Here is a 57671-nt window from a genome sequence, read left to right as displayed (position 1 = left end):
TTTATACGACCATAAAAGACTTCATTCCCAGTAACGACGAGGCCTGCCTTTTTTTCAGGCAGAGGTCGAATCTTAATGATTTTTTCAGCAGTGCAGAGTTGTTCAATCTGATTTAATGTACTCTGAGGCAGTGTTAATGGAATGATTTTGGCAGTAGCTACTAATTCATTTTTTTGGACGAGTGTACCAGAATGCAAGGTCGATAAAGCCACTCCAACCATCTCGTTGATTTGTAATAATTTATCTACATGGATATCAAGCAATCCAAAAGTATTGGCTCGCATGTTGACTTTACCTTCGCTGGCATCGTCTTGTATTATATTTTCACCCGCCGTTAGTAAGGAAAGTTGGTGTGCTGCAGTATTTTCATGAACATCTTCAGGACCAATTTCGATAATATAGATATGATCTTTACCCATACTCAATAGCACAGGAATATCTTCTGGTTGAATAATGTGACCTTTATGAAAGGCAACACCTTTAAACTCTCCTGGTACGACTCGTGTTAGATCTTGACCAAGGACTAAACCGACAGCATTGGTTACATGTACTGTTTTCATTTCAACGCTCCTTTAAAAATCATGAATCGATTAACTTTGTTATTTAAAGATGCAAAAGTATAGCTTCTAACTCTGCCCCATCTTCAATTGGTAGATTGTGAGCTGGAATTTCAAGTAATGCATTGGATTTTAAAGCGGATTTTAACATTCCATTCCCTTGATAAGAGAGTGGTTCTGCAAACACTGTACCTTCCTTAATAAACCAATGTGCCCAAATAAAACGTCGTGTTGGTGAAGATTTTTTAAATACACCACATAATTTTACCGTCGATTTTTTATACTTCCATTGGCTTAATCCAGAAATTTTACGAATGACAGGACTTGCTAAGACTTCAAAAGAAACGCTACTGGCTGCGGGATTACCAGATAAAGCAATAAGCAGGGAATGATTCCAAACGCCGGCTAAAACAGGCATGCCAGGCTTGATCGCCACTCCTTTAAAAAGAATAGGTATTTTTAATTCATGAAATAGTCTTTCCATAAAATCATAATCGCCAACGGAAGCGCCACCTGTTGTAATATAGACAGGTAAGTCAGGTTGCGCGGAAAGCTTGTTGATAATTGAAGAAAGATCATCTTTTACGTGACCAAGCAAAATAGGATCTCCTCCAGCTTTGAGAACTTGTGCGAGCAGCATATAACTATTGGAATCACGAATTTTTCCAGGCTCCATAGCATCAGATGGTGATAAAAGCTCGCTGCCTGTAGCAAGGATACCCACTTTAGGTTTGTCAAAAACTAGTGGGTTATGGCAACCTAACATAGCTAATAGTCCGAGTGCGCCTTCTTCGAGGAGGGTGCCTTTGGTTAAGACTTTTTCATTGATCGAAATTTCTTCACCTTGAGAACAAATATTTGTGGCTGCTTTGTCTGCAGTTAAGATTTCGATTTGTCCATTGACAAAGGAAGTATCTTCTAGGCGAACGACAGCATCAGCACCTTCTGGGATTTTTGCGCCTGTCATAATGCGTGTTGCTTGTCCTGAGCTAACAATTTTACAAGGAACTGATCCTGCAGGGACTGCTTCAATTTGTGTTAAACGAGTAGGATGTTCTGGGGATGAATGGATAATATCTGCAATTTGTACGGCATAGCCGTCTAAGGGAGAACGATTAAAGGGCGGAAAATCCATAGTCGAAGTGATATCTTCGGCTAGAACACGTCCAACACATTTTTCTAGTGGTAATCTCAGGGTATTACAAGAGGGGATGTGGTCTAATAAAAGGTTAAGGGCATCTTCTAATAAAATCATTTTAATCACCTACATTTTTAATATATATTCAATCAATTGTCATTGTCCAACGAAATTAGGCATTTTAGTTTCGATTTCATGGTAGATCGAGGAGGAGAGGATCTTTATTGATGGTTGTGAATAAAGTGAGAAAATGACGGGCAGCGGCAGATAAGTGTCGATTGCGCATCCAGATCACAGCTGATGCGACATCGATGCAAGGATCACTAAGAGTTTTAAAGACTAAATTGGTACTCGGGATCAGGCCAATTGCAGCTTTTGGAACAATTGCAATGCCCACATCTGCATCAGCCCAAGCTAAAATAGGCATAATGTCATCACTTTTACAAAGTAAATAAGGGTTGAAGCCGGCTTGTTGACAATGTTCTGTAATGAGTGCTTCATATTTACGATGGATCATTAAAGGTTGGTCAATCAATTTTCGCAGTGGAATAACATCTTGCTTTTCATTTAAAAAATCAGGATTATTCTTGTGAATTGCAGCCACTAAAGGTTCTTTGGGTATTTGAATGGACTCATAGGTATCTGCATCAAAAGAGAAACGAACTAACCCGATTTCAATTAACCCTGCATTTAGAAGTTCAATAATTCGGATAGACTCTCCTTCCCATAGTTCAAACTTTAAATCTGGGTAGTGGCTTCGAAAAATACGTGCGACTTTTGGTAAAATGGTAACTCCAGATGAAGAGGCTGTACCAATCGATAGAGTTCCATGAGCCCCTGATTCTATTTCTCTGATTTCTTTCACCGTTGTATCCATAAGTTTCAGTAATTGTTCTGCACGATTACGTAACACACAACCTGCTTCTGTCAGTTGAATTTTTCGATGACCACGTTCAAAAAGTTTAGCACCTAAATTTTCTTCCAGATTTTTCATCTGACGGCTAAGGGGAGGTTGCGCCATGTGCAACTGTTGAGCGGCTGTTGTGATATTGCCTTCTTGGGCAATGGCAAGAAAATATTTTATTTCACGTAAACTCATCATAGAGCAAATCCTCCTTGTTATAACAATACTTAAAAAGTATGGAAGAAGAATATTATTAGTATTATTAGTATGGAATAAATTTTGATATAATTGTAATCTGAAAGATATTGATAGTCAAATCAAAAATTTATTTCGTAATCAAAAAGTATCACACTTTCTCGATTACAAGTAAGGGCAACTAAGATTTTGGTCTGGGCTGGGGACTGAAGTCAAGTTTTCTTTATCATGTGATTTTTTGACGAAGCAGAAAGTTTACTCCTTTCTTAATTTTAAGCAAGGATCACTAAAGCTTGGCGTAAGCCAAGTTTTCTTTGCTATGTTGGAACGAGTTTGGAAGTAGTGCGTATACTCTTTAGCAAAGAGCTGATGATTGTTTTTTATGTTAAAAAACAATCATTTAAAAATATAGTTTAAGCAAGGAATGGAGGATTTACAGTTGAGTAGTCATTTAAATTCATTTGTGTTAGCTGATCCTAAAAAATGCATTGGTTGTCGAGTTTGCGAAGTGGCCTGTACGGTTGCTCATATGGATAAAGAAATTAAGACTGTAGGGAATATAGACTTTTCTATGAAACCACGGTTGTATCTTGTTAAAACCCCTGAGATAACAATGCCTGTTCAATGCCGACATTGTGAAGATGCTCCATGCATGAAGAGTTGTCCAGTTGCGGCGATTAAAGAGCAAGGTAATAAGATTATCATTGATGAAAAAGGCTGTATTGGCTGTAAAAGCTGTATGATAGCTTGTCCCTTTGGAGCGATTGAACTGATTCTTTCTCCTCAAGAACATAGACAAGATGAGCAGGCAAACTTACATAAAGAGCAAGAGGTGGTTGCCAGTAAATGTGATTTATGCGGTGGAGGATCACCTGCATGCGTAGATGCTTGTCCTTGTAAAGCTCTTCAATATATTGATATCACAAAAGAAAGAAGGCAACGACGCATTGAAGCAGCCAATAAGATGATTGGATTCAATCAGAAATTCATGGTGAAGGAGGGGTAAGTATGGCTAAGAAAATAAAAGAACATATCAAAATAGATGTTGAACTTTGTACAGGATGTAGGAGATGCTCGGAAGTATGTCCTGTAGATGCTATTGAAGGTGAACAAGGCAAGCCCCAGTCCATTAACGCTGATAAGTGTGTCATGTGTGGACAATGTGTGCAGATTTGTAGTGCGTATGATTCCCCTTTTGAAAGCTATGTGACTTCTCGTAGTCAAAGACTTGAAAAACGAAGTATGCCAGCGGCTCTTAAGGAGCCATTATTTGCAGCTTATCATGTGGGTGACTTTCCTAAAGTAAAAGAAGTATTAGCACAGCAAAAAAAATTCTCTATGGTACAATGCGCTCCTGCAGTCAGAGTCTCTCTTGCAGAAGAATTTGGTATGCCCCTTGGTAGTTTGGCGCCTGGAAAAATGGCTGCGGCCTTAAGGCGTTTAGGATTTAAAAGAGTCTATGACACCAATTTTGCCGCTGATTTAACCATCATGGAAGAAAGCAGTGAGTTGGTTAAGAGAATTACAGAGGGTGGTCCATTGCCGATGTTTACCTCTTGTTGTCCAGCCTGGGTCAAGTTTGTAGAAAATGAATATCCTGAACTTGTTGACCATTTATCAAGCTGTAAATCACCGCAGCAGATGGCTGGGACGATGTTTAAAACCTATGGTGCCAATGTAGATGGCGTAGATGCTGAAAATGTGTACAGCGTAGCGATTATGCCTTGTACATGTAAAAAATTTGAGGCAGGTCGACCTGAGATGAAATCCAGTGGCTACCAGGATGTTGATGCCGTCTTAACGACAAGGGAATTAGCTTATCTGATCAAAGAAGCATCCATTGATTTTAATAGTTTGCCTGAAGAAAGCTTCGATCAACCCTTAGGAATGTATTCAGGAGCGGGTAATATTTTTGGCGTAACAGGTGGTGTAATGGAAGCCGCTATTCGTACTGCCTATGAAATGGTTACCAAAGAGTCTCTTAAAGATATAAGTGTAACAAGCGTTCGAGGCGGGCAAGACGTCCGCAAGGTAACATTTGATACTGGTACATTAAAAATTAAGACGGTTGTGGCTTCTGGATTAAAAAATGTAGTTCCAATTTTAGAAGACTTAAAAAGAGGAAAAGCTGATTTTCATTTTATGGAGGTTATGACTTGTCCGGCAGGGTGTATTAGTGGTGGTGGTCAGCCGAAAATGCTTTTGCCAGTGGATACTCCGAAAGCGTATCAAAATCGCAGTGCCAGCACCTACCAGCATGATGAAGAACAGACGTATCGTAAGTCCCATGAAAACCCAGAAATACAAGAGATTTATCAAAAATTTTTGGGTGAACCTCTTGGGCATCAATCTCATAAACTTTTACACACTCATTATAAGCCTAGAAAAATAAAGGTTTCTGATGAGGTTTAATCAATGGATTACGATGATTTATATTAATTTTTATAAAACAAGTACGCCTGAGGAGGTAGAAAGATGAATGATTTTGTGATAGCAGACCCAGGAAAATGTATTGGCTGCCGTACCTGTGAAGTTGCCTGTGTAATGGCTCATGAAAAGGATCAATCACTTGAAAATCTGACTGTAGAAAAATTTTATCCACGATTAAGAGTGGTCAAAACGGCAAAGGTGACGATGCCTATCCAATGTCATCAATGTGAAGATGCACCTTGTGCGAATGCTTGTGCTTCTAAGGCCATTGTACAACAAGGTCAGTCTGTACAAGTGATCCAAGGCATGTGTATTGGCTGTAAAGCCTGTTTGCTGGCGTGTCCATATGGTGCAATGGATCTTGTGTTGACTGCAGCGCTTGCAGAGGGTGACAGTAAAGTTGAAGCTCTTAAGTGTGATTTGTGCCATCAACAAGATCAAGGACCAGCCTGCATTCGAGTTTGTCCAACCAAGGCCCTTCATAAGATTGGGGGTTCTAACATAGCGGAGCAAGTGCAAAATAAACGCAAACGAGCAGCCCTTGGGGCAATGAATAGTAAGTAATATTGGCAAAGTGGAGGGAATCAAATGGCAACAAAAGTATTGACAATCTGTCCTTATTGCGGCAGTGGCTGTCAAATCTATTTAACAGTAGAAAATGGTGAGGTCATCGGTGCTGAACCTGGGAATGGCCGTACAAATGAAAGTGAATTATGTTTAAAAGGATATTATGGTTGGGATTTTCTTAAAAATTCTAAACGCTTGACAGCACGGTTAACAAAACCTTTGCTACGGCGTAAGCGGACGGATGAATTTGAAGAAGTATCTTGGGAAGAAGCAATTAATTTTGCGGCAACCAGACTACAAGCAATTAAAGATAAATATGGTGCAGATGCCATTATGGCTACTGGATCAGCCCGTGGACCGGGAAATGAAGCCAATTACATTATGCAAAAGTTCGTTCGAGCGGCTTTAGGAACCAATAATATTGATCATTGCGCTCGTGTTTGTCATGGATCTTCTGTATCAGGATTACAAGCTACGCTGGGAAATGGTGCAATGTCCAATTCTATTCCTGAAATTGAAGATACAAAATGTGTATTTATTTTTGGTTATAATGCGGCAGAATCACATCCCATTGTGGCGCGTCGTATTATTAAAGCAAAAGAAAAAGGTGCAAAAGTCATTGTGACTGATCCTCGTTTTACAGAGCAAGCTAAAATCGCTGATTTATGGTTACCTATTAAGAATGGTACAAATATGGCGCTTGTTAATGCCTTTGGTAATGTACTGATTGCAGAAGGCTTATACAATAAACAGTATGTAGCGGACTTTACAGAAGGTTTTGCCGAATACAAAAAGAATGTTGCAAAATATACACCAGAATATGTGGAAAACATTACTGGAATACCTGCAAATACCATTCGAGAGGCAATTCGGATGTATGCGAAAGCTCCTAGTGCTACCATTCTTTGGGGCATGGGAGTGACTCAATTTGGTCAAGCCGTTGATGTTGTTAAAGGGTTATCCTCATTAGCTTTATTAACAGGAAATTTAGGACGCCCCAACGTGGGAGTCGGCCCGGTACGCGGACAAAACAATGTACAAGGTGCCTGTGATCATGGTGCATTACCTAATTTATTCCCAGGTTATCAGTCGGTGGAGGATGAGGCATCGCGAAGTAAGTTTGAGAAAGCTTGGGGTGTATCCTTGCCAGCGAAACCTGGCTACCGCTTAACTGAAGTTCCGCATCTTGCTAAAGAAGGTAAAGTAAAAGCCTATTATATCTTTGGCGAAGACCCTGTACAAAGCGATCCTGACGCAGCAGGCGTTAGAGAAGCCCTCGATAGTATGGAACTTGTGATTGTTCAGGATATTTTCATGAATAAGACAGCGCTTCATGCTGACGTTATTTTCCCAGCGACTTCATGGGGAGAGCATGAAGGTGTTTACTCTTCCGCTGATCGAGGTTTTCAAAAGTTCAATAAGGCCATTGAGCCTAAAGGTGATGTAAAGCCGGATTGGGAAATCATCTGTTTAATGTCAACGGCGATGGGATATCCGATGAAATATAATAAAACCGAAGAAATTTGGGAAGAATTAAGAGCCTTGTGTCCAATTTATGCTGGAGTAACCTATAAAAAGTTAGAAGAATTAGGAAGTGTTCAATGGCCGTGTACAAGTGAAGAACATATGGGGACCAAATATCTCTATGAAGGAAATAAATTTGATACGCCAAGCGGTAAAGGACTTCTCTTTGCATCCGAATATCGCTTTCCAAAAGAAATGCCTGACAAAGATTATCCATTCATATTATGTACAGTCAGAGAAATCGGTCATTATTCTGTTCGGACTATGACTGGTAATTGCGCTGCTTTACAAGTGCTAGCTGATGAACCTGGCTATATCCAAATGAGCCCTGAGGATCTGGCGAAGGTGAATATAAAGGATCAGGAGCTTGTATGGGTATCATCGCGGCGAGGAAAAGTCATGGCAAGAGCCCTTTCGACAGAACGAGTGAATACAGGGGCTGTTTATATGACTTATCATTGGTGGATTGGTGCTTGTAATGAATTAACGATTGATCATCTTGATCCCATCTCTCTGACACCAGAGTATAAATACTGCGCTGTGCAAGTAGAAAATATCGAGGATCAAGATTGGGCAGAAGGTTATGTACAAAGTGAATATAGTAAACTAAAGAAAAAGATGTTTTGTTAAGAGAATAGACTCAAGATGGCGCCATATATTTTCCTGGCGCCATCTTTTTTTTCATTTTCACTTTTGGTAGAAAAGGCTAAAAGATGGAAATAAAGTGCAAAAAATATATAGGATTTCATAGGAGAAATGTCGAAATAAAGGACGATATAATATCATTTGAAAGCAGGTGTCTAACATGTTTCATTTTGTTATTAATAAAAACTTTTTTGACAAAAAATTAATTGTCAATTATTTGCGAAGAATGTAAATGGTGAGGAAAATTATAATTCGTGGTTTGTTCTTATGCGTATTATTGCTCGCTCTTACTGTACTAAAAATGGATGGTGTATCAGCAAGGGAGGGTATGGAATTAAGTTCTTATTCTATATCTGATTTGGAAATTAGTGAAGATTCAATGGGGACTTATCGTTTTGATGAAATCAGTAGAATGGATTACTCGAATCAATATATACCATACTCAGAAAAAACACTCTCCCTGGGTATTACGAGATCTGTTTACTGGGTACGTTTTAAGCTGCTGGTTCCTAATACGGGAGAGATTGTTTCTGGACAGTTACTTCAACTAAACAATCCTAACATCGATAAAATTGATATATATATACCAATAACTCATCAAGGGGAGCATTCCTACATTGTAAATAAAGTAGGTGTAAGCCGCCCAAGCGCTAGTCGGAGTGTTATAGATAATACATGGGTTTTTCAATTAACTAATGAATTTGATCAGCAAAAATTTATTTACCTTCGGCTGGAAAGTACTTCAGCTCTTCGTTTGCCAGTGCGAGTTTGGAATTCAGAGGATTTTATTGGAGAAATGTTTTTTAAAAACCTAGGATTTGGTGCATTTTATGGTATTTTAGGAGTAATGTTAATTTTCAATTTGTTCATTTATTCGGTTTTGCGTGATAAAGCGTATTTATTTTATGTTTTATATATTGGCTTTATGTTTTTATATCAGTTCCAAGTACATGGTCATCTTAAAATTCTCATTGATATTCCTTATCGACTATACAATGCAGTATTCTGGCTTTGGTTAGCAGCAGCATTTGTTTGTTCTGTTTATTTTACCCGGCAATTTCTTCAAGTAGAGGCTGAATTGCCGCGCTTAAATAAGGTATTAACTGGAATTGTGATGATGTCTATCCTGCAAGGTATTTTAGGAATTTTGGGCTATAATGTTTTTGCAAATCAAATTGCTCATGGGCTAGGCATTTTGGGCCCTGTTTTTATTATGATCGTAGCAACGATTCGTTTTAATCAAGGTTTTAGGCCCGCACGTTATTATATTCTTGCTTGGGGCGTTTTATCGACAGGAATTGTGATGTGGTCTTTATCAGCTTATCTGCCAGGGGCATTTGCAGCTGTAAATTATTTGTTATTAGCAACGGCAAGTGAATCTGTTTTACTGTCTTTGGCATTGGCAGATCGTGTAAAAACGTTAAGAAAAGAAGGAGAGGAACTAGGTAAAAGTGTTAAACGGTATCGAGATTTAAGCTTTACAGATGGGATGACGGGGCTATATAATAAACGATTTTTTGATATGAAAATAAAAGAAGAAATGAATAGTGCATTGCAATGGGCTAAACCCATGTCCCTATTAGTGATTGATATTGATAAGTTCAAATCATACAATGATCATTATGGACACTGGGAAGGCGATCAGGTTATTATTCGTCTCAGTAGTATTTTTTCTCAATTACTGGAGGAGGGGCAAATGGCTTTTCGGTATGGTGGGGAAGAATTTGTCATTTTGTTACCCACTATGAGGTGTAATGATGCTAAATGTATTGCAGAAAAAATTCGTCAGACAGTTATGAACGAAGAATTTTTTCCTGCTATGAAATCGATGGTGACAGTAACAGTTAGCATTGGGCTGACTGAAATGCGTACTGATGACAATCAAGAGAGTTTCTTCCAAAGGGCAGATGAGGCTTTATATTGCGCTAAAGGTAATGGGAGAAACCAAACGATTATTTTATAAAAAACTCCTGCAAGAAATTTAGTGATAAATTCTTGTAGGAGTTTTACTAACTTACATTTAGTTATTTATCGTGCTGCATTTAATGTTATGATCAGCTACAATCACTGGTATCAATTATTTCTGGAAATAAGAGAATATATAAACTAATGATCAAAATAATGAACCACAAAGTTCTATTCCCATTATTAAAAAACATGTTACATCCTCCTTTTAATTTTGATGAAATAGAGATACCTTGGATATAATATCTTATTTGCAAGGGATTGATTTGGTGTTTGTTTATATAAAAAAATGACCAATCAAAAGAATAGCCAAGAAATCCAAGACATAGAGTGTATAATGATTTTATAGATTAGAGGACTCCAAATAGGTTATAATGACTTAATGTAGCGCAAATAAATAGTTAAAATGAAAAAATAGTAACATAAAATAATAGTTTGAGTTATGAAAATTAGGTGGATATCTCATGTTGCCGAAAAAATGGTGTAAGGTATCTTACTTGATGAAAAAATTATGAAAAACTTATGGAATAAGTGTGAGGAACCTTTATGAGAGATATGGATTGGGATTGGAATCATGAAAAAGCGCAGTTGCGCAAAAAAGAAATGGAGTCGGCTATACTCATACCGACAATTCATTTTTTTGATCATCCAGAGCAGTTTGGACTGCAAGATCGTCAGGAACAAACGATGTTATCCGTTGATATCGCGGAAGCGATTACAATGAATCAGCATGTGATGGTAGAAGCGGGCATTGGTATTGGCAAATCATTTGCCTATTTGATTCCAGCTTTATTTGCTGTGAAAAATTTAAATCAGTCAGTTGTCATTGCGACGGCTTCACAAGTACTGGCAGAGCAACTAATCGGCGATGCAGAACAAGTAAAAATACTAACTGGGGTTCGGACTCCTCAAATTACGTTACTCACAGAGGAGACTGCTGATGTCACTTGTGATGCTAGAATTATCATCACAAGTCAAGAATTTCTGATGAAAAATTTGCTGAGAAAATCTATAGAGCGGCAAGGTTTTATAAAAGATAATACCATGTTATACATCATTGATGAAGCGCACCAGCTAGAAGAACAGGCACGTACTGCATTGACTGAGCGATGGACGCTCAAAGGTATAAAAAAGATTGAGGCGGCTCTTCAAAAAGTCATCCCCAGAAATCCCCAGAGGAAAGAACAGATCGAAAACTTGCGTAAAATCGGAGACTATCGAAGGCAATTTTTTAGTGAAGCTGCTGAACATATTCAACATCTTCAAATATCGAAGGGAAAACATGGAAATTCTCGTAAGTTGTGGTTACCTAAGAAAGGGATTGTTAATTATACAGATTGGGCCAAACAGTTAGACAATGTAATTGCAGCTGTACCATTAGAAGAACAGAAAGATGAAATCCTTGAATTACCTCAATTTATTCGTAGATTACGCCAATATACCAATTCTTCTTACCTTGTATGGCTAGAAGGGAACCTTGATGATCAAAATGCGCTTTCTGTTTGTACAGCACCGAAGATGATGAACAATGAAATTGAAAAAATCTTATTTGGTCAATCCATCCCTGTTATACTAATATCAGAGACTTTGTGTACACGACAAGGGACGAACAAAGAAATGTATCGCTATTATGCAGAATCTATTGGTTTTCCTGACGATAATAGGGAATTTTTTGATGTACAGCCATCATTATTTGATTATGAGAAAAATAGTATAGTCTATATTCCCGATGATTTACCCTTGTCTGATGAGAAGAGTCATCACACTGTTTATTTAGAGGCTATTTCGGATCGGATTGCAGAACTTATCATACTGAGTCAAGGTAAAACTCTGATTCTGTTTACAGATCAGAAAGATCTGCAAGATGTATATGATTTATTAAAAATAAAGGACCTTGATTATCAGTTAGTGCGAGCTGAAGGTCCTCTCCAGCAAGAAGTAGTCGAAGAATTTAAAGTTAGCCAAGGTGTTTTATTAGCAGCAGACCCCTATTGGGAAGAATTCAGTTTATCAGGTTTTGAGTTATCGTCGTTGATTATCGTTCAGCTTCCTTTTCCAGGTTTTGATCCGATTATTGACTATAAAATTTCTCAGGCTGATGATGCGAAGGAAATCCTATTTCCTGAAATGCTCATCAAACTACGTCAGGGGACTGGTAGGCTCATTCAAAGAGAAACAGATAGTGGAGCGCTAAGTATCCTTGATGCTAGAATGAGCGATGCTCTGAAGTATTCCTACAAGGAAGATATATTACAGGCTCTTTTGATCAAAAATCGAGTGAGTCAGTTGCATGAGGTAGAGAAGTTTCTGCAAAAGAAAGTAAAAAAATAAAAATAGAGTAAAGAAAAAATGCCACCTAATAGCAGATGGCATTTTTTTCTTGAATTTTATCAAACTCAAAGTCTCATTGCGGCTTCTGCAGCAAGCGCAGAACGCTCACATTCTTCAGGTAACATGGTGACTTGAAAACAAAGCTTAGAACCCATCATTTTTTCGCTGGCATAGCTTAGTCCATTGGATTGGCTATCAAGGAGAGGGTTATCAATTTGTGCTGGATCACCAAGGAGAATCATCTTTGTGCCGAGTCCAGGGCGGGTGAGCACAGCTTTGGCTTGTCGAGGAGTCGCATTTTGCATTTCGTCAAAAATGACCCAATATTTTTGAAGTGATCGACCACGTTGATAGGCTAAAGCTTCGGTGTTGATGATTCGCTTTTCAAAAAGCATATTGACTGTATCTTCTGCTTGAGCGACTTCTTTATCATCGTTTAAAGAATTTCCAGACATCAATATAAAAAGATTATCTTTAATGGCACGCATATAAGGTTCAATTTTTTCAGCTTCTGTACCAGGCAAAAAACCAATACCTTCATCTAACATTGAGTTTGGTCGACAAATCAGAATATGTTGATATTCTTTAGGACGACACTCCATATATTTATATAAACCTACAGCCAAGGAATAAAAGGTTTTGGCTGTTCCTGACATACCCTTTAGAATGACTAAAGGAGCTTCTGCTGCACTCATCATCAGGCATTCTTGCATGAAAATTTGACCAATATTTCGAGGCGTGATGCCAAAAGGATTATAGTTTTTATATTTTAAATGAATCACATTTTTGCCATTAAAACGTCCAAGAGCTGTATGACGATCTTTATCCGTTGACTTAATGAGTAAAAATTGATTGGTGACTAAAGTAGCAGGCATGAGCATATCAGTGAGGTCATCAAAAACAAAGAGTACAGATGGATCAATGTGATTGTTATCATCTTTGTGAAATTCATCAATGACTGCACTGGATGTATAAACAGTGATACGTCCTGTATATTGATCTTCAATGTTTGATACTTTGTCATTACGAAAATCTTCAGCTTGAATTTTTAATATGGATGATTTAACACGCATATTCGTATCACGACTGACTAATATCGCCTGTTGTCCATTTTCAGTTAAGCCTTTACAGACCTGAAGAATTCGGTTATCAGCATTATCTTTTTCCCAGTAAAGGGGCATAGTAGTGGCAGTATGATTGGCTTCAAGAATGAGCCTTCCACCATGATCGTTTAAGGAAACTCCTTCTAAAAGATTACCTTGATTACGGAGACTATCTATGATACGGCTGACATGTCGACTATTATTTCCTCTTTCTGTCGCTTCTTTTTTAAATTTGTCCAGCTCTTCAATCACGATTTCGGGAATGACGACGATGTGCTCGTTGAAAGCGTACAGGGCATTTGGTGAATGAAGTAAAACATTAGTGTCTAAGACATAATATTTTTTCAACGTAATCCCCCTCTTAGTTGAGAATATCTTCTCTTTTTCATTATATGCTGTGCCACTTTGTGCTGAGTTAGAAATTTATTAAGATTATATTAATGTTTTAATCAAAACAGACTATATATTGATGAGTGTATGACGGGATGACAAGAGTTTTATAAAGCAGGTAAGGGAGGATTCAGTTTAGTTTTCGCGAAGTTATTCAGATTGGAGAATTTAAGATGAAACTTAAGTTGTTCTTGTTTGAAATCAAGATATGTTCTAATTCTGCAAAAAATAAGTAAAGAGAGTGTTTATAATGAGTGTACTGACATCTAATTTATTATTGTTATTGACTGCAGCTATATGGGGATTTGCTTTTGTAGCACAACGAGTGGGAATGGATTATGTAGGACCCTTTACCTTTAATGGTGTCCGCTTTGCCTTAGGTGCTTTTTCTCTGCTCCCAGTCATGTTCTTTTTCAAAGAAAAACCAGAGGATAGAGATAATGCAAAGCATGAATTAAAAAGTGTAGTCGGAGCGGGGGTTTTAGCAGGAAGTGTCCTTTTTTTAGGTGCCTCCTTACAACAAATTGGTTTAGTGTATACGACGGCAGGGAAGGCAGCGTTTATTACCTGCTTGTATATCGTCCTTGTACCTATGATTGGGATTTTCTTTAAACAGTATATTTCCTTAACCACATGGTTCGGTTCTATCATTACGATTGTGGGGCTTTATCTTCTGTGTGTAAAAGATAGTTTTTATATTTCTTATGGGGAAGTTCTTGAATTGGTAGGAGCTTTTTTTTGGACCGTTCATATTTTGGTCATTGATCGTTTCTCGCGAAAAGTGGATGTTTTGAAATTGTCTTTTTTCCAATTTATAACTTGTTCAGTGCTAAGCTTAATCACAGCGCTGTTTATTGAAACCATTAACATTGAAACACTGAAAGATGCTTTAGTACCAATTCTTTATGGTGGGATTTGTTCTGTGGGGATTGCCTATACGTTGCAGGTTGTTGGACAGAAACATGCTCAACCTTCCCATGCTGCTATTATTCTCAGTATGGAAACTGTCTTTGCCGCGATTGGTGGTTGGATTATTTTAAATGAGAAACTTGGTGTTCAAGAACTGCTAGGATGTGCAATTATGTTAGTTGGTATGTTATTGTCACAACTCAATAACATCAACAAGCCTCAAAGTGCAGATGATGAATTAATTTTGAATGTGACTGACTCAAATTTAGATAAAAATAGAGGAGGAATTCGTTGTGATTAAAGCTGTCATCTTCGATATGGATGGAGTGATTGTTGATAGTGAACCGTTGCATTATAAAGTTTTTATGGAATATACAAAGAGCAATTTTGGACTATCCATTTCCGATGAAGAGTATAATACTTTTATTGGGACTACAAATCTCCATATTTATTCAACACTGCAACAAAAGTATGGTATTGAAGGCGATTTGGAATCCTTAATTGAGGATTATGAAGAAAAATGTCTTGATTTCTTATTGTCTTCCAAATCAGAAAAACCAATTCAAGGTGTCGATGTTTTAGTAAAAAATCTTCATAAAAATAAAATAAAACTAGCCTTAGCTTCTTCGTCACCAAAAAAGAGTATTAATGCTATTTTGGGATTATTTGACTTAGATCAGTTTTTTGATGTAAAAGTCAGTGGTCAAGAGGTTGAACATAGTAAGCCTGCTCCTGATATTTTTCTGCGGGCCGCAGAGTTATTAAGGGTTTCTCCTCAGGAGTGTCTAGTTTTTGAGGATTCTCGCAATGGAGTGATGGCAGCTAAGACTGCTGGAATGCAATGTATTGCTTATCATAATCCTAATTCAGGAAATCAAGATTTATCTCAGGCAGATCGAATCATTGAAAATTTTGCTCAATTTGATCTGAATATTTTATTGTCGATGACCAATAAAATATAAAAAAATACCAACCTTGTGAGGAGACACAAGGTTGGTATTTTTTACGTAATCAGAAAGAAAGTATAACACTTTCTAGGGTTACAAGTAAGGACAACTAAGACTTTGGTCTACGCTGAGGCTTGACCAAGTCAAGTTTTCTTTATGTTATAAGTTTTGGTTATATGGTTTTAAAATACAAATTATTACATTTTAATTGGAAGGATTTTAACAAATTTAATCGAATGTTACTAATTACTAAGAATTGATAAACAAGCAAAAATGGTCATCTAAGGATCAAATTAGTATAAATTCATCGGATTATGTTGAGGAAGAAGAAGGATCTCTGTTGCATTGAACAGGGGCAAGGTGGGTGGAAATAAGATATGAGGCAAGGTGTTTTAGAAGTACAAGAAGAAGATTTGATACCTGATTTAAATTATTTTTTTGATGTACAGGAAATACAGAAAATACAAGATGCCTTGGCTTGTGCTACAGGTATTGCTTCTCTCATTACCGATGTTGTTGGTAAGTCTATTATAAAATCTAGTAATTTTTGTCCTTTATGCCAAAGCTTATATTCCGCGAAGAGGGGCTGGAGACGTCATATTCATTCTGATGAAGAAAATCTACAACTCTATTTTGCGGGAGGTCTTTGGGGAGCCAATATCAACATTGTTGTTGATGATCAGCATGTTGGAAATTGGCTGGTGGGACAAGTATTGGCAGATGATGAGCATGGAAATGGTGCATTGAATTGTGCACAAGAGATTGGTATGGATAGTCAAGATTTTCAGGGCGTTCTTCTTAGTATGAGGTCCATGTCATTCGAACAATTTTACAATATATGCAAAATGATTCTTGTCACAATTGATCAATTAGCAAAGCTAGCAACGGAGAACATTCGAAAAAAAAAGGAAATTCAAGGATTACATCAAGCAAAACGTCTACAAACAGCTTTGTATCAAATTTCAGAAACTGTCAGTTCCTCCCATAGTATGGATGAGCTCTATCGATCTATGCATGGGATTATTGCAACGTTGATTCCAGCTAAGAATATTTATATTGGGATCAAAGATGAAGAGAATGACATGCTACATTTTCCCTATCGAGTGGATGAGTGTGATGGAAATCCTGGCAGCCGTAAATTTTCAAATGGATTAGCCGAATACTTGATCCGCATGGGGCAACCTATGCTTGTTGATCCAATTGTGCGAGCTAAATTAGAAGAAAGTGGCGATGTAGTAACCATCGGCGCCCGTGCCATGGACTGGTTAGGAGTACCCTTAAAGAATGCAGAGAATAAAACATTTGGTGTAGTCGCTGTTTTTACATTTGCTGAAAGGGTACGATATTCAAAGGAAGATCAAGAGATTCTGTCTTTTATATCAAATCACGTTGCAATTGCTGTCCAACGTAAGGAAGCTGAGGAAAATTTACGTTATGTGTCGATGCATGATGCCTTAACAGGTCTTTATAATCGAGCTTATTTTGAAAAAAAATTAAGTCATTTTGATGAAGATATTTCTTGCCCCGTAAGTATACTCATGTGTGATATCAATGGGTTGAAATTAGTAAATGATACGGTTGGACATACAGTTGGCGATCAATTATTAATTGAAACCGCTCAATTGATTCGCAGTGTGACTCGTACAGGTGATTTATTTGCACGTATTGGGGGGGATGAATTCGCCCTTGTTCTTCCAAACACAGATGAAACGACGATTAAGTTTCTCGTGAAAAAAATCCGCTATTTAATGGCAAATTACAAATCTGCTCACTGTGGAGTTCCTCTTGATTTATCTCTTGGCTATGCCGTTAAAAATAATCAATTTGATTCGATACAAGATGTATTGAAGAAAGCTGATACGGCTATGTGCCGAGAAAAATTGCATCATTCTCAGAGCGGGCGGAGTGCTGTCGTGCAGACTGTTATGAAACTCTTAGAAGAAAGAGATTTTATGACAGAGGAACATGCAGGTAGGTTAGAGCAACTGATTGGGAAGGTTGCGTATAAATTAAACTTATCAGAATCACGAATCGCCGATATTGAACTATTGGCTCAATTTCATGATGTAGGTAAAATTGGTATTTCAGATAATATCCTTTTAAAAGCTGGACCATTGAATGCTGATGAAAAAAAAGATATGCAGCGTCATAGCGAAATCGGATACCGTATTGCCCAGTCTCATGCTGATTTAGCCCCCATTGCAGATTGGATTTTAAAGCATCATGAATGGTGGAATGGTAAAGGGTATCCCTTTGGACTGGCAGGAGAAACAATCCCTTTGGAGTGTAGAATATTGGCCATTGCAGATGCCTATGATGCCATGACAAGTGATCGCCCTTACCGTAATGCTTTGAGCCGTGAGACGGCAATTGCAGAATTAAATCGTTTCTCGGGTATTCAGTTTGATCCATTTCTAGTTGAGGAATTTATTGATATCATTTGATTTTTTTTATAAAATAAAAATAGTGTTAAAATAAAGTAAGGATGGTGCTAGGACATGGAAAATTTACAAGGAAAAATTGTATTCATTAGTGGTGCAAGTAGTGGAATTGGCAAAGCTTGCGCGGAAGGTTTTGCACAAGCAGGAGCTCATTTGATTTTGTGTGCACGCAGCATTGAGAAAGTAGAAGAAATTGCCGAAGAATTAAAAGAAAAATTTCAAATAGAGATACTGACTTGCAAATTAGATGTACAGAATAAAACAGCCGTCAATGAAGTAATCGATGGATTACCCTCAAATTGGAAAAAAATTGATATCTTGATTAATAATGCTGGCCTTGCGCGTGGACTTGAAAAATTACAGCAGGGCACGATGGATGATTGGGATGCTATGATTGATACCAATGTGAAAGGCCTATTATACCTTACTCGCAAAATTGTTCCCTTTATGCTAGAGAATAAGGTCAACGGTCATGTAATTAACATTGGATCAACTGCAGGTATTCATGCTTATCCTGGTGGCGCTGTATACTGCGCTACGAAAGCGGCGGTGAAATTTATTAGTGATGGTCTTCGTATGGATGTCGTTGATAAACCCATACGAGTTACTAATGTTCAACCGGGGATGGTGGAAACCAATTTTAGTGTAGTGAGATTCCATGGTGACCAACAAAAAGCTGACAATGTCTATGAGGGAATTAAGCCTTTAATTGCTGAAGACATTGCCAATATCGTTCTTTTTGCGGCGAGTGCACCGCCTCATGTTCAGATTTGTGAAGTGACAGTTACACCAACCAATCAGGCGACAGCGGGCATTGTACATAAAGAAAAAGTTAATTTACATTAGTATTAAACCACCTGGATATTATCGTCCAGGTGGTTTTTTGCAAATATAAATGATATAGGACAAAGTATATGCTGTCAATTATATGTACAAACTGGTATAATGGCGAATGATATAACAATAAAGAAGAGGTGTCTTTTAATGGTAACAGATTTTTCAGCCCTAGGGATAAGGCGTGAGATAAATGATATTTTACGAGTAAGCGGGATTACCCAGCCAACAGAGATTCAAATTCAGGCGATACCGATGATATTAGCAGGCAAAGATATCGTTGGTCAATCTCAGACTGGTACAGGTAAGACATTGGCTTTTGTATTGCCTATTTTAGAAAAAATTGATAGTTCAAAACCTACAGTGCAAGCTCTCATTATTACCCCAACCCGGGAACTGGCACTACAGATTACAAATGAGGTAGCAAAACTGGCTGATAAACTGGGTATCAATGTTCTATCAGTATATGGTGGACAGGATGTAGAGCGGCAGATTAAGAAGTTAAAGGGTGGTACACAAGTTGTCATTGGTACGCCTGGCCGTTTAATGGATCACCTGCGGCGCAAGACCATGTCTCTTTCGAGTGTATCAAAACTGGTTCTTGATGAGGCTGATCAAATGCTGCATTTAGGTTTTCTAGAGGATGTAGAAGAACTGGTTCGTCAAACATCGCCTAAACGTCAGACATTATTATTTTCTGCGACTATGCCCTCTAAGGTTCGTGGCCTAGCTACACGTTATATGAATAAACCTGTCGATATTCGCATACAGTCAGAAAATGTTACGTTAGATGAAATTAAGCAAGTGATGGTGGCGGTTCCTGAACCTGAGAAAATCAATAAGTTATGTATGTTGATGGATGAATATCGTCCCTATTTGGCAATCATATTTTGCCATACCAAGAAGCGTGCGACGGATGTAACGACAGCTTTAGTGCAACGAGGGTATGAAGCCGATGAACTTCATGGTGATTTATCACAAAATAAGCGTGAACAAGTTCTAAGACGCTTTCGTGAGGCCAAAGTTCAAATCTTAGTTGCCACGGATATTGCTGCTCGTGGGCTTGATGTGGAAGGCGTTACTCATGTTTTCAACTACGATATTCCTCGTGATGTAGATAGTTATATCCATCGGATTGGACGAACTGGGCGGGCTGGAGAAACGGGGGTAGCTATTACCTTATTCGATCCTCATGAAGAACCACATGTACGGATGATTGAGAGAGGCATTAAGGTATCCATTGAGAAACATAGAGTCAATGGTCAAAGAATTATCGCCAGAGATAAACAAAAAGCTTTGGAAAAGGAAGCTAAATATAGTACTTATAAAGGTTTGGAGAGGAAAGCCACAACTCCTTTAACACCTGAAAAAGCAGCAAAAAAGAAACTTGAAAGCCATGGTGGTGCTAATTTACGTAGCTTTCATAATAAACCTAAGGATACTAAAAGTAGCCGGTATTCTGAAAAAGATCCTCAAAAAAGAGTATTTGGTACCAAACGTAAACCAGCTCCTCGACAATCTTAAATAAATCGAATAAGCCCACACATTACTAAAAATGTGTGGGCTTATTTCTGCCTTGCTGTATAAGGAAATTTAATTTTTTTATAAAAATGATTTCGTAATCCATAAATCTTTATTTTTACTTAGATCTACAAAGTCGCCATCCGTTGTACGAACAACAAGAGACATATAGGAAGGATGAGTATAAATGACTTCAGCTGTACGACCATCATTTAATTCAACATTGACATTGAAAATAAAATCTTTTAGATAGTGATCAAAGACATCAATGATTTGCTCTCTGATTTTATTCGCACCATTAGTAATCAATTTACTGCGGATATCAAAAAAATTCGGCAGACCATTTTGTTCATGAACTAAAGTGTCAAACATATCGGCAAAGGCGACAATTTGTGCATAAGGATGAATTTTTTCTGCTTTAAGATGTAATGGAAAGCCGCTGCCATCATTATATTCATGGTGTTGAGTTAAGGTGAGATTTACATCACGAGGCAGACCAAGGCTTTTAATCAAATCATAACCGACTTGAACGTGACTTTGATAAAGTTCTTCATCTTCTGGGGCAACATGTCCGCTTCGATTGGTTATTTTTGCAGGTAATTTTATTTTTCCAATATCATGAATCAAGGCACCAAAAATAATTGTTTGTACAGTCCCAGGAGGATAACCTAATAACTTGGCAATTTTTCCTGATACAATGGCAACAGACATACTGTGATCGATTAAGTTTTCATGGCGAATGTTTTTAAATTCTCGCTTTAAGGTATAACCAATTACGCAAGGAGTGGTTACAACATATTCGTGAATGACATTGGACATTTCTGTTAATGGCATTATATTTTTTGAATTTTGTATATTGATGAAGAGTTCGGAAATTTTACAGCTCATGTCATCATATTGTCGCAGAGAATTTTCGCTAATGATGGATGAAAGTACGACTGGGAATTTTTTAGATTCTATAATTTCTTGAGGAGGTTTAAGGTTGTCGAATAGGTGACTGTTATTATAGACGATTTCATCAAATTGCAATGATAAACGTATTGCATCATCGCTGTCTGTTTCTTCACGTAATTTAATTGCTTTTATTTCCCACAATTTTAATAAAGTAATGGTTTTGCGCGAAAGGACAGTACCTGCAGAGAGCAAAACTTGTTTTTCAGAATTGATAATATGTTCCGCGATGATATCTCCCGTTTTTAATTCGTCGACTTTAACTTTAATCATTTTATTGTCCCCCTAGCGCAGAAAAATATCCGTAAAATTTATAATTGATGGAAGTCGATTAAACTGTATTATATAAAATAATACAGTAAAAGGAAAGATTTTGCGAGATTAAAATGTAAAAGTACGCTATTTTTTTATCGAAAGAGTAATTTTTGACTTTTATACAAGAAACGTACTTTATAAAGAGTCGAAGAACAAGAAGATATGTAATAGTATGAAGGATAATGTAAAAAAAGATAGAATTGTTTAAGTTAAGTTTGAATATCGAATGGAAAGGATGTTTTTTAAAAATTGTCAAAGTGGGAAGAGGTATTTAATAATATTCAACAGGATTGTAAATTATATCTTTTTATATTAGGTGTTTTTTGTTTATTTCGTATTGGATTCATTGTTCTTTTAAATTCATATATGAGTGAAGGGACAGGAGTTCAAGATATTTTGACTGCTTTATATTATGGCATGAGAATTAGTTTAAAAAGTACGGCCATTGTTACACTCATATCTCTAGTTTGTTGTACAGGACTAGGGTTCTTTTTTGCCAATAAAAAAATTAAAAGTATTCGCTATATACTAGGATGTTTTTATATTAGTGTACTTAGCTTATTGTTTTATGCACGAATCCCCTATTATGAACAATTTCATGTAGGTTTTAACCAGTTGCTGTTTAATACTTTTAATGATGATGTAAAGGCTATTTTTTATACTCTTGTGGAAGAATATAAATTGCCTATGCGATTGTTTATGACAGCTGTGACTGGGGGGATTTTGTCTAAGCTCTTAAAAATGTGGCTTAATACTAAGACTTATCATTTGCCCCGTTTCTCTAAATGGTATCAAAACATTGCCATGCGTACATCGTTGCTCGTGGTACTTTATTATCTGATGATTTTTATTCGCTTTGGTGGCAGTATGACATATGCTTATAATGTGGATTGGGAAAATTCGGGTGTGACCAAGGATGAATTTTTGAATGAGGCCATTTTAGATGATGTTCAAGCGTTATATCGAGCATACACCTTACATGAGCGGGTTGTATCTTCTACAGGTCTTGATATGGACCCTGCACGGATGGCGGAATATGGTACGTATGTAGCAGGACATCCCGTTGCATCGAATCACATTGATGATTTCTTAAAAAAGCAGGCACAAGGTAGTGCAATCACCAAACCTCGCCACGTTTTTTTAATTATTGGTGAAAGTTATGCTAATTGGCCATTGTTGCCTCATTATCAAGATCTTAATATTGCCAATGGCGTAAAAAAAATCATTGCCGAAGAGGACACTGCCTATGTATCTAGCTTTTTACCTAATGGCATGAGCACGATTTCAGGAGTGATGGGGATTGTCACAGGAATGGCAGATGCCAATTTGTATCTGACTTATTTGCCTGAATCATATAAAGAACCTTATGGAACTGCCATTGCACCCCAAATGAAAAGATTAGGGTATAAAGCGCGATTTTGGTATGCAGGACCAAATTCTTGGGAGAAAGTAAAGGATTTTTCGTTAGCTCAGGGCTTTGATGAGTTTTATGGTATGGGTGACATTCAAAGTCAGTCTGGCAATGTATGGGGATGTGATGATAAGTATTTATTTAAGGCCGTTGAATCAGGTATGGATGATAAGAATCCTACCTTTAACATTATCTTAAATATTTCTAATCATGCCCCTTATACTGTGAATTTGCAAGAAGAAGGTTTTGATGAACAGAGTGTGATCAGTGCTTTGCCTGATAAGCTCAAACAAGACCAAGAACTGATTAAGAAATTAGGACATTTTTGGTATGCTGACAAAGTCATTGCAGAGTTCATTAAAAATACACGTCAAGAGTATCCTGATAGCTTGTTTATTATTGTGGGAGATCACGCTGATCGATTAAATCTTGATGCAAATCCAAGTCTTTATGAACGTTATGGTATTCCATTTATTGTTCATGGACAAGGTGTTACTAAAAATACCTTATCGAAAAATGCAGCAGGCAGTCATATTAATGTAACGCCTACCTTACTTGAGTTAATTGCTCCTAAAGGTTTTGAATACTATTCATTAGGTGATAGTTTGACCCGAGGAAATAGCATTGGTTTTAATTATGGATTTTGGATGACACATGATTATGTGGGGCGAATTGGTAGCCATACGGAAGAAAAAATACCAAATGATCAGGTGAATGCCCCTCTCGATGAGGAGCTGATTCAACAGGATATTGACGCAAGGCGCGCTATTTCTTGGTGGCGAGCCAAATTTGGTAAGAACATACAATTATAAGGAGTTTTATTATGAATGGAACAGAACGTAAGAATATTAGACCAGGGGTTAAGGTGAAAGTAATACAAAAACCTCATCAACGTACGGGACAGCTGACCGAAGGTGTAGTTAAAGATATTTTGACCAGTAGTCCAATTCATCATCGTGGTATTAAAGTTCGGTTAACAGATGGAATTGTCGGTCGTGTTCAAGAAGTATTAGAATAATTGATGATATAGTCATGGCATTTGCAGACTTTATAAAGTGGCAAATGCCATTTTTTTAAAACTTATTTATAATTACAAATAAAGGATTAAAATGAATTTTATAGAATTAAATTTTATGGAATTATTGCAGCAGATTTGTTATACCAGAAGTTGGAGGAATATAGTAGGATGATTGATGTTTCAAAAGATAGATCGAAGAAAACAAATGACTTTGATGAAAATTTGGTACCGGAGTCTTTTCTAGAATCAGAGAAAGCAAAATCTTCAAAGTTTGGAAAAACAGCTAAGGCTTGTTTTATTGTTGGTATTGGTGTTTCTGATGGTGGTTTAGATGATCTTGCCATATTTTTAAAGAAACTTCCCATTGAAACAGGTATGTCTTTTGTCGTCATTAGTAATTTGAGTATAAATAGAGAGCTTGATTTATTACAGGTTTTGCAAGGTGTCACAAGTATGGTCGTGCGGGAGATTGATGTGCAAACTGTGGCAGAACCTAATTGTGTATATCTGAGTACTCCTGGAACAATCGTAACAATCGATCAAAGGATATTAACGCCCCTTTCAATTGAGCAATCTTATGGGATGAGTTTTCCTGTGAATATATTTTTTCAATCCTTAGCGAAGGATCAAGGAAGTAGTGCCATTGGAATTGTATTGTCTGGTAAATCAACGGATGGTGCGAAAGGGATACAAGCCATCAAAACAGCACAAGGATTGACCTTTGCTCAACTTGTTGATATAACGCCCTATGATGTAATGCCGAGTAGTGCCATTGCTACAGGGAGCGTTGATTATATATTTAAGATTGATGACATTGTGCAAGAGCTGGCTTGCCATTCTAATAATCATGTTATCAGTGCTCGAGCCATTCAAAGTCACAATATTTTTAAGAGTTCCCCAGAAGAATTATCAAAAATATATATATTACTCAAAAAAGATGGCGGCGTAAAACTAGAAGGATACAAAGAACCAACTGTATATCGTCGTATTTTACGAAGAATGCGCATGCATAGTGTAGAGAATCTTGCTCAATATCGAGCATTATTAGAACGGAATAATCAGGAATTAGAAGCATTGCAAAGGGATGTATTAATTGGTTACACTAAATTTTTTCGTGATTCTTTATTTTTTGATGCACTAAAGAGCCAAGTTTTCCCGAGTGTTGTTTTCGAACATTCAAAAGATGAACCTGTACGAATTTGGGTTGCTGGTTGTTCTACTGGTGAGGAAGCTTATTCTGTAGTCATGAGTCTCGTAGAATTTTTAGAAGAACAATCATTGGATATCCCGATACAAGTTTTTGCTACTGACGTTAGTTTATCATCCATTGAAAAAGCGAGAACAGCAATTTATTCTCAAAGTATTACAGCAGATGTGTCACCAGAGCGGTTGAAGCGCTTTTTTATAGAAGTTGAGGGTGGATATAAAATTCATAGCCGTATACGAGAAACCTGTTTATTTGCTCGACAAAATATTTTAGATGATCCTTACTTTTCTCGTATCGACTTAGTGATATGTCGTAATGTACTGATCTATTTTGATCTGCATGCGCAAAAAAAAGCAATTTCTAGATTTTATCAAGCTTTATTAGTGGGTGGGATTTTGGCATTAGGTATTTCAGAGAGTATTGGTTCTTTGTCTGACTTATTTTCATTGGTAGACAAAAAAGCTAAGATTTATGCAAAAAAAGCTGTAGATAGTGCGATCTCATTAAATGTATCATTGCTAAAGTCCATTGATTTTGAGACTGATATTCACGGAGTTGGATTGTTAAATAAAGTCGAAACAGACCATTTAGCCATTGAACGGAAGGCAAATGATGCCATACTCAATCGTTATGGAACTGTAGGCGTTCTTGTAAATAATGAATTAGAAATTTTACAATTTCGTGGACGCACAGGAAAATATCTTGAGCATATGCCAGGAAAAGCCAGTTTAAATATGATGAAAATGTTACGTAGTGACTTGATTTTTGCCGTGGGTGCTGCTGTTAACCAAGCAAGGGTTATGAATATGCCAATTAAAAAAGAAAATATTCAAGTCAATGATGAGGATGGAAGTTATTTAGTCAGTATTGATATCATTCCGATTCAGGATACTTTTAGCCAAGAACGGTATTTTGTTGTATTATTCTCAGATAAAGTGTCATCCCGTGAACATATGAAACAAAAAAAGAAATATATTCCTGATTCCATGCAATTGCAAAAACAAGAATTAGCTGTAGCTCAAGAATATGTAAGGTCAGTTGTAGAACAATATGAAGGGGCCAACGACCGATTGCGGACTGCTTATGAAGAAATTCAGTCGAGCAATGAGGAACTACAAACAACCAATGAAGAGTTAGAGACCATTAAGGAAGAAGTACAGTCCACGAATGAAGAACTTTTAACGAGTAATGAGGAATTGCAAACCCGTAATGATCAATTAGCCCAAGCTACAGGTGATATCCAAAATTTATTTCGCAGTATCAAAATGACGGTGATTATGCTAGATAAGGATCTGCGCATTCGACGCTTTAATTCTGGAGCAGAAAAAATGTTTCGCTTAATTCCAACTGACATTGGACGACCACTTACGGATATTAAGCCACAAATGGATCTTGGGAATTTTGAGGAGGATATCCATCAAGTCATGGAGACTTTAGTTGTAAAAGAAAGTGAAGTTTCTGATCATGATGGAGGTTGGTATTCACTACAGATTCGTCCATACCGTACTTCAGATAATCGCATTGATGGTGTTGTCGTACTATTTTTTGATATTAGTGAAATCAATGCCTTGAAAACAAGTTTGAAGCTAGCACAGGATGCCTATGAATATGCAGCAACAATTATCGAAACAATTCAAGAACCTTTTGCTATACTTGATCATGAATTGAAAATTTTGTCAGCTAACCGTGCTTTTTATGAAGTAGTTCAAGCCGATCCTAGTGGCCTGAATGAAAAAACAATTGATGAGCTAGGAAATCGACAATGGTATAGTCTTAGATTACGCGGACTACTCAATGATGTACTAGATCATGATATTGCAGTGAAGAATTTTAAGCTAGAATATGACTTTTCTGCAGATAAACCACAATTTTTGGAAGTGAATGCACGTTTATTTGTCGGTCATGATTCGACGAAACGGATTCTTTTAGCGGTCAAATGTATTGATGGGTATACAAGTCGCTAGTGAATCGATCAGGGAACAATGATCTGAAGGGAGATAAGTTGAGAATATGGCTGATAGTAGGATCAATCATGAGGTAATCAAGGATGAATTTTCAAATTATAATAGGGAATCTCAAGAAGTCTTGTTGTCGAAGGTAATTGATTTAGAGGTACAATGTCAAGCTCTTCAGGAGTATAATAGTGAATTGGAGGAATCTAGAAGTCGTTACGCGACAGTCTTTGATCATTCACCTGTTGGATATCTTATACTTGATACAAGAGGTATCATTGTGGATGGCAATTTGACCGCTGCCGCCATGTTAGGTATGCAACAAGAAAATATGATCGATTTACCTTTTCATGTACTGGTTATTGAACAAGATGTTAAACTTTTTTTAAATCATCTTCGTCGTTGCAAAGATACAAAAACTAGAGTTTGTACTGAATTTGAAATTAAATCCCATTCTCGTAGATCTTATTGTGTTCAGATTATTAGTATTCCCTTTGTTGTAATGGATCATCAAAGAGTGTACTATAATACTACGATGATTGATATTAGTAATCAAAAGAGATTGGAGCGAGAATTGCAAAGGTTAGATCGCTTGCATATCGTTGGAGAAATGGCAACTAGTATTGCTCATGAGATACGAAACCCAATGACGACAGTGCGAGGGTATCTTCAGCTTTTCAAAAAGCGAAGTTCGAAGGAACAAGAAATTCAAGACATTGACCTCATGCTTGAAGAAGTGGATCGCGCCAATGCCATTATTACAGAATTCTTAGCTCTTGCTAAAAATAAAAATAATCAATTGTTGCTGAAAGACATCAATCATATTATTCAAATCATTTATCCTTTGGTTCAAGACGAAGCGATCATTACTGGAAATAAAATTATGTTAGATCTATTACCCCAATTACCTATGGTTTTACTTGATGGGAAAGAAATACAACAAGTATTGCTAATTATTATAAATAATGCTTTACAATCGATGAAGCATGGACAAGTCAATATTCGTACTTTTATGGAAAACGAAAAAGTTGTTGTAGCTGTCAAAGATCAGGGACACGGTATTCCTGATGAAATAAAACATAAGATTGGTACACCTTTTTTTACCACGAAAGATAGTGGGACAGGGCTGGGAATGGCAATTTGTTATAGTATTATTCAAAGGCATAATGCTCACTTGGATTTTATGACCAGTCCTAAAGGCACAACGTTTTTCATCCGTTTCCCATGGAAAGAAAAAGGTAAAGCTGAGGCTGAATATTCATTATAAAAATAAAAAAGGGCTACCAAAAGTGGTCCTTTTTGCGTTGTAATATGTTTTAATAAAATAGACAATGTATAAAAATACGTTGGGTATGCCAAGATAATCTTATCGAAAACATAGAAAAGAGAGAATAATGACTTTGAGAGTCAATAACAAGTTGAGTAAAGAAAAATATTGTTTTTATAACAGGAACTCGATGGCTAGTGTCGAAGGATTATCAAGTGTGAATCTAAGGCTTGTTAATATGAAGGGAGTGAACACTAATGGTTTCGATCAACTTAGATCTGAGATGCATTAGGAATCAATGATGGATCATATCTTATTAGAAAAATATGCAGATCTTATTGTAAAAACAGGAGTTAACATTCAACAAGGGCAGACTTTAGTCATCTTTTCCCCGATTGAATGTGCTCCATTTGCTAGAACCATTGCTGAAGTAGCTTATCAAACAGGGGCGCGGGATGTAGTTATCAGTTGGAAAGATGAATTATTTTCAAAGATTCGATTTTTACAAGCTCCTGAAGAAGTTTTTGAAGAATTTCCAGAATGGCAAAAGGCATTTTATACATCCTATGTAAAAGAAGGGGCCGCTTTTATTAGTATCGCTGCTTCTGACCCAGAACTTTTAAAAGACGTTAACCCTGATCGTGTGGCAAAAGTACAAAAAACCAGTAATATTGCATTAAAAGAATATCGAGAAAGACTAATGAGTAATAAAAATACTTGGTGTGTCGTATCCATACCAACCCAGTCTTGGGCTAAAAAAGTATTTCCTCATTTATCAGAAGATGAAGCGATTAAGGCGTTGTGGGAAGCTATTTTTAAAACGGTACGTGTTGAGGAGGAAGATCCTGTAGCAGCTTGGGATCAGCATAAAAAAAATCTCAAAGTCAGTGCAGAATTTTTAAATAATCATCAATTCAAATTTCTTCGTTACAAAAATTCATTAGGCACAGAGTTAGAAATTGAACTCCCGGCAGATCATATATGGCTTGGCGGTTCAGAATATACTACGGAAGGCATAGAATTTATTGCCAATATGCCAACGGAAGAAGTTTTTACCTTGCCAAAAAAAACAGGCGCCAATGGTATTGTAGTAAGCTCTATGCCTCTTAATTATAATGGTAATCTTATTGAAAACTTTTCTCTAACTTTCAAAAAGGGTAAGGTTGTAGAGTTTACTGCTGAAAAAGGATATGAAGTTCTCAAAAAACTCATTGAAACAGATGAAGGTTCTGCCTATCTGGGTGAAGTCGCTCTCGTTCCTTATGATTCGCCCATTTCAAATGCAAAAATACTTTATTTTAACACCCTATTTGATGAAAATGCATCATGCCATCTTGCAATCGGTAAAGCGTACCCTATTTGTATAAAAGATGGCAAAAATATGAGCAAGGAAGAGTTAGATCAATTAGGAGTCAATGATTCTTTGACTCATGTAGATTTTATGATCGGTACACATGATCTTGAAATCATAGGAGTTACATCCGCAGGAAAAGAAATACCTGTATTTAAAAACGGAAACTTTGCATTTTAAAAAAAGAGTATAGCGGATCGAGGAGAGGTAACATGGATTGTGACATGTTACCTCTCCTCTTTGCTATAAATAAGTGTGTAATGGAATGAATTTTTAATTTACTTTAGTATACTTTTTTATTGAAGCTGCATAGATTGTAATGAAACCACAACTATCAAAAAGGAGGATAAAGGCATATGGGATTTTTTGATGACATATGCAATCGACATTGGTGCGAGGAACTAGAGTGCGCTTGCGGAACTGATGTTGTATTGTTCACTGCTGATGGATTTACCTTCTTCGGTTTACTTGATCGAATTGAAGATGGTATTCTATTTTTACTTCCAGCATCATGTGAAAGATCTGTTATTGTACTTACCCCTGGTGGGGCACTTGAGGATGAAGAATTAAGTTTTATTGATATTTGCATTATTGTAGCAATATCGAAAAATGTATGTAAAAATCCATTTCACAGAATACAAGAAAGTTAAAAAGGAGGGGGATAAGGTGAGTGATCAAATTGTTTCTCGCGAGAACATGCGTCATCTCGTTCGTATTTTAAAACGACTAGAAGGCGAGAGAGAGATAAACATAAGAACTGTAGGAGGCTTTCAATTTGAGGCAGAAGGACGCCTAGCTCGTGTGGATGATGGGCTGGTATTAGCGACAGATGTTGAAGTCTTTACTCCAGGCAGCGATGAGGCTATATGTTTTACTAACATTACGATTAATCTTTGTGCAATAACTTCTGTTGGTGAGGACGACTAATAAAACAACGCACTGGAACCTTTTAAAGATTCCAGTGCGTTGTTTTAGTTAGAATTATGTTGGGAAATTCAGACTTATCGTAAGTTAATAGTTAATATCGATGATGATTAGTCTTCAACGATTTCAGAAAAATAAATGACAGTGACGATATCATTCGGTGAAATGCTTTTTTCATATATTTTTTCAAAGAAGATGATTAATTCATCGACTGTTTTGATTTCAGGATTCTGATGATCTAAATCACCAGTATTAAGTTGAGAAAATTTCTTGATACAAACTTTGTCAACAATGGCTGAGTAAAGTTTTCTTTTAGGGCTAAATTTTTTCCCAAAAGTAATGGATACAATTGAGCTTTCAGGATATGAATCTCTTATATCCCCTAAGCGGATAGTACAGTTTTTTGTGCGAGAAATGAGTAGCTTTTCATGGTTTGGTGATTGAAAATTCAATGCGAACATAATTATCCTCCTTAAGATGAATGATTTCCTGATTTTTGCTAATCGCAATACTATAACTTTTCGCCTTTTGTTAGCTAAATCCTTCAATTATGTTAGAATAATAATATTGAAGAATAAAGAAAAGAGGCGATCATGTGATTACGATTAACGATAAAGCCCGCGATTATATCTTAACAAAGGGTGGATGTATTCATGTATTGCATGGTAACGGGGCAGCCATGTGTTGTGGTCGTGTTAATTTTGGTCCATCGATTGAGATTGGTGAACCGCGAGAAATAAGGGATTATACGTTGGTGATGATGAATGAAATTCAGGTTTATCTACCTAAAAATTTTCATATACATTACCCGTTGGTGATTGGATTAGGAAATTTTCTTGGGATAAAAAGTTTACGCATTGAAGGCTGGAAATTACTTTAATTTCTTACCAGCCGACTGCGACTGAACCTTTAAAGTGGTCTTTTATAAAAGCTTTTACTTCATCGGAATGGTAGGCTTTAATTAGTTTTTGGATTGCAGGGTCCTCTTTGTCCTTAGTGCGTACAGCGATAATATTTGCATAAGGAGAATTGATGTCTTCAATTGCGATGGCATCTTTAGTTGGGACTAGACCGGCAGTGATAGCGTAGTTTGTATTGATAGCGGCCAGATCAATATCAGCAAGGGAACGAGGAATTTGAGCCGCATCGAGCTCTTTGATTACGATTTTTTTAGGGTTTTCAATAATATCTGTAACAGCAGCTTTGAGGCCGGCTCCTGGTTTCAATTTGATCAAATTATTACTTTCAAGTAGCAGTAAGGCGCGGCCTCCGTTTGTTGGATCATTTGGAATGGCTACAATCGATCCTTCAGGCAATTCTTTGATATTCTTAATTTTAGTGGAGTAAATGCCCATTGGGAAAATGACAGTTTTGGCTACAGATACAATTTCATATTTACGATCTTTGATGATATTATCAAGATAAGGTTGGTGTTGAAAGCTATTTACGTCAATGTCACCTTGATTTAATGCGACGTTGGGTTGGATATAATCATTGAATTCAACAATTTCAATTTTTAGACCGTCTTTCTCGGCGACTTTTTTTACAACATCCATGACTTCTGCATGAGGACCAGCTGTTACGCCGACTTTTAGTGTTTTTTCTACTTTTGGTGTACTGCTTTGTTGACTGCATCCAGCTAAACCAAGGGTAACGATGAGAACTACCAAAAGGGCAATGAGTTTAAGTGACTTTTTCATAACTATACCTCCATTTATTTTAGTTTTTGTAATCGTTCCATAGCTGCCTCTAGTGTTGAAAATTGTTTGCAAAAGCAAAAACGTATGAACCGATGTTTGTCATTGGCATCTTCTTTATAAAAACTTGAACCAGGTACGACAGCGACTCCCACTTTTTCTGCTAAGTAGCGGGCAAAGTCAATGTCATTTTTCCAACCAAAGGGAGCAATATCAGCCATAATATAATAGGCACCTGAGGGCCTAGCACATTGAAATCCAATCGCAGTCAATTCCTTTAACATGAAATCCCGACGCTGAGCATAAAAACTAATAAGTTTTTGGTAATAACTCTCAGCAAAGCCCAAAGCATGAGCCGCAGCTACCTGTAAGGGAGCCGCAGCGCCCACTGTAAGAAAATCATGCATTTTGCGTATGGATTGACTAATCTGTGGGGAAGCAATGACGTAACCGATACGCCAGCCAGTGACGCTGTAAGTTTTAGAAATACTGTTAATAGTAATAGTGCGTTCAGCCATGCCAGGTAAGGAATAAAGAGGGATATGCTGCGCGTCATCATAGATAATGTGTTCATAGATTTCATCCGTAATTGCTAAGACATCATATTTGATGCATAAGTTAGCAATGAGGGTTAATTCTTCTCGATTAAAAACTTTACCTGTTGGATTATTAGGGGTATTGATGATAATGGCCCTTGTACGTTCAGAAAAAGCGGCTGTTAATTCGTCTACATTAAAGTTAAATTCAGGAGGATGGAGTTGTACATATTTTGGCGTTGCCCCACATAGGATTGCGTCAGGACCGTAATTTTCATAAAAAGGTTGAAAAATAATGACTTCGTCTCCTGGATTGACAGTAGCGAGCAAGGTGGCTACCATGCCTTCTGTCGAACCGCAACACACTGTAATCTGTCGCTCAGGATCAAGCTCGATACCGTAATCTCGTTTGTTTTTAAGAGCAATTGCATCGCGAAGGGACTTAGTGCCCCAGGTAATGGCATATTGATTGTGGTCTTCTAGGATCGCTGTAACTGCTGCTTGTTTGATTTCATCCGATGCGGGGAAATCAGGAAAACCTTGTGCTAGATTGATAGCATTGTGGGCAGTCGCAATGCGAGACATTTCCCGAATCACTGATTCAGTAAAGCGACTAGCTTTCTCGGAAGCGTACCGTACTGCATTTTGCTTAGAGTGTTCATTATTCATATTATCGACTCCTTTGTACTAAAAAATCCTCTTCACAATTATGAAGAGGATTTGATGTAATCGCGATCTTCATCTGTCAGGAAACATTCCTGTTGGAAGTGGCACCTTTTTGCATGTTGCAATGGTTGCCGTAGCTTCATTGGGCCAATCCCTCAGCTAACTCTTGATGAATCTATGTAGTTATTGTTGATAATTTTAGCATGGTCTTAATTTGTATGTCAAGCACAATTTAAATGGAAAAAAATTAGAAATTTTAAGAGTTGACATGTAAATTCACCCATATTATAATAAAAATTAACGATTTTAGTCTTTCTAATAAGGACATAACGGTGTAATGCATGTGTATACGTGTATAGGAGGACGGTGAAAGCCCTGACGGGAGGTCGTTTGTTTGCGACTTTATGTAAGGGGCTTATTTTATTAATGAGGAGGTTTTTTTATGAACGAGGGTCCTACAAAATTTCGGTGGAATTTAGCAATACTTATGTTTTTTATTAGTTTCATTTCTTATATGGATCGTGTAAACTTATCAGTAGCCACTCCAACCATTATGCAAGAATTTGGTTTTGACAAAATTAATATGGGGTTAATGCAAACTGCTTTTTTTGTTGGATATTCTTTGATGCAAATACCTGGCGGAATTATGTCAGAGTATTTCGGTCATCGGCGAGTATTAGCGATCGCAGCTATTTGGTGGTCGGTCTTTACATCAGCTACAGCATTTTGTAATAGCTTTACTTCTTTTGCCATTGTACGTGCGCTTTTTGGTGTGGGCGAAGGACCCATGGCTCCTTCTTTGGGACGGTTTATGTATCGTTGGTTTAACGGAGCCGAAAAAGGGCGAGCCTCTTCATTTATGTTGAGTGGTGTATTTTTTGGGCCTGTAGTTGGTCCATCCATTACAGTGGCCTTAATGATGGCTTTTGGGTGGCGCTCTGTTTTTATTATTTTTGGTGTAGTGGGCGTAGTGCTAGCTGCTCTTTGGTATTATTTAGCTGTTGATTCTCCTCGTAACAGTCGATTTGTCAACTCCGCTGAAGCTGATTATATCGAGGAAGGGCAAAGTCAAGAAGTTGACAAAGAATTAGCGCCATGGAAAAGTTTCTTAGGATCGCCACAGTTCTGGGCGATTGGTATTCAATATTTTATTACGGATTACATTATGTATGTTTTTTTGGCATGGCTACCACTTTACTTAATGGAAGCGCAAAACTTTTCGATGAAGAGTATGGGGATTGCTGCATCATTTCCATGGGCCGCCTTATGTGCAGTCACAATGGTCAGCGGCGTTGTGAGTGATAAATTAGTTTCTGCTGGTGTATCGAAACATAAGGCTAGAACCTTATTTGGTATTGGTGGACTTATTTTATGCTGTATTACCCTGTATCTTGGGGCTGTAGCTACTGTTCCTTGGATGAATGTATTGTGGCTTACAATATCATTGGGTTCTTTAGGTTTCACTTTTAATGCGTCATGGGCGGCTTGCATTGATATTGGTGGTAAGTTTGTCGGATCAGTATCTGGTTGGATGAATTGTTGGGGTAATATTGGTGGGATTGCTGCTCCAACAGTGACAGCGTGGATTGCTACGAATTACGGCTGGCAGGCGGCTATTTTAGCAACTGCTGGTTCGGCTGTAGTTGGCATCATTGCGTGGCTTGTCGTTAAGCCAGATGTTCCTTTGGTTTTAAAAAAAAGCAATAACCACGAAAAAGTTGCATAGGAGAGAGATAAATGTTAAAAGAATTTTCTTTTGGTTTTGGCGATCAAGAAGTAACAATTAATTTGCCGGAAGAACGTGTAATCAATGTTGTTGATGGTAAACCAGCTATACCTGTCACGGATGTAGAGGCTGCGGTTAAAGAGGTCTTAAATCATCCAATTGGTACGCCGCCCTTAAAAGAGGTTGTGCAGGCAGGTGATAAGGTTGTCATCATTGCCAGTGATATCACACGTAAATGGGTGCGGCACGATTTATTTTTACCCACCTTATTAAATGAACTGAATGCAGCAGGTATACCTGATGCTGATGTTTCACTTATTGTTGCCTTAGGGGCTCATCGTCATCATACCCATGAGGAAAATATATTGACTTTTGGGCAAGAGATTGTAGAGCGGATTACTATTTTGCAAAGTTATGCTCCTACAGAAGATGACTTTGTTCATATTGGAAAAACCTCTCGCGGTAATGAGGTCAGTTTAAACAAACATGCAGTCAATGCTGATAAAGTCATTTTGACTGGTGGGATTGTTCATCATTTAATGGCAGGTTTTGGCGGCGGTCGCAAGTCCATTGTCCCTGGTATTGCTTCTTATAAAACCATTCAATCCAATCATAGTTTGTGTCTGCATAGTGAAGTTGGGCAAGGTGTTAGCCAAGAATGCATCGCAGGTAAGTTAGAAAATAACCCGATGCATGCAGACTTAACTGAAATGGCAGCGTTACTTAAACCAGCATTTTTATTAAATGCTGTCTTTACACCAAATGGACAGTTTGCACGTTTTGTTGCTGGCCATTGGTATGAAGCTTGGTTAGATGGTTGCAAGACAGCTCAAGAAATATTTGGTGTAACAGTGAATGGCAAGGCTGATGTAGTGATTGCATCTGCTGGCGGATTCCCGAAAGATATCAATTTGTATCAAGGATCGAAAAGTATTGGCAATGCCTTTATGGCTGTTAAACCAGGTGGAGTCGTAATCTTACTTCTAGAATGCCGTGATATGATGGAACCACCTGACTTTAGTGATTGGTTTAACTATGAATCTTTATATGAACGAGAATTGGCATTACGCGCTGGATTTACAGTGCCTGGCTTTATTGCTTTAAAATTAGGTTTTATGGCAAAAGAAGTTCCGCACATTCTAGTGTCCTTGCCAGAAAATAAAGAGTTTATTGAGAAAACAGGTATGATTGCTGCTGCAAGCTTAGAAGAAGCGATTCAAATTGCTGAAGAAAAACTAGGCCGCAAAGATTACAGTATTACGGTTATGGCTCATGCTGCCAATACTGTGCCTGTAGAAAAATAGTTGATTACCATATGATAATGAAAAAGTAAGTTTGTAATTGTAAAAATTACAAACTTACTTTTTTTCGATAAATGGACAGAATTAAAGTATACTTCTTACGGCGATATGGCTTATTATTAAAGTAAGGATAAAAAACTGCTTTTAATGATGAAAAAGGGGTGAATCTGATGGAATATCGTATTGAAAAAGATTCAATCGGAGAAATCAAAGTACCAGCTGATAAATTATGGGGGGCTCAGACTCAACGTAGTTATGAAAATTTTCGTATTGGTGTAGAAAAGATCCCTTATGAACTAGTAAAAGTTTTCGGTGTGATTAAAAAAGCTGCTGCCCTTGTTAACTATAGGCTTGGTGTCCTCGATCAACGTCGTTCCGATGCAATTGTTGAAACTTGTGATGAACTGTTAGCAGGCAAACTCGATGGTAATTTCCCTCTCGCCGTATGGCAGACAGGGAGTGGAACACAGTTTAATATGAATATTAACGAAGTCATTGCACGGCGCGCTACGCAAATCATAGCAAAAACTCCTGAACCTATTCTTGTTCATCCGAATGATCATGTGAATTGCTCTCAAAGCTCTAACGATATTTTTCCAACAGCCATACATGTTGCTGGGGTTATGATGGCGACAGAGAAATTATTACCTGCACTGATTTCATTAAAAGAAACCTTACATCATAAAGCTGAAGAATATAGTCAAATTATTAAAATCGGCAGAACTCATTTGATGGATGCGACCCCTCTTACCTTGGGCCAAGAAATAAGTGGTTGGGTACGAATGCTTGAAAGAAACGAAGAAATGTTAAGCATTGGACTTAATTTTATGAGAGATTTGGCTATGGGAGGCACAGCCGTTGGTACTGGAATTAATTCTCCTCAGCACTTCGGTGAGCTGATGGCAGAGGAAATAAGTCGCCTTACAGGAGAAGCCTTTAGAACAGCACCGAATAAGTTTCATGCTCTAACCAGTAAGGACGAGGTAGTCGTTGTGCATGGTATGATGAAAGCTCTTGCTGCTGATTTGATGAAAATTGCCAACGATGTACGCTGGCTGGCGAGTGGACCAAGGTGCGGTATTGGTGAGATCAAAATACCTGAGAATGAACCTGGTAGCTCCATTATGCCATCTAAAGTCAATCCTACTCAGTCAGAGGCTCTGACAATGATTGTTGCTCAGGTATTCGGTAATGATACGACTATTTCTTTTGCGGCAAGCCAAGGGAATTTTCAGCTCAATGTATTTATGCCTGTGACCGTATATAACTTATTGCAATCCATTCGCTTATTATCAGATGGGATGAATTCTTTTAGCCAGAATTGCGCCATGGGAATTGAACCCAATCGTGAAGTCATTGATTTTTATTTGCATCAATCTTTAATCCTTATTACAGGTCTTGTACCGCTGATTGGGTATGACAAGGCAGCAGAGATTGCTAAAAAAGCAGTAAAAGAGAGACTTACCTTAAAAGAATCGGCCATGTCTACAGGGTGGGTGAGTGAGTCTGATTATGATCGATATATGAATCCAGAAAAATTAGTTAAACCACGTTAAGTTGTAAATTTTTAATTATAAATTGAGTTGACATGACAAACTAGATTAGTCTATACTTATAAAAATAGTAAAGTGAATAGTAGAAGATAGAGGTGCGATATATTAAGAGTATGTATCTAGAGTAGCTAGCGATGACAGATACAGAAAGGAATAATCGCCGAAGTAAAAGGGTGGTAGCAAGTGCCCTTTTGTTGGTTTTGTGTTGAATAAATGCAAAACTGTCATTCAAGAGATTGAATGGAGTGCTATCTGCATAATTGGTTATGAGATGAAGTGTTTTCTTATAGCGGTTTGCGGGATAGTTCCTGTAAACCGCTATTTTTAAGTTATTGACAGAGTTTTAAATTGTAAAAAACAAATTCAGGGGGTATCGATCATGGCTGAAAAAACAGTACCATTTACCAAAGCGCAACTTGAGTCTATTATTCAAAAATATCCTACGCCATTTCATATTTATGATGAGCAGGCAATTCGGGACAATGCCCGTAAATTATTAGCCGCCTTCTCTTGGGCACCTGGTTTCAAAGAATATTTTGCAGTCAAAGCAACGCCGAATCCTCATATTCTAAAAATATTAAAAGAAGAAGGTATTGGTGCTGATTGTAGTTCTTTAGCTGAACTTATCCTATCGCAACAGGCTGGGATTGTCGGAGAAAATATTATATTTTCTTCAAATGATACTCCAGCTGAAGAATATCAAGCGGCAAAAGATATTGGAGCCATTATCAATCTTGATGATATTACTCATATTGATTATTTGGAAAAACATGTGGGGATACCAGAAATTATTTCCTTCCGCTATAATCCCGGCTCCCTTTTACAAGGCGGCAATGACATTATTGGTTACCCAGAAGAGGCAAAATATGGTTTAACCAGAGAACAAATTTTATCTGCTTATAAAATCATGCAAGATAAAGGGGTAAAACGTTTTGCTTTGCATACCATGGTAATGTCCAATGAATTAAGTGGCGACAGTTTCATTGGTACGGCAGTCATGATGTTTGATTTAGTTTTAGAAATCTATCAAAAACTAGGCATTCGTATTGAAATGATTGATCTTGGTGGTGGCATTGGTGTACCTTATCGCCCAGAACAACAAGCCGTAGATCTAGATTTTGTCGGTCAAGGTATTCGTAAAGCTTACGAAGAAAAAATTGTAGCCAATGGACTTCATCCTTTAAATATTACAATGGAATGTGGTCGCATGATTACAGGGCCTTATGGCTATCTCGTGTCTACTGCATTGCATAAAAAAGAAATTTACAAAAATTATATCGGACTCGATGCTTGCATGGCTAATTTAATGCGCCCAGCTTTATATGGTTCCTATCATCATATTACAGTAATGGGAAAAGAAGAGTATCCTCTTGATCATGTCTATGATGTAACGGGTTCTCTGTGCGAAAATAATGATAAATTTGCCATTGATCGCAGCTTACCTAAAATTGATATTGGTGATATTGTTGTGATTCATGATGCAGGAGCTCATGGTCATGCAATGGGCTTTAATTATAACGGAAAATTACGCTCATCAGAATTGCTTTTGAAAGCAGATGGCAGTGTATCAATGATTCGTCGTGCCGAAACACTTGCTGACTATTTTGCCACTTTAGATTTTGAAACATGTGAACTGCCACTTGCGGCCGCAACAAAAAATAAATAGTGAGCAAATGAGAAAAAGAACCTAATCCCTTTAAACGGATTAGGTTCTTTCTTAACATGTAAGCAAAATTAAAATCTCAGGGTTTTCTGCAAGGCTGATGTCTCGTGGTGGGGTATAAGGGGTTCCATCAGGATGAGCAATAAGTCGCACCACTGGACGTTGAGGAGAAGTGGCAGGAACATAAACAACGATTGCTCGTTCTCCTGTATTCAATAAGACTTCCGATCCAGGTGTATATAACGCTATTTTTGATAAAAATATTTCTCCGAACTCTCGGTCAAAGGCTGTTCCTAAACCAGACTCGATAATATTATATGCATCTTCAGGCCTCATGGCTTTGCGATAAGGACGATTTGCAGTAATGGCTTCATATACATCAGTAATTGAGAGTAAGCGAGCATAGCTGAGGATTTCTTCTCCATGTAAACCGCGTGGATAACCTGTACCATCAATTTTCTCATGATGTTGCCAAGCCATATGAGCAACCAAACTAGAAATTTCCAAACGCTTTTTGGTTAATATATTAAAACCTAGGGCAGGATGTTGTTTCATAATCGTAAATTCTTCATCTGATAAGCGACCAGGTTTATTGAGGACTGTTTTTTCAATTTCTATTTTCCCCATATCATGGAGTAGTGCTCCACACGTAATAATTTTGATTTGAGGAATTGAAAAACCACAACAACGGGCAAGTAATGCTGTGTAAATTGAACAATTTAAAGAATGAGCCAGCGTACAATCATCATAAATTGCAATGCCTGTTAAGTGAATGGTTACGTCAGCTTGAGTCACTAATTCTTCCACAATATCTGAGGCGACGCTTGCGACAGGATCAAATGCAAAAGTCCCATCTTTGTTTACACGTTCCATCGTAGTTGTTAATATTGATAATGCTCGTTGCTGTGTTTCTAATGAAATATATTCGGGAATTGTAATATCTGCATAATGCGCATCTTGAATAAAAAGAGTTTCTAAGTTTAATAGTTGCAACTTGCGAATAAATTCGATTGTTAAGGTAACTCCTGCAACTAATAATACTTGCCCTTTACTATTTAAGATACTACGTGCCAAAATCATACCTGGCCTGGCTTCAGTTAAGATGATCTGTTTCAAAATAGAAACTCCTTTATATTAATCTCAATTAATCTTAATAAAAATGTCGAATAATATCTAATAATCGTCATTATATCATTTTTTTATTTTAAAAGGATTTTTTTTTTTATTTTTTAAAATATAAGTATTTTTATTTTTCACTTACATAAGATTTAATTGACTGAAATGAAAAAGACTGACAACAAATGTCATCAGTCTTTTTGAAAAAATTTACAAAAAAGAGTTATTTGAGATTCATTGTTGAATCTTTTATAGTTGATAAATTTTGAATGGTTGCAAATGGATTGTATTCCATTTCATTATAGGATGCCATACCATGTTCAGCCAAGTCTAAACCTTCTAGCTCTTCGTCAACTGTGACTCGAATGCCAACGGTTTTCTTTAACAGAGTAAATAAGGCATAGGTGGTGCTAAATCCCCAGAGAGATATAGTAAGAACACCAAGGGTTTGTATCATCAATAAATCGAGACCGCCACCGTAGAGTAAACCGCCTTTTTCAGCAAAAATACCGACAGCAATGGTTCCGAAGCTGCCACAGACACCGTGTACTGCAATGGCGCCAACAGGATCATCGGCCTTGAGCATATCAAAGAAGGGTACGGCAATCACAATGAGTATACCAGCGATTGTGCCAATGAGTAAAGAACTGATGGGAGTGACGTAAGCACAACCAGCGGTAATTGCCACTAGACCGCCTAGGGTACCGTTGATCCCCATACTAGGGTCAGCTTTTCCATAACGAAAGAGAGTGAATAAAGTGGCGGCTGTTCCCCCTGCAGCAGCTGCAAGGTTGGTATTAATAGCGATCCGAGCGATATTCAGATCAATTCCAGATAAGGTGCTACCAGGATTAAAACCGAACCAACCAAACCAGAGAATAAAAGCACCTAAGGCAGCCAAAGGTAGATTATGACCGGGCAGAACATTCATAGAACCATTTTTATTGAACTTGCCAGCACGAGGACCAAGTACGATAACAGCGGCGAGTGCCGCCCAACCACCCAGAGAATGTACGACTGCTGAACCAGCAAAATCTAGCATGCCCATTTTATTTAACCAACCATCTGTAGTCCAAACCCAATGTCCAGCTAATGGATAGATGACAACTGTTGCTAAGAGTGAAAAAACTAAATAAGGTGAAAATTTCATACGTTCTGCAACTGCACCTGAGACAATTGTAGCCATTGCAATAGCAAAGGCTGCTTGAAATAGCCAGAAAGCGTAGATTGGTATTTTAAGCCCAAGGTGGGTAAAATCTCCTTCTAAAAAAAATCCAGAGGAACCGAATAAACCAATTTTGTCGGCACCATACATAAGTGCAAAACCACAGAGGAAATATCCAATCATACCAATGGTGCAGTCCATTAGTACTTTCATTATAATATTTAATGAATTGCGGCTATGGACAAAACCAGCTTCTAGTGCTGCAAAACCAGCCTCCATAAAAAAGACTAGTGCAGCGCAAAGTAAAACCCATACCGTATCTAATCCGATAGCTAAAGAATTGGTCGTTATTTCCATTTAATATACCTCCGTTTTTTATTACACACAAAAAAAACCAAGCCTAAAAAATCAGCATCCTTTTCAGGGGCTAACTTAATAAACTTGGCTTCATTGCCATATATTTTTACATTATAGCATGGAATAAATAAAAAGGTATATTCTTTTTTTTTCCTTATTTGGGATCCATGATTGCGATATCGCCTTCTTCACCAGTACGGATTCGAACAGCATTTTCTAGGGGGTATATGAAAATCTTTCCATCGCCAACTTCGCCTGTCCGGAGTACTTTCTTTGCAGCTGCTAGGACACGTTCAACAGGTACTTCACAAACGACAGTTTCAACTTTAATCTTTGGTAATAGGTTAATTGTATATTCTTTTCCCCGATATATTTCTGTATGACCTTTTGTTAAACCACAACCATAAACTTGGCTAACCGTCATGCCAGTAACGCCAATTTCATTTAATGCTTCTTTCAATTCGTCCAGTTTGGCAGGTCGCGTAATGATTTCGATCTTAGTTATTTTATGCATAAGTCACCATCTTTCATCGTATTAGATTAAGCATGCCTCTTGCTAAAAGAGATAGTAAGTTCATTTTAAACGATGTAGAGTTTTCTGACAATATATAGAATTATTATTTTTTCAGAAGCTGTGTATAAAAGCGTTTTTTGGAGGTGGTATTTATGCTTTCTCCCAGTTTAGAAGATTATCTTGAAGAAATCTACCGATTTTCTTTATCCAATGACATTGTTCGTGTTACTGATATCAGCCAGAAATTAAATGTATCCTTGCCTTCTGTTAGTAAAGCTTTATGGAAATTGAAAGCTGGAGAATATATTCACTATCAGCCTTACGGTATGATTGAATTGACTGAGGTTGGTAGAAAAATGGGGGGATTTTTGGTTGAAAGAAATAAGATTTTACAAGAATTTCTAACTCTAATTTGTGCTACTTGTGATATTAATGCTGAAGTTGAAGCGATGGAGCATTATCTTTCACGAGACACTATTTATTCCATTCAATTAGTAGTGACATTCATGCAAGAAAAGCCTGAATGTTATCAAGCTTTTCTTGCATATGTGAATCAGAAAAACAATAATAAAAATAATAAGGCCGATCATGATGCTTTTTCATCATGATCGACTCCATTAAGCTTGCCCGCTCAAGATGAGATAGAGCAAAATTGCGTTCATTGCGAGGATCATGCTGACAATAAGCCAGCCGACCATATTAGTCAGCATACTATTTTTAAAGCGTCCCATGATAGTGGCATGATTGCTGATTAACATGAGAGGAATAACGGCTGCAGGTAAGGCAAAGCTTAACACAACTTGGCTTGTGATTAAAGCACTCATTGGATTAATGCCTGCCAATAGAATTGCGATACCAGGCAGCATTGTAATCATTCGTCTTAGGCTAATGGGAATATCAAAACCTACAAATCCGTTTAAAATGACTTCGCCTGCCATTGTGCCAACGGTTGCAGAGGATAGACCAGCAGCTAGGAGGGCTAAACCAAAAACCCCCGCAGCCATATTTCCCATTAAAGGTTCTAATGTCATGTACGCAGCCTCAATACTGTCGATGTTGAGGCCATTGCCATTAAATACGGCGGCAGAGACGATTACCATAGCAGCATTGACAATAAAAGCCATATTCATGGCGAAGAATACATCCATTTTAGCCATCTTTAAGTGATGGATACAATCTTTTTCGTCACTTGTACGACGATTTTGTACGAGGTGAGAATGCAAATAAATCACATGAGGCATTACAGTGGCACCGAGCATTCCCACTGCCACCAATACACTATCAGGAGTTAGCAGGGGAACAGCTACGTGGTAGGCGACCTGCCCCCATTCAGGCATAGCGATAAACATTTCCCACACATAGGCAATGCTAATGACTGCAACCATACTAGTGATGATTCGCTCAACAATTTTTTGCCCATATTTTTGCATGTGACAGATAAAATAAGTAATGGTTCCAGTGAGCAAAGCTGCCCACACTAAAGGGATATTAAAGAGCAGGTAAAAGCCTAGCACTCCTCCGAGAAATTCTGCAAGATCCGTTGCCATAGCCGCTACTGTAGCGATTGACCATAAAAACCAATTGGTAGGGCGAGAGAAAACTTTCCCACAATGAGCCGGCAATCCCATCCCAGTAGCAATACCAATTTTTGCCGAAATAATTTGCACAAAAATTGCCATCAGATTGCTCCAAAGAATGACCCATAAAAGATTGTAGCCAAACCGTGAACCTCCACTGATATTCGTACCAAAGTTGCCCGGGTCCATATAAGCAACACTGACAACGAAAGCTGGTCCAAGGTATTTGAAGAGCCCTTTGGCTTTTGATTTTATTTCTTCCCCAGGGATTGATGGTAAATGTATAGGTAGATTGGATACAATTTGATCTTCTTTCAAAATGATCACCCCTCATATTATGTGTAGTACTATCCAGCAACATGGTTAGCCGCGGCTAACATAAAAGAAAGTTGAATTATTATATTATATGCGTAGAAGGAATTTGTGCGCCTTCCATTTTGTGATACAATAGTTGTGGCTTATATGGCTCAGTAATTCAAAAGAAGGATTTTTAATTATGTTACAACTTATTAATATATCGAGTTATACATCTGATATTGATTTAATTAATAATGACCCTATTGTATTAAAGAAATTTCTAGAAGAGCATCAGATTGATGGATTAGAGCTCATGTTTTATGATGAGTGGGATGAAAGATTATATCCGAGAGAAATGCTAAAAGGAGTACACCTGCGATTTTGGCCTGCTTGGCTGGATTTTTGGCGAGGTAATAAGCGTGTATTATTAGAAGAGTTTGGCAGTGAAGAAAATATAGTAGCTTGTTATGGGGGATTAACACGTGAAGCTTGGCTTAAGGCATATCGTGCTAATATCCGAACTGCAGTTAAGACGGGGGCTCACTATTTGGTCTTTCATGTAAGCCATGCTCGTATTCAAGAATTGTTCAGTTGGCAATTTAGTGCTTCAGACAGTGAGGTTATAGAAGCAACAATTGAATTGGTCAATGAACTGGTAGATGAAATACCGCCGAATGTAGCATTACTGTTTGAAAATTTATGGTGGCCTGGACTGACGCTTAAAAATCCTGCTCTAGTCTCACGATTGCTTGATCATGTGAAACATTCTAATGTTGGGATCATGCTTGATGTCGGGCACCTAATGAACACCAATCCAGAACTAAAAACAGAGGGTGAAGGCGTTGACTACATTTTGAGTGTATTACATTCCTTGGGAGATTATCGCCGTTATGTGAGAGGCGTTCATTTACATAAATCCCTGTCAGGAGAGTATCGGCGAGAAAGTTTGTGCAAACAGGTAGAAAAATATGATATGGGTGAAATTATGAATCATGTTTTAAACATCGATCAACACCAGCCTTTTTCCACAAGTGAAGTGCAAAGACTGATTCATGAGATTAAACCTGAATTTTTAGTGCATGAATTCATGTATTCTTCTATAGAAGAATGGTCAGAGAAGATTAAGATGCAAAAAGCAGCTTTGCAGGTGAACCGATAGAAAGAAAAAGTAGAGGCAATTTTGTAATTTTGGCAGAGACTATAAGATGTGGATGTTACATGATATAATTGTATTAAAGGCAAAGCATCATTGCTTTGCCTTTAACGTTATCTTTTTTTAAGAAGGTGGATAAGCATGATCAATATAAGAGAGTATTTGCAGGACAATATTTTGATTACAGATGGTGCCATGGGTACCTATTATGCTCAACTAACTGGTAATTACGATGAATTACCAGAATATGCAAATGTTAATAATCCAAAAATCATTAAACAAATTCATAAAGAGTATATGGCGGCAGGTGCAAAATTAATCAAAACGAATACTTTTTCGGCAAATCCTCTTGCCTTAGATGTTTCAAAAGCGAAATTAAAGGAACTCATTATTGCTGGAATTGATATTGCACATGAAGTGACTGCCAATAAAAATATATTCGTGGCAGCAAGTATAGGACCGATACCAGAAATGGCTGATCATATCCACATTGATCAAGAAAAGATTATGGCTGATTATCAATTTATCGTCGATGTTTTTTTGGAGCAGGGCATCAAAATATTTATTTTTGAAACTTTTAGCGATGTAGTCAATCTTGGAGAAATTAGTAAATACATCAAGGCGAAAGATCCCAATCTATTTATCTTGACTCAATTTGCAACGACTCCAGAAGGATTTACTCGTAAAGGGATCAGTAATGAGCACATTGTAGCTGAAGTGAAAAAAACGAAAAATATTGATGCTTATGGATTTAATTGTGGTGTGGGTCCCACCCATCTTTATAATTCCTTGCAAAAAATAAATATGGGTGAGGATATTGTCGCCGTAGCCCCCAATGCAGGATATCCAGAAATTATACATGAAAGAACAGTATATATTCAAAATCCGGATTATTTTGCTGAAAAGATGAAGGAAATTGGTGAATTAGGCGTAAAAATTTTAGGTGGATGTTGTGGTACGACTCCTATTCACATTGAAAAAATGGCAGAATTAATTCATACTGGTTCAGATCGATATGTGCCCAAAGAACAAATTGTAACAAAAGAAAAAGTCATTTTTGGAGTGAATCAGTTAGATGGTTTTGCTGAAAAAGTAAAACAGGATCAGTTTGTCATCGCTGTAGAATTAGATCCACCATTTCATGCAGATGTTGAATTGATGTTAGATAATGCGCGAGTTTGCAAAGAGTCAGGTGTGGACGTGATTACGATTGCTGATTCACCCATGGGCAGAGCTCGGGTCGATTCAATCATGATTGCTGCAAAAATTAAAAGAGAGGTCGGAATTGAGGTAATTCCTCATGTATGTTGTCGAGATAAAAATTTAAATGCGTTAAAATCCTCTCTACTTGCGGGTTATGCTGAGAATATCCGCAATATATTAGCCGTAACGGGTGATCCTGTTGCCATGGCAGATAAAAATGATATAAAGAGTGTTTTCAATCTTAATTCATTTAAATTGATCGAACTGATTGCTACAATGAATCAAGAAGTATTTGCTGGACAACCGATTCATATTGGTGGGGCATTGAACTTAAACGGACTTCACCCTGAAGTTGAGGTAACGAGAATGGGTAAGAAAGTGGATAGAGGGGCTAAGTTTTTCTTGACCCAACCTATATTTGATGAGAATGTCATTCACTTATTACCACAACTCAAACAGGATGGGAAAGCTAAAATTTTGGGAGGAATCATGCCGCTGGTTAGTTATCGCAATGCTCATTTCTTGAATAATGAGGTGGCAGGAATTCGAATACCAGAACATATTTTAAACCAATTTGATAAGAATATGGCAAAAGAAGAAGCCGAACTTCTAGGAATTGAAATTGCCGTAGATCTTGCTAATAAAATGAAAGATCATGTACATGGATTTTATTTTATTACACCATTCAACCGAGTTGAAATGATTAGGAAGATTATAAAAAAACTCAATCTATAACGGACAGAAATAAGTTTTACTTGAGATTGTTAGAATTATCTTTACTCATCTGCTCTAGGATCGAGAGAAGAATGATTTGTGGTTGACAAGTTAAAATATTTGTTATAGAGTTGTAAATAGAGAACTCTGAAAATTACATATTGATGGTGTAGGTGCCCTTGGGGGCTTAATAGGGAAGTCGGTTAAAATCCGGCGCGGTCCCGCCACTGTAATGGGGAGCAAATCCATGTATATGCCACTGGGATAAAGTATCTTGGGAAGGTATGGATAAGCTACGATCCAGAGTCAGGAGAACTGCCTATATGACAATCACCGTTATGACCTGCGAGAGATGGGGAGGGGGTTCGTACAGTTGTACTGTATGTTGTGTCAAAGCGCAGTTGTGTGTTGACATGTTCATGGTTAAAGTACTGTTATAATTGTAGACATCCACATCTTCCGGTTAGTATTAACGGAAGATGTTTTTTTACGTTAATTTTCAATGAATACACAGATTTTAAGGAGGATATTATGTCAGGAATTTTTTATGGTGTTGGTGTAGGACCAGGAGATCCAGAATTACTTACTTTAAAAGCAGTAAAGGTGATACAAGCAGCCGATGTAATTATTGCTCCTAAGACTGAGAAAAAAGAAGATAGTACAGCTCTATCGATTGCTCGTCCTTATTTAAAAGAAAATGTTGAAATTTTAAAACTTGTTTTCCCTATGGTTAATGATGCTAATACCTTAACAGAAGCATGGGCAAATAATAAAGTAGCCATTCTTGCAGAACTGCAAGCTGGGAAGAAAGTTGTATTTTTGACCTTGGGTGATCCTATGTTTTATAGCACTTATATGTATATTTATCGTTTATTAAAAGAGTCTGGTTTTGGAATTGAAACAGTACCTGGCGTGCCAGCTTTTTGTGCCATTGGCAGCCAATTAGGCCAGCCTTTAGCAGAAGGAACCGATGTACTTAGCATTATTCCAGCAACGATGGAAGATGAAGATATGGATAAAATCTTGGCTTTATCGGACAATGTTGTTTTAATGAAAGTCTACAAAAATTTCACGCAAGTGGTAGAAAAATTGAATCAACATGGTTATGGTGATAATGCAGTCATGATTAGTAAATGTGGATTACCTGACGAGCAAATTAGTTATAACTTAGATGAAGTTGATGGAACGCAAGTTAATTATCTAACAACAATTTTAGCAAAAAAACGCAAACTTGGTTAATAGACCATTTATTTGCCGGAATAAATAGATGAATTTTTGCCGGATATTTTTATCCGGCATTTCTTACGAAATGAGGCTTGGCGCAAGCCAAGTTTTCTTTATTTTTACATCTGGAAGGGGTGTTTTTGTGAAACGTAAACTAATTTATTTAGCTTTTATCATTAGTATGATCAGTTTGATTTTTTCTGGGTGCAGTTCTCAGGCCAAAGAAAAAGCAATCACTCAGACGAGCACTGAATATTTACGTATAACTGATGATGCAGGGCGAACTGTAGCGCTGCCACAAAAACCACAGCGCATTGTGGTGTTGTCAACATCGTTTTTAGATGTGTTATATGGGGTTGGTGGTCAAGCTGTTGGGAGACCTAGTTCTAAGAGTCCTGCTGTTTTCCCAGCGTCGCAGAATGCATCTGAAATCGGATTTATCTACAATGTGAACAATGAACAAGTCTTAGCCTTACAGCCTGACTTAGTCATTGGTTTTCAGGGGATTCATGAAAAAATAATTCCTATTTTAGAAAGTAGTAAAATTCCTGTCGTGATGCTGAAGATGAAAACCTTTGATGATATCATAGCTAAGATAAAATTATTTGGTGATATTGTAGGCACACAGTCCGAGGCGCAACATCTAATTGATAACATGCAAGTAGAGATTAATAAAGTAATTGCAAAGTTACCTGCCCAAAGTAAAAAAGTTGTTATTTTGCATGCTACGGCTAAAAATGTCACAGTAGAGCTTGATAATAGCATTGCAGGTAATATAGCAAAAATGTTAAAAATTAAAAATATCGCATCTGGCAGTAAGCCGCTTGAAAGCGATCCAGATATCGCTCCTTATAGCTTAGAGAAATTAGTTGAGGGAGATGCAGATGCAATTTTGGTTGTGACCATGGGTAATATGACGGATATTGAAAAAAGAATGAAAAGTGATATTGCAAGTAATCCTGCGTGGGCAGGATTGCGTGCCGTAAAAAATGACCAGATATTTTTTCTGCCATCTGAACTTTTTCAATTAAATCCTGGCATTCGTTTTCATGAATCCGTAGAATATATGGCGAAAGTGATCTATCCAGAGGTTTATGGCAATGTCAAATAGAAATTTTTTTTCATATGCTGGATTGCGTGACCGAGGGATTTGGCGAATTTTTATGTTACTCATATTTACCTTATTAGCAGTTGGCGGTATTATCTTGAGTTTAACCAAAGGGGCTTTGGCGATTAGTTTACAAGATATTGTATCTGCCATTATTTCTGACCAGTCAGGAGCAAATCGACAAGTTATTTGGAATATTCGTCTTCCAAGAACCTTAGTTGGTGCTCTTGTTGGTATTAATCTGGCCCTTGCAGGAGCTATACTCCAAGGAGTGATGAAAAATCCTTTAGCTGATCCTCATATTATTGGTATTTCATCAGGAGCAGGTTTGGCGGGGGTAACGATTCTGATACTATTTCCTCATCAAGAGTATTTAGTGACTCCGATTGCTTTTGTAGGTGCTATGGCGGCGGCGATTTTTATTTATATACTTGCCTGGAAAGGCGGCATTCGTCCAGTCCGTATTATTTTAGCCGGGGTAGCCGTTTCGGCATTTTTAAACTCAGGTATTTCGGCTCTGATGGTTTTTTATAGTGATCGCGTCCATGGCGCTCTCATGTGGATGGTAGGGGGCTTATCGGCGCGTAGTTGGCCTCATATTGATATTATCTTGCCCTACACTATCGTGGGCGGGATTTTGGCACTACTTGGTGCTAGGCGACTTAATATTTTAAATTTAGGGGATGACATTGCTCGCGGTCTTGGCCTTAATGTAGAAGTGTCAAGGATTGCCTTAACAGCAGTGGCAGCTTTATTGGCAGCAAGTGCTGTCAGTGTCGTTGGACTTCTTGGGTTTGTCGGTTTGATTGTACCCCATGCGGCACGATTGTTAGTAGGTTCTGATTATCGTTATTTATTACCTGCTTCTGCTATTTTAGGCGTGGCTGTTGTTACTTTAAGTGATACCTTAGCAAGGGTGGCATTCTCCCCTCTTGAGATTCCAGTCGGTATTATTATGGCTTTTGTCGGCGCACCTTTTTTCTTGTATCTCTTAAGGAGGGATGCATAAATGACAATCATGAACACACAAAATATAGCCGTGGGGTTTGATGGGAAAAGCGTTCTAGAAAACTTAACCTTAGAAGTTGAAAAAGGACAGATTATTTCCATCTTAGGTCCGAATGGTTCAGGTAAAAGTACACTACTGAAAGTCTTATCACGCAACTTAAAACCAGATCAAGGTAATGTTTATTTAGATGGACAAAATTTGACTGAGCTGAGTAATAAAGTCATTGCCCGAAAAATGGCGGTTTTACCCCAATCACCAGAGGCTCCGAAAGATTTAACCGTGCGAGATCTAGTAGAATACGGCCGTTATCCTCATCAACAGTGGTGGCAGGGAAAGTCGCAAGAAGATGATGAGTGTGTCAGTTGGGCTTTAGTGCAAACTGGTCTTGAAGAAATGTCAGACCGGATTGTCAGCACTTTGTCTGGTGGTGAACGCCAGCGGGTGTGGATTGCCATGGCATTAGCGCAAAAACCAGAAATCCTATTACTTGATGAGCCGACGACTTATTTAGATATTTGTCATCAATTGGAAATTATGGAATTGTTGGCAGAGTTTAATCGTGTGCATAGGATTACTGTTGCTATGGTACTTCATGATATTAATCATGCTGCCCAGTATTCGGATTGTGTTGTAGTCTTACACCAAGGGAAAATTTTTGCTGTAGGCAGGCCTCAGGATGTGATTACATCACATACCTTGCGCACAGTTTTTGGCGTTGAGAGTGAAATAAAGATTGATAACTTAGGTAAACCAGTTGTACTCATTACAGGTTTAACTAAAAAAAGAGGATAGAAGTATGATTCATATTGAAGAGTTAGTTAAAAAATTTGATGATCGGATTGCGGTTAATCATTTGTCTTTGGACATTGCCCAGGGCGAAATTTTTGGATTATTGGGTCCAAATGGAGCCGGTAAAACCACAACCATTCGAATGCTCACCATGTTGACCAAGCCAACGTCAGGTAAAATTATGATCGATGGCTGTGAAGTGGCCCACGGTGGCCCCTGTGTGAAAGCTGTAATTGGCGTAGTGCCTCAGCATTTTAATTTGGATATTGATTTAACGGCATGGGAAAACCTTGAACTTCATGGCAGGCTTCATCATATGCCGGCAGAGGTTCGGAAAGAGCGAATTACTGAACTATTAGAGTATGTAGAACTCAGTGATCGTGCCAATGATATGGTGCAAAAATTTTCAGGGGGCATGAAGCGGCGTTTAATGATTGCAAGAGCTCTTCTTCATCGACCTAAAGTTTTGTTTCTAGATGAACCGACAGTAGGTCTTGATCCTCAGGTGCGCAGGCGCCTCTGGGAATTGATTCGTCGTTTAAAAGGAAAGGGACTGACTGTACTGTTAACGACTCATTATATTGAAGAAGCAGAAAGTTTATGTCAGCGAGTGGCGATTTTGGAAAAAGGCAAGTTAATTGCGCTGGATAGTCCAGTCGCCTTGTGTCAACGTTTAGGTGCTTATGTTGTAGAGTGGGATGAGGCAGATGGTTGTAAAACAAAGTTTTTTGCTGATCGTGCTATGGCTTCTGAGTTTGCTGGGACACTTACAACGACGACAACCTTACGCCAAACCAATTTGGAAGATGCATTTGTTGAATTGACAGGGCGAAAGGTGGTAGGCTAATGCTCTATGATATTTGGACAGTCTTTTGGCGGGATTGGTTAGTACTGAGGCGGCGCATTGGACGGTTTATTTTATCCCGTATGGTTTCGCCTATCTTATATCTTGTTGCCTTTGGTTGGGGACTTGGGCGTAGTATTCAAGTGAATCAAGGGAGTTATTTGGATTTTATCGTACCTGGTATTATTGCGTTAAACTCCATGAATATTAGCTTCATTTCAGTGGGTAGTCCTTTAAATATGAGTCGGTTATATCATAAAACCTTGGAAGAATATTTAATCGCGCCTATTGGTTCTGCCTCCTTTGTGATTGGTAAGGTACTGGCAGGGGCGCTGCGAGGTTTGATTTCATCCGTGATTATTATTGCCTTAGCTTATGCATTTGGTGCTCATTTAACGATTAATGTCTGGTTCTTGCTCGTCTTAACATTGAATTGTTTGGTCTTTGCTTCTATGGCATTAGTGGCCGCCATGATTATGAATTCTCATGAAGATATGGCCAATTTTAATACCTATGTACTGTTACCGATGTCATTTTTGTGTGCTACATTTTTTGTCCCAGATCATTTGCCAGTTCTCTTGGCTTGGGTGATTAAAATATTACCTCTTACACATGCAAGCCATGCCTTACGATCTATTTCTTCTGGTGGTTCAGTGCCTATGACTTCGATCTTTATGATGGTAAGCTATATTGCCTTATTTATTAGTACTGGGGTATGGCTAATGAAAAAAGTACGTGAATAAGCATGTTAGGCTTATCCACGTACTTTCTAGGGAATCAGAAAGTATTTTACTATTTTGATTGTAAGTAAAAATGACTAGAGATTTCCTCTAACTTTAAGAACTTGGCGTAAGTCAAGTTCTTTTTATTTGAGAAGTGTAAGGGCTGCTCGCGTCATAATTTCGACTCCATGAAAGAGAGCTTTTTCATCCATATCAAATTTAGGATGATGCTGGGGATAAATAATCCCCTTCTTTTCATTGCCAATACCGACGAACATAAATGCCCCAGGAACTTTTTCTAAGTATTGGGAGAAATCTTCGCCACCCATTACAGGATTGATTGTAAGAACCTTCTCGCTGCCCAGTGATTCTGCACCAGCGTCAGCAAGTACTTTGCTGATGTCGGGATGATTAATCACGGGTAGAAAACCTAAATGTTTATCAAAGGTAAAGGTAGCACCTGCTGCTTGGCAGAGGCCCATAGTGACTTGCTCAATACGATCAAAGAGGGCTGTTCTCATTGTTTCATTAAATGAACGAACTGTACCATTTAAGATGGCCGTATCAGGAATAATATTAAAAGTATCACCGGCTTTAAAGAAACCAAGGGAAATAACAGCTTGTTCCATTGGGTCAACATTGCGGCTGACAATGGTATTGAGTGCTACTGCGATTTGTGCGCCGACCAATAGGGCATCGACTGTCTGGTGTGGCATGGAGGCATGTCCACCTCGACCTTTGATTTTGATTGTAAATTCATCAGGTGAAGCCATCATGGGGCCGTAGGTAATACCGATGGTTCCAACTTCAAGGGTTTGCCAGAGATGGGTGCCAATAATGCAGTCTACGCCAACTAATGCACCATCTGCAATCATCATTTCCGCTCCGCCAGGGAAACGCTCTTCACTAGGTTGAAATAAAAGACGAATCGTCCCTGAAAATTCATTTTTTAACTCAACGAGTGTTTTGGCTACACCAATCAGCATCGCAGTATGCCCATCATGACCACAGGCATGACACACACCAGGATTTTGTGATTGGTAAGGTTGATTGCATTCATCTTGAAGTTCTAAGGCATCAATGTCAGCGCGGATTGCTACGGTCTTGCCAGGTAATTTTCCTTGTAAATCAGCAATGACACCTGTGTTAGCAATTTTTTTTGGCTGAAGTCCAAGAGCTAAGAGTTCGTCCATGATTTTCTGTTGGGTATTAAATTCCTGGGCACTCAGTTCGGGATGAATATGAAAATGACGTCGTAAATTTACAATTGAATCATAATGTTTTTCAATAAGAGCTTTGATGATCGCCAATGTCTTTACCTCCGCTTATTCTTTTATTCTCATTATATACCTGTAGGAATGAAAAGATAAGAGGGGAGAGATAAATCCATTAGCATAAAGAGAGTGATTTAAATAATGAATTTTTTAGACCTTACTTTACATTGTAAAGAGGATATGATATTATTTGCTAGATAATAATATTCTTATTAAGGAGCGTGGATTATGAAAAAAGAGTGGAAAATTTTAGTGAGTGTCAGTATTGCACTGCTCGCTGTAGTTTTATTCGCTGGATGTGCTGGAAATAAGGTAAAAAATACTGAATCAACTAGTGGTTCCAAAATAAAAGTAGTTGCGACTGTATACCCTGTATATGAGTTTGTTAAACAAGTAGGTGGAGATAAGGTCGATGTGGTCATGTTGATTCCACCAGGTGCGGAGCCTCACGATTGGGAGCCGACTGCAAAAGATATTACTCGTCTTAAGGATGCGAAAATCTTTGCTTATCATGGATCAGGATTTGAGCCCGTTGAAAAATTGCTAACGAAAGATGTATTAGGTACGACTGTGCCAGTTCAAGTGAGCAAAGGTGTGGCGAAGTTAGCCGATCACCATGATGAGGATAAACATAAAAAAGATGATCATCACAAAGAGGATAAACATGATCACGAAGGGGATTCTCATATGTGGCTTGATCCTCTAGCCGCACAGCAAGAAGTCAATAATATTCTAACAGCATTAATCGCAGCGGATGAAAAAAATGCTGCTTACTATAAAGAAAATGCTGAAAAGTTTAATAAACAATTATCAGAGCTTGACCAGGAGTATAAACAAACCTTATCGACGATTGCGCGTAAAGATATCATTACAAGCCATGAGGCTTTTGGATATTTAGCTGCTCGTTATGGACTTAATCAGGTTGGTATTATGGGCCTTTCCCCTGATGCTGAGCCGACTCCAGATAAAATGGCTGAAATTACGAAGTTTTGTCGTGAGCATAATGTGAAATACATATTCTTTGAAACCCTTGCCAGTCCTAAATTAGCCCAGACGATCGCAAAGGAAACGGGTGCAGAATTGTTAGTATTGAATCCTGTTGAAAATCTAACAGAAGAAGAAATGAAACAAGGCAAAAATTATATCATGATTATGAGAGAAAACTTAACGAATTTAGTAAAAGCATTGAAATAACATAAAATAATACCCCGATTTTATACGTTGTATAAGATCGGGGTATTGCTTTAGCTAAAGGAGTTCATTGGTATACAGTATGAAAGAGATATAACAACAACAATAAAATAGGTTGATGTGTGAGATAGACAGCAAGAGAATGTTGACCAAGCCAACTAATTACAACTTCTGGTTGGTGATGAGAAAGCTTTGGGACAGAAAAATTTTTTTTATCTCCATACAAACTTTTTCCTAAGATGATACCAGATAAGAAGACCCCATACCAGGGGAAGATTGGGTAATAGTCCATTGAAATAAAAGAATTACTTCTAAGGCCAATTGGAAAGAGATAAGGGTTACTGATGTACTGGTCAGAAAATGTCGTGCCAATGATCAGCGTTGTACAGCTTAGGATAATGAGTCCATAGATTGGTAAGCGGCGTATAAAATGAGCAGATAGTAAACTGATACCGAGAAAGTGTAAAATACCGAAGCGGATATAATAGTTTTCATTGTATAGATAAGTTACTAGGGTCAATAACATAGCCCATAAAAAAACTTTTATACCATGTCGTGTACTCTTTTTTCCAAGTGTACTACTGACACCACAAATTAACATAAAAATGATAGCTGAGAGTTTACCTTCCAGATACCAAAAGCCACTTAAATAGTCTAGAGGATAGGAATAAAAATCTTTTAAGTCCACAATGAAGTGGAAGATAATCATTAGAATAATGGCAAGACCGCGAATAAAATCAATTTCCCAAATACGATGATGAATGATCATTTTAAACCTCCCATAAGAGCTATACATCATTTTAGCCAATCAATCTGTAAAAAGCAATGGGATATAGAATTTATATCAAATGCATGAAAAAAACGCATGGATATTTTAGTGAAAAATGGAGGCATCATATTTAATTCAGGTTATATAGCAGGTTTTGAAAAAGATATATCGAAATAAACAGTGAATTGAAAAAATATAAAATTATCGATGGAATTGAGAGGGATCATTCAGAAGTGAATGAGATAAGGCGGTGGTACTGTGAATGAGGTAAAGACCATATTCGAATGCACTGAGATAACAAAACAATATAGCGAGCAAGTCGATTTTTTGCAAAAAATTATTGATACCATCCCCCAGCCAATTTTTTTTAAGAATACAAATGGTGAATACCTAGGGTGCAATCAAGCCTTTGAAAAATTTCATAGACTGACTCGGGACCAAATTATCGGAAAAACTATCTATGAAGTAACAGCTGATGATGCGGCTCAGCTTTACCATCGTCAGGATGAAGCCTTATTTAGAAAACAGGAAGTTGATGTAGAGGAAAATATAATTATTAATGATAATCGTCTTTTTGTAATGAATAAAAAGACTTATTTAAATGATCAGGGCAGTATTGGCGGTCTTGTTGGCATTATTAATGATATTACAGAACTCAAAGAACACCAACAAGAATTGCAACGAAGCCAGGAACGTTTTAAGGCAT

At 37.7% G+C, this 57671-nt stretch carries 48 protein-coding genes and 3 riboswitches (2 of these 51 only partly in view); of the genes, 34 read left to right on the top strand and 14 right to left on the bottom strand.

Going from position 1 to position 57671, the window contains the following annotated elements; genetic code table 11:
- From ACAN52_RS11635 to ACAN52_RS11625, 3 genes are all read right to left on the bottom strand, one after another.
- Positions 1 to 560, bottom strand: the 5' portion of a protein-coding gene (locus ACAN52_RS11635; protein WP_378954945.1) for a molybdopterin-binding protein. It extends 460 nt beyond the left edge of the window; the window shows 560 of its 1020 coding nt (coding positions 1-560); it begins with the start codon at positions 558 to 560; the stop codon falls past the left edge of the window.
- A gap of 43 nt (positions 561 to 603) precedes the next feature.
- Entirely contained in the window at positions 604 to 1812 is a 1209-nt protein-coding gene (gene glp / locus ACAN52_RS11630) for a gephyrin-like molybdotransferase Glp (RefSeq protein WP_378954944.1), read from the bottom strand.
- A gap of 76 nt (positions 1813 to 1888) precedes the next feature.
- The gene (locus tag ACAN52_RS11625; RefSeq protein ID WP_378954942.1) at positions 1889 to 2797 is read right to left on the bottom strand and encodes a LysR family transcriptional regulator; all 909 of its coding nucleotides are present in this window, start codon (positions 2795 to 2797) and stop codon (positions 1889 to 1891) included.
- 436 nt (positions 2798 to 3233) lie between these two features.
- Here ACAN52_RS11625 and ACAN52_RS11620 point away from each other — a divergent pair, with 436 nt between their 5' ends.
- The 6 genes from ACAN52_RS11620 to ACAN52_RS11595 all read left to right on the top strand — a co-directional run bounded on the left by ACAN52_RS11620 (position 3234) and on the right by ACAN52_RS11595 (position 12256).
- Positions 3234 to 3800, top strand: coding sequence for a 4Fe-4S dicluster domain-containing protein (locus tag ACAN52_RS11620; RefSeq protein ID WP_378954941.1), 567 nt, complete (start codon positions 3234 to 3236; stop codon positions 3798 to 3800).
- A gap of 2 nt (positions 3801 to 3802) precedes the next feature.
- The gene (locus ACAN52_RS11615) at positions 3803 to 5206 is read left to right on the top strand and encodes a [FeFe] hydrogenase, group A (RefSeq protein WP_378954940.1); all 1404 of its coding nucleotides are present in this window, start codon (positions 3803 to 3805) and stop codon (positions 5204 to 5206) included.
- Between the two features lie 63 nt (positions 5207 to 5269).
- Positions 5270 to 5788 (top strand): 4Fe-4S dicluster domain-containing protein, encoded by a 519-nt coding sequence (locus ACAN52_RS11610; protein WP_378954939.1) that lies wholly within the window; start codon positions 5270 to 5272, stop codon positions 5786 to 5788.
- Between the two features lie 24 nt (positions 5789 to 5812).
- The gene (gene fdhF / locus ACAN52_RS11605; protein ID WP_378954938.1) at positions 5813 to 7945 is read left to right on the top strand and encodes a formate dehydrogenase subunit alpha; all 2133 of its coding nucleotides are present in this window, start codon (positions 5813 to 5815) and stop codon (positions 7943 to 7945) included.
- 247 nt (positions 7946 to 8192) lie between these two features.
- Complete coding sequence (locus ACAN52_RS11600) at positions 8193 to 9923, top strand: diguanylate cyclase (protein ID WP_378954937.1); 1731 nt, start codon at positions 8193 to 8195, stop codon at positions 9921 to 9923.
- 548 nt (positions 9924 to 10471) lie between these two features.
- Complete coding sequence (locus tag ACAN52_RS11595) at positions 10472 to 12256, top strand: ATP-dependent DNA helicase (protein ID WP_378954936.1); 1785 nt, start codon at positions 10472 to 10474, stop codon at positions 12254 to 12256.
- A 65-nt stretch (positions 12257 to 12321) separates the two neighbouring features.
- On the opposite strand, the gene ACAN52_RS11590 is transcribed toward ACAN52_RS11595, so the two are convergent.
- On the bottom strand, positions 12322 to 13707 hold the full coding sequence (locus tag ACAN52_RS11590; RefSeq protein ID WP_378954935.1) for a PhoH family protein: 1386 nt from the start codon (positions 13705 to 13707) through the stop codon (positions 12322 to 12324).
- 292 nt (positions 13708 to 13999) lie between these two features.
- On the opposite strand from ACAN52_RS11590, the gene ACAN52_RS11585 reads away from it, so the two are divergent.
- The 5 genes from ACAN52_RS11585 to ACAN52_RS11565 all read left to right on the top strand — a co-directional run bounded on the left by ACAN52_RS11585 (position 14000) and on the right by ACAN52_RS11565 (position 20404).
- Positions 14000 to 14959, top strand: a complete 960-nt coding sequence (locus ACAN52_RS11585; RefSeq protein WP_378954934.1) for a DMT family transporter — start codon at positions 14000 to 14002, stop codon at positions 14957 to 14959.
- Positions 14952 to 15620, top strand: coding sequence for an HAD family hydrolase (locus ACAN52_RS11580; protein WP_378954933.1), 669 nt, complete (start codon positions 14952 to 14954; stop codon positions 15618 to 15620). The genes ACAN52_RS11585 and ACAN52_RS11580 overlap by 8 nt, the downstream gene beginning before the upstream one ends.
- A 362-nt stretch (positions 15621 to 15982) precedes the next feature.
- Complete coding sequence (locus ACAN52_RS11575) at positions 15983 to 18049, top strand: diguanylate cyclase domain-containing protein (protein WP_378954932.1); 2067 nt, start codon at positions 15983 to 15985, stop codon at positions 18047 to 18049.
- Positions 18050 to 18103: 54 nt separating this feature from the next.
- Positions 18104 to 18892, top strand: a complete 789-nt coding sequence (locus ACAN52_RS11570) for an SDR family oxidoreductase (RefSeq protein WP_378954931.1) — start codon at positions 18104 to 18106, stop codon at positions 18890 to 18892.
- A 138-nt stretch (positions 18893 to 19030) separates the two neighbouring features.
- Entirely contained in the window at positions 19031 to 20404 is a 1374-nt protein-coding gene (locus ACAN52_RS11565) for a DEAD/DEAH box helicase (protein ID WP_378954930.1), read from the top strand.
- A 78-nt stretch (positions 20405 to 20482) separates the two neighbouring features.
- On the opposite strand, the gene ACAN52_RS11560 is transcribed toward ACAN52_RS11565, so the two are convergent.
- Positions 20483 to 21625: an HD-GYP domain-containing protein gene (locus ACAN52_RS11560; RefSeq protein WP_378954929.1), complete on the bottom strand. Its 1143-nt coding sequence runs from the start codon at positions 21623 to 21625 to the stop codon at positions 20483 to 20485.
- Positions 21626 to 21916: 291 nt separating this feature from the next.
- Between ACAN52_RS11560 and ACAN52_RS11555 the strand changes: the two genes are divergently transcribed.
- The 7 genes from ACAN52_RS11555 to ACAN52_RS11525 all read left to right on the top strand — a co-directional run bounded on the left by ACAN52_RS11555 (position 21917) and on the right by ACAN52_RS11525 (position 30800).
- The gene (locus tag ACAN52_RS11555) at positions 21917 to 23890 is read left to right on the top strand and encodes an LTA synthase family protein (protein WP_378954928.1); all 1974 of its coding nucleotides are present in this window, start codon (positions 21917 to 21919) and stop codon (positions 23888 to 23890) included.
- Between the two features lie 8 nt (positions 23891 to 23898).
- A complete protein-coding gene (locus ACAN52_RS11550; RefSeq protein ID WP_378955058.1) occupies positions 23899 to 24096 on the top strand; it encodes a YwbE family protein in 198 nt (65 codons plus the stop codon).
- Positions 24097 to 24264: 168 nt separating this feature from the next.
- Positions 24265 to 27267, top strand: a complete 3003-nt coding sequence (locus tag ACAN52_RS11545) for a CheR family methyltransferase (protein ID WP_378954927.1) — start codon at positions 24265 to 24267, stop codon at positions 27265 to 27267.
- Positions 27268 to 27313: 46 nt separating this feature from the next.
- The gene (locus ACAN52_RS11540) at positions 27314 to 28522 is read left to right on the top strand and encodes a nitrogen regulation protein NR(II) (protein ID WP_378954926.1); all 1209 of its coding nucleotides are present in this window, start codon (positions 27314 to 27316) and stop codon (positions 28520 to 28522) included.
- A gap of 298 nt (positions 28523 to 28820) precedes the next feature.
- Positions 28821 to 30053: an aminopeptidase gene (locus ACAN52_RS11535; protein WP_378954925.1), complete on the top strand. Its 1233-nt coding sequence runs from the start codon at positions 28821 to 28823 to the stop codon at positions 30051 to 30053.
- A gap of 176 nt (positions 30054 to 30229) precedes the next feature.
- Positions 30230 to 30523: a hypothetical protein gene (locus tag ACAN52_RS11530; protein WP_378954923.1), complete on the top strand. Its 294-nt coding sequence runs from the start codon at positions 30230 to 30232 to the stop codon at positions 30521 to 30523.
- A gap of 16 nt (positions 30524 to 30539) precedes the next feature.
- Complete coding sequence (locus tag ACAN52_RS11525; protein ID WP_378954922.1) at positions 30540 to 30800, top strand: hypothetical protein; 261 nt, start codon at positions 30540 to 30542, stop codon at positions 30798 to 30800.
- 107 nt (positions 30801 to 30907) lie between these two features.
- On the opposite strand, the gene ACAN52_RS11520 is transcribed toward ACAN52_RS11525, so the two are convergent.
- The gene (locus tag ACAN52_RS11520; protein ID WP_378954921.1) at positions 30908 to 31258 is read right to left on the bottom strand and encodes an ASCH domain-containing protein; all 351 of its coding nucleotides are present in this window, start codon (positions 31256 to 31258) and stop codon (positions 30908 to 30910) included.
- A 134-nt stretch (positions 31259 to 31392) separates the two neighbouring features.
- On the opposite strand from ACAN52_RS11520, the gene ACAN52_RS11515 reads away from it, so the two are divergent.
- Positions 31393 to 31677 carry a CC/Se motif family (seleno)protein gene (locus tag ACAN52_RS11515; protein ID WP_378954920.1) on the top strand — a complete coding sequence of 95 codons (285 nt, stop codon included), beginning with the start codon at positions 31393 to 31395 and terminating at the stop codon, positions 31675 to 31677.
- A 4-nt stretch (positions 31678 to 31681) separates the two neighbouring features.
- Here the strand turns inward: ACAN52_RS11515 and ACAN52_RS11510 are convergent, their stop codons facing one another.
- Positions 31682 to 32497, bottom strand: coding sequence for a MetQ/NlpA family ABC transporter substrate-binding protein (locus tag ACAN52_RS11510; RefSeq protein ID WP_378954918.1), 816 nt, complete (start codon positions 32495 to 32497; stop codon positions 31682 to 31684).
- A gap of 14 nt (positions 32498 to 32511) precedes the next feature.
- On the bottom strand, positions 32512 to 33699 hold the full coding sequence (locus tag ACAN52_RS11505) for a pyridoxal phosphate-dependent aminotransferase (RefSeq protein ID WP_378954917.1): 1188 nt from the start codon (positions 33697 to 33699) through the stop codon (positions 32512 to 32514).
- 66 nt (positions 33700 to 33765) lie between these two features.
- Positions 33766 to 33872, bottom strand: a riboswitch (SAM riboswitch).
- Positions 33873 to 34138: 266 nt separating this feature from the next.
- On the opposite strand from ACAN52_RS11505, the gene ACAN52_RS11500 reads away from it, so the two are divergent.
- The 4 genes from ACAN52_RS11500 to ACAN52_RS11485 all read left to right on the top strand — a co-directional run bounded on the left by ACAN52_RS11500 (position 34139) and on the right by ACAN52_RS11485 (position 39942).
- Positions 34139 to 35422, top strand: a complete 1284-nt coding sequence (locus ACAN52_RS11500; RefSeq protein WP_378954916.1) for an MFS transporter — start codon at positions 34139 to 34141, stop codon at positions 35420 to 35422.
- 11 nt (positions 35423 to 35433) lie between these two features.
- A complete protein-coding gene (gene larA, locus ACAN52_RS11495) occupies positions 35434 to 36726 on the top strand; it encodes a nickel-dependent lactate racemase (RefSeq protein ID WP_378954915.1) in 1293 nt (430 codons plus the stop codon).
- A 167-nt stretch (positions 36727 to 36893) separates the two neighbouring features.
- Complete coding sequence (gene fumC / locus ACAN52_RS11490) at positions 36894 to 38279, top strand: class II fumarate hydratase (RefSeq protein ID WP_378954914.1); 1386 nt, start codon at positions 36894 to 36896, stop codon at positions 38277 to 38279.
- Positions 38280 to 38358: 79 nt separating this feature from the next.
- Positions 38359 to 38535: riboswitch (Lysine riboswitch) on the top strand.
- A 120-nt stretch (positions 38536 to 38655) separates the two neighbouring features.
- Positions 38656 to 39942, top strand: coding sequence for a diaminopimelate decarboxylase family protein (locus ACAN52_RS11485; protein ID WP_378954913.1), 1287 nt, complete (start codon positions 38656 to 38658; stop codon positions 39940 to 39942).
- A gap of 51 nt (positions 39943 to 39993) precedes the next feature.
- Here ACAN52_RS11485 and ACAN52_RS11480 read toward each other — a convergent pair whose 3' ends face one another.
- The 3 genes from ACAN52_RS11480 to ACAN52_RS11470 form a co-directional block, all read right to left on the bottom strand.
- Positions 39994 to 41055, bottom strand: coding sequence for an HD-GYP domain-containing protein (locus tag ACAN52_RS11480; protein WP_378954912.1), 1062 nt, complete (start codon positions 41053 to 41055; stop codon positions 39994 to 39996).
- 223 nt (positions 41056 to 41278) lie between these two features.
- On the bottom strand, positions 41279 to 42577 hold the full coding sequence (locus ACAN52_RS11475; RefSeq protein ID WP_378954911.1) for an ammonium transporter: 1299 nt from the start codon (positions 42575 to 42577) through the stop codon (positions 41279 to 41281).
- Positions 42578 to 42731: 154 nt separating this feature from the next.
- Positions 42732 to 43091 carry a P-II family nitrogen regulator gene (locus ACAN52_RS11470; RefSeq protein WP_378954910.1) on the bottom strand — a complete coding sequence of 120 codons (360 nt, stop codon included), beginning with the start codon at positions 43089 to 43091 and terminating at the stop codon, positions 42732 to 42734.
- A 152-nt stretch (positions 43092 to 43243) separates the two neighbouring features.
- Between ACAN52_RS11470 and ACAN52_RS11465 the strand changes: the two genes are divergently transcribed.
- Positions 43244 to 43699, top strand: coding sequence for a metal-dependent transcriptional regulator (locus ACAN52_RS11465; protein ID WP_378954909.1), 456 nt, complete (start codon positions 43244 to 43246; stop codon positions 43697 to 43699).
- Between the two features lie 9 nt (positions 43700 to 43708).
- Here ACAN52_RS11465 and ACAN52_RS11460 read toward each other — a convergent pair whose 3' ends face one another.
- A complete protein-coding gene (locus ACAN52_RS11460) occupies positions 43709 to 44986 on the bottom strand; it encodes an Nramp family divalent metal transporter (RefSeq protein ID WP_378954908.1) in 1278 nt (425 codons plus the stop codon).
- A 178-nt stretch (positions 44987 to 45164) separates the two neighbouring features.
- On the opposite strand from ACAN52_RS11460, the gene ACAN52_RS11455 reads away from it, so the two are divergent.
- The 8 genes from ACAN52_RS11455 to ACAN52_RS11420 all read left to right on the top strand — a co-directional run bounded on the left by ACAN52_RS11455 (position 45165) and on the right by ACAN52_RS11420 (position 53752).
- Positions 45165 to 46124, top strand: a complete 960-nt coding sequence (locus ACAN52_RS11455; RefSeq protein WP_378954907.1) for a sugar phosphate isomerase/epimerase family protein — start codon at positions 45165 to 45167, stop codon at positions 46122 to 46124.
- Positions 46125 to 46259: 135 nt separating this feature from the next.
- Positions 46260 to 48056, top strand: a complete 1797-nt coding sequence (locus ACAN52_RS11450; RefSeq protein ID WP_378954906.1) for a bifunctional homocysteine S-methyltransferase/methylenetetrahydrofolate reductase — start codon at positions 46260 to 46262, stop codon at positions 48054 to 48056.
- A 133-nt stretch (positions 48057 to 48189) separates the two neighbouring features.
- Positions 48190 to 48373: riboswitch (cobalamin riboswitch) on the top strand.
- A 193-nt stretch (positions 48374 to 48566) separates the two neighbouring features.
- Complete coding sequence (gene cobI / locus ACAN52_RS11445; protein ID WP_378954905.1) at positions 48567 to 49274, top strand: precorrin-2 C(20)-methyltransferase; 708 nt, start codon at positions 48567 to 48569, stop codon at positions 49272 to 49274.
- Positions 49275 to 49401: 127 nt separating this feature from the next.
- Positions 49402 to 50370 (top strand): ABC transporter substrate-binding protein, encoded by a 969-nt coding sequence (locus ACAN52_RS11440; protein WP_378954904.1) that lies wholly within the window; start codon positions 49402 to 49404, stop codon positions 50368 to 50370.
- Positions 50360 to 51376, top strand: coding sequence for a FecCD family ABC transporter permease (locus ACAN52_RS11435; RefSeq protein ID WP_378954903.1), 1017 nt, complete (start codon positions 50360 to 50362; stop codon positions 51374 to 51376). The genes ACAN52_RS11440 and ACAN52_RS11435 overlap by 11 nt, the downstream gene beginning before the upstream one ends.
- The gene (locus ACAN52_RS11430) at positions 51377 to 52168 is read left to right on the top strand and encodes an ABC transporter ATP-binding protein (RefSeq protein ID WP_378954902.1); all 792 of its coding nucleotides are present in this window, start codon (positions 51377 to 51379) and stop codon (positions 52166 to 52168) included.
- A gap of 4 nt (positions 52169 to 52172) precedes the next feature.
- A complete protein-coding gene (locus ACAN52_RS11425; protein WP_378954901.1) occupies positions 52173 to 53012 on the top strand; it encodes an ABC transporter ATP-binding protein in 840 nt (279 codons plus the stop codon).
- Complete coding sequence (locus ACAN52_RS11420; RefSeq protein ID WP_378954900.1) at positions 53012 to 53752, top strand: ABC transporter permease; 741 nt, start codon at positions 53012 to 53014, stop codon at positions 53750 to 53752. Before ACAN52_RS11425 ends, ACAN52_RS11420 begins: the two co-directional genes overlap by 1 nt.
- Before the next feature lie 122 nt (positions 53753 to 53874).
- Here ACAN52_RS11420 and ACAN52_RS11415 read toward each other — a convergent pair whose 3' ends face one another.
- Positions 53875 to 55041: a M20 family metallopeptidase gene (locus tag ACAN52_RS11415; RefSeq protein WP_378954898.1), complete on the bottom strand. Its 1167-nt coding sequence runs from the start codon at positions 55039 to 55041 to the stop codon at positions 53875 to 53877.
- 192 nt (positions 55042 to 55233) lie between these two features.
- Here ACAN52_RS11415 and ACAN52_RS11410 point away from each other — a divergent pair, with 192 nt between their 5' ends.
- A complete protein-coding gene (locus tag ACAN52_RS11410; protein WP_378954897.1) occupies positions 55234 to 56199 on the top strand; it encodes a metal ABC transporter substrate-binding protein in 966 nt (321 codons plus the stop codon).
- Positions 56200 to 56263: 64 nt separating this feature from the next.
- Here the strand turns inward: ACAN52_RS11410 and ACAN52_RS11405 are convergent, their stop codons facing one another.
- The gene (locus ACAN52_RS11405; protein WP_378954896.1) at positions 56264 to 56965 is read right to left on the bottom strand and encodes a heparan-alpha-glucosaminide N-acetyltransferase; all 702 of its coding nucleotides are present in this window, start codon (positions 56963 to 56965) and stop codon (positions 56264 to 56266) included.
- 258 nt (positions 56966 to 57223) lie between these two features.
- Between ACAN52_RS11405 and ACAN52_RS11400 the strand changes: the two genes are divergently transcribed.
- Positions 57224 to 57671: the 5' portion of a PAS domain S-box protein gene (locus ACAN52_RS11400; protein ID WP_378954895.1), read on the top strand. 1625 nt of this gene lie beyond the right edge of the window; only the first 448 of its 2073 coding nucleotides appear in the window; its start codon is at positions 57224 to 57226; the stop codon falls past the right edge of the window.

Source organism: Pelosinus sp. sgz500959 (assembly GCF_042610375.1).
Lineage (GTDB): Bacteria > Bacillota > Negativicutes > DSM-13327 > DSM-13327 > CTSoil-075.
This window is presented reverse-complemented; position numbering and strand designations above follow the sequence as displayed.

What these genes read in the sequence shown, in the direction of transcription:
- glp (WP_378954944.1), bottom strand. Translation starts at nt 1,812, where the DNA reads ATGATTTTATTAGAAGATGCCCTTAACCTTTTATTAGACCACATCCCC.
- ACAN52_RS11625 (WP_378954942.1), bottom strand. Translation starts at nt 2,797, where the DNA reads ATGATGAGTTTACGTGAAATAAAATATTTTCTTGCCATTGCCCAAGAA.
- ACAN52_RS11615 (WP_378954940.1), top strand. Translation starts at nt 3,803, where the DNA reads ATGGCTAAGAAAATAAAAGAACATATCAAAATAGATGTTGAACTTTGT.
- ACAN52_RS11610 (WP_378954939.1), top strand. Translation starts at nt 5,270, where the DNA reads ATGAATGATTTTGTGATAGCAGACCCAGGAAAATGTATTGGCTGCCGT.
- fdhF (WP_378954938.1), top strand. Translation starts at nt 5,813, where the DNA reads ATGGCAACAAAAGTATTGACAATCTGTCCTTATTGCGGCAGTGGCTGT.
- ACAN52_RS11600 (WP_378954937.1), top strand. Translation starts at nt 8,193, where the DNA reads ATGGTGAGGAAAATTATAATTCGTGGTTTGTTCTTATGCGTATTATTG.
- ACAN52_RS11595 (WP_378954936.1), top strand. Translation starts at nt 10,472, where the DNA reads ATGAGAGATATGGATTGGGATTGGAATCATGAAAAAGCGCAGTTGCGC.
- ACAN52_RS11585 (WP_378954934.1), top strand. Translation starts at nt 14,000, where the DNA reads ATGAGTGTACTGACATCTAATTTATTATTGTTATTGACTGCAGCTATA.
- ACAN52_RS11575 (WP_378954932.1), top strand. Translation starts at nt 15,983, where the DNA reads ATGAGGCAAGGTGTTTTAGAAGTACAAGAAGAAGATTTGATACCTGAT.
- ACAN52_RS11570 (WP_378954931.1), top strand. Translation starts at nt 18,104, where the DNA reads ATGGAAAATTTACAAGGAAAAATTGTATTCATTAGTGGTGCAAGTAGT.
- ACAN52_RS11565 (WP_378954930.1), top strand. Translation starts at nt 19,031, where the DNA reads ATGGTAACAGATTTTTCAGCCCTAGGGATAAGGCGTGAGATAAATGAT.
- ACAN52_RS11560 (WP_378954929.1), bottom strand. Translation starts at nt 21,625, where the DNA reads ATGATTAAAGTTAAAGTCGACGAATTAAAAACGGGAGATATCATCGCG.
- ACAN52_RS11545 (WP_378954927.1), top strand. Translation starts at nt 24,265, where the DNA reads ATGATTGATGTTTCAAAAGATAGATCGAAGAAAACAAATGACTTTGAT.
- ACAN52_RS11540 (WP_378954926.1), top strand. Translation starts at nt 27,314, where the DNA reads ATGGCTGATAGTAGGATCAATCATGAGGTAATCAAGGATGAATTTTCA.
- ACAN52_RS11535 (WP_378954925.1), top strand. Translation starts at nt 28,821, where the DNA reads ATGATGGATCATATCTTATTAGAAAAATATGCAGATCTTATTGTAAAA.
- ACAN52_RS11530 (WP_378954923.1), top strand. Translation starts at nt 30,230, where the DNA reads ATGGGATTTTTTGATGACATATGCAATCGACATTGGTGCGAGGAACTA.
- ACAN52_RS11520 (WP_378954921.1), bottom strand. Translation starts at nt 31,258, where the DNA reads ATGTTCGCATTGAATTTTCAATCACCAAACCATGAAAAGCTACTCATT.
- ACAN52_RS11510 (WP_378954918.1), bottom strand. Translation starts at nt 32,497, where the DNA reads ATGAAAAAGTCACTTAAACTCATTGCCCTTTTGGTAGTTCTCATCGTT.
- ACAN52_RS11505 (WP_378954917.1), bottom strand. Translation starts at nt 33,699, where the DNA reads ATGAATAATGAACACTCTAAGCAAAATGCAGTACGGTACGCTTCCGAG.
- ACAN52_RS11500 (WP_378954916.1), top strand. Translation starts at nt 34,139, where the DNA reads ATGAACGAGGGTCCTACAAAATTTCGGTGGAATTTAGCAATACTTATG.
- larA (WP_378954915.1), top strand. Translation starts at nt 35,434, where the DNA reads ATGTTAAAAGAATTTTCTTTTGGTTTTGGCGATCAAGAAGTAACAATT.
- fumC (WP_378954914.1), top strand. Translation starts at nt 36,894, where the DNA reads ATGGAATATCGTATTGAAAAAGATTCAATCGGAGAAATCAAAGTACCA.
- ACAN52_RS11485 (WP_378954913.1), top strand. Translation starts at nt 38,656, where the DNA reads ATGGCTGAAAAAACAGTACCATTTACCAAAGCGCAACTTGAGTCTATT.
- ACAN52_RS11475 (WP_378954911.1), bottom strand. Translation starts at nt 42,577, where the DNA reads ATGGAAATAACGACCAATTCTTTAGCTATCGGATTAGATACGGTATGG.
- ACAN52_RS11470 (WP_378954910.1), bottom strand. Translation starts at nt 43,091, where the DNA reads ATGCATAAAATAACTAAGATCGAAATCATTACGCGACCTGCCAAACTG.
- ACAN52_RS11465 (WP_378954909.1), top strand. Translation starts at nt 43,244, where the DNA reads ATGCTTTCTCCCAGTTTAGAAGATTATCTTGAAGAAATCTACCGATTT.
- ACAN52_RS11455 (WP_378954907.1), top strand. Translation starts at nt 45,165, where the DNA reads ATGTTACAACTTATTAATATATCGAGTTATACATCTGATATTGATTTA.
- ACAN52_RS11450 (WP_378954906.1), top strand. Translation starts at nt 46,260, where the DNA reads ATGATCAATATAAGAGAGTATTTGCAGGACAATATTTTGATTACAGAT.
- cobI (WP_378954905.1), top strand. Translation starts at nt 48,567, where the DNA reads ATGTCAGGAATTTTTTATGGTGTTGGTGTAGGACCAGGAGATCCAGAA.
- ACAN52_RS11435 (WP_378954903.1), top strand. Translation starts at nt 50,360, where the DNA reads ATGTCAAATAGAAATTTTTTTTCATATGCTGGATTGCGTGACCGAGGG.
- ACAN52_RS11430 (WP_378954902.1), top strand. Translation starts at nt 51,377, where the DNA reads ATGACAATCATGAACACACAAAATATAGCCGTGGGGTTTGATGGGAAA.
- ACAN52_RS11425 (WP_378954901.1), top strand. Translation starts at nt 52,173, where the DNA reads ATGATTCATATTGAAGAGTTAGTTAAAAAATTTGATGATCGGATTGCG.
- ACAN52_RS11420 (WP_378954900.1), top strand. Translation starts at nt 53,012, where the DNA reads ATGCTCTATGATATTTGGACAGTCTTTTGGCGGGATTGGTTAGTACTG.
- ACAN52_RS11410 (WP_378954897.1), top strand. Translation starts at nt 55,234, where the DNA reads ATGAAAAAAGAGTGGAAAATTTTAGTGAGTGTCAGTATTGCACTGCTC.
- ACAN52_RS11405 (WP_378954896.1), bottom strand. Translation starts at nt 56,965, where the DNA reads ATGATCATTCATCATCGTATTTGGGAAATTGATTTTATTCGCGGTCTT.